The sequence below is a fragment of the Micromonospora sp. NPDC005174 genome (assembly GCF_040608495.1).
GTDB lineage: Bacteria > Actinomycetota > Actinomycetes > Mycobacteriales > Micromonosporaceae > Micromonospora.
The window spans coordinates 265926-323596 of sequence record NZ_JBEXIJ010000001.1 but is presented as its reverse complement, the minus strand read 5'-3'; the positions used below and the strand labels follow the sequence as shown (position 1 = coordinate 323596).

The 57671-nt window shown below is 71.4% G+C and carries 49 protein-coding genes, 3 tRNA genes and 1 pseudogene (1 of these 53 only partly in view); 22 read left to right on the top strand and 31 right to left on the bottom strand.

Features of this window, described 5'->3' with window-relative positions; all coding sequences use genetic code 11:
• From ABZU91_RS01515 to leuC, 3 genes are all read right to left on the bottom strand, one after another.
• On the bottom strand, window positions 1-242 hold the beginning of the coding sequence (locus ABZU91_RS01515) for an HU family DNA-binding protein (RefSeq protein ID WP_355232982.1). It extends 433 nt beyond the left edge of the window; the window shows 242 of its 675 coding nt (coding positions 1-242); its start codon is at window positions 240-242; its stop codon lies off the left edge, out of view.
• A 172-nt stretch (window positions 243-414) separates the two neighbouring features.
• On the bottom strand, window positions 415-1002 hold the full coding sequence (gene leuD / locus ABZU91_RS01510) for a 3-isopropylmalate dehydratase small subunit (protein ID WP_355232981.1): 588 nt from the start codon (window positions 1000-1002) through the stop codon (window positions 415-417).
• A 14-nt stretch (window positions 1003-1016) separates the two neighbouring features.
• A complete protein-coding gene (gene leuC / locus ABZU91_RS01505) occupies window positions 1017-2462 on the bottom strand; it encodes a 3-isopropylmalate dehydratase large subunit (RefSeq protein ID WP_355232980.1) in 1446 nt (481 codons plus the stop codon).
• Window positions 2463-2511: 49 nt separating this feature from the next.
• Between leuC and ABZU91_RS01500 the strand changes: the two genes are divergently transcribed.
• On the top strand, window positions 2512-3198 hold the full coding sequence (locus tag ABZU91_RS01500) for an IclR family transcriptional regulator (RefSeq protein ID WP_091671614.1): 687 nt from the start codon (window positions 2512-2514) through the stop codon (window positions 3196-3198).
• 220 nt (window positions 3199-3418) lie between these two features.
• Here the strand turns inward: ABZU91_RS01500 and ABZU91_RS01495 are convergent.
• The 4 genes from ABZU91_RS01495 to ABZU91_RS01480 all read right to left on the bottom strand — a co-directional run bounded on the left by ABZU91_RS01495 (window position 3419) and on the right by ABZU91_RS01480 (window position 5009).
• Window positions 3419-3491 (bottom strand) — tRNA-Glu (locus ABZU91_RS01495).
• Window positions 3492-3815: 324 nt separating this feature from the next.
• Window positions 3816-3888 (bottom strand) — tRNA-Glu (locus tag ABZU91_RS01490).
• A 137-nt stretch (window positions 3889-4025) separates the two neighbouring features.
• A tRNA-Gln gene (locus tag ABZU91_RS01485) sits at window positions 4026-4097 on the bottom strand.
• Between the two features lie 108 nt (window positions 4098-4205).
• Entirely contained in the window at window positions 4206-5009 is an 804-nt protein-coding gene (locus ABZU91_RS01480; protein WP_355232979.1) for a fumarylacetoacetate hydrolase family protein, read from the bottom strand.
• Window positions 5010-5184: 175 nt separating this feature from the next.
• On the opposite strand from ABZU91_RS01480, the gene ABZU91_RS01475 reads away from it, so the two are divergent.
• Both ABZU91_RS01475 and ABZU91_RS01470 read left to right on the top strand, forming a co-directional pair.
• A complete protein-coding gene (locus ABZU91_RS01475) occupies window positions 5185-6648 on the top strand; it encodes a hypothetical protein (protein WP_355232978.1) in 1464 nt (487 codons plus the stop codon).
• A 34-nt stretch (window positions 6649-6682) separates the two neighbouring features.
• Window positions 6683-7546, top strand: a complete 864-nt coding sequence (locus tag ABZU91_RS01470) for a 3-methyladenine DNA glycosylase (RefSeq protein WP_355232977.1) — start codon at window positions 6683-6685, stop codon at window positions 7544-7546.
• Between the two features lie 8 nt (window positions 7547-7554).
• Here ABZU91_RS01470 and ABZU91_RS01465 read toward each other — a convergent pair whose 3' ends face one another.
• The 9 genes from ABZU91_RS01465 to ABZU91_RS01425 all read right to left on the bottom strand — a co-directional run bounded on the left by ABZU91_RS01465 (window position 7555) and on the right by ABZU91_RS01425 (window position 14909).
• Window positions 7555-8148 (bottom strand): TetR family transcriptional regulator, encoded by a 594-nt coding sequence (locus ABZU91_RS01465; protein WP_355232976.1) that lies wholly within the window; start codon window positions 8146-8148, stop codon window positions 7555-7557.
• Between the two features lie 73 nt (window positions 8149-8221).
• Window positions 8222-9217, bottom strand: coding sequence for an aldo/keto reductase (locus ABZU91_RS01460; protein ID WP_355232975.1), 996 nt, complete (start codon window positions 9215-9217; stop codon window positions 8222-8224).
• A 112-nt stretch (window positions 9218-9329) separates the two neighbouring features.
• Window positions 9330-9755: an alternative ribosome rescue aminoacyl-tRNA hydrolase ArfB gene (arfB, locus tag ABZU91_RS01455; protein WP_355232974.1), complete on the bottom strand. Its 426-nt coding sequence runs from the start codon at window positions 9753-9755 to the stop codon at window positions 9330-9332.
• 34 nt (window positions 9756-9789) lie between these two features.
• Window positions 9790-10086 carry a hypothetical protein gene (locus ABZU91_RS01450; RefSeq protein WP_355232973.1) on the bottom strand — a complete coding sequence of 99 codons (297 nt, stop codon included), beginning with the start codon at window positions 10084-10086 and terminating at the stop codon, window positions 9790-9792.
• Window positions 10087-10185: 99 nt separating this feature from the next.
• Window positions 10186-11046 carry a trypsin-like peptidase domain-containing protein gene (locus tag ABZU91_RS01445; protein WP_355232972.1) on the bottom strand — a complete coding sequence of 287 codons (861 nt, stop codon included), beginning with the start codon at window positions 11044-11046 and terminating at the stop codon, window positions 10186-10188.
• 32 nt (window positions 11047-11078) lie between these two features.
• Entirely contained in the window at window positions 11079-12038 is a 960-nt protein-coding gene (locus ABZU91_RS01440; protein ID WP_355232971.1) for a VWA domain-containing protein, read from the bottom strand.
• Entirely contained in the window at window positions 12035-13066 is a 1032-nt protein-coding gene (locus ABZU91_RS01435; RefSeq protein WP_355232970.1) for a DUF58 domain-containing protein, read from the bottom strand. The genes ABZU91_RS01440 and ABZU91_RS01435 overlap by 4 nt, the downstream gene beginning before the upstream one ends.
• A complete protein-coding gene (locus tag ABZU91_RS01430) occupies window positions 13063-14112 on the bottom strand; it encodes a MoxR family ATPase (protein ID WP_355232969.1) in 1050 nt (349 codons plus the stop codon). Before ABZU91_RS01430 ends, ABZU91_RS01435 begins: the two co-directional genes overlap by 4 nt.
• 284 nt (window positions 14113-14396) lie before the next feature.
• A complete protein-coding gene (locus ABZU91_RS01425) occupies window positions 14397-14909 on the bottom strand; it encodes a hypothetical protein (RefSeq protein ID WP_355232968.1) in 513 nt (170 codons plus the stop codon).
• A 294-nt stretch (window positions 14910-15203) separates the two neighbouring features.
• On the opposite strand from ABZU91_RS01425, the gene ABZU91_RS01420 reads away from it, so the two are divergent.
• Window positions 15204-16199, top strand: coding sequence for an endonuclease/exonuclease/phosphatase family protein (locus ABZU91_RS01420; RefSeq protein WP_355232967.1), 996 nt, complete (start codon window positions 15204-15206; stop codon window positions 16197-16199).
• 91 nt (window positions 16200-16290) lie between these two features.
• Here ABZU91_RS01420 and cimA read toward each other — a convergent pair whose 3' ends face one another.
• Window positions 16291-17874 carry a citramalate synthase gene (gene cimA / locus ABZU91_RS01415; protein ID WP_355232966.1) on the bottom strand — a complete coding sequence of 528 codons (1584 nt, stop codon included), beginning with the start codon at window positions 17872-17874 and terminating at the stop codon, window positions 16291-16293.
• Between the two features lie 291 nt (window positions 17875-18165).
• On the opposite strand from cimA, the gene ABZU91_RS01410 reads away from it, so the two are divergent.
• The 3 genes from ABZU91_RS01410 to ABZU91_RS01400 all read left to right on the top strand — a co-directional run bounded on the left by ABZU91_RS01410 (window position 18166) and on the right by ABZU91_RS01400 (window position 20091).
• On the top strand, window positions 18166-18696 hold the full coding sequence (locus ABZU91_RS01410) for a carboxymuconolactone decarboxylase family protein (protein WP_355232965.1): 531 nt from the start codon (window positions 18166-18168) through the stop codon (window positions 18694-18696).
• 133 nt (window positions 18697-18829) lie between these two features.
• Window positions 18830-19288 carry a PRC-barrel domain containing protein gene (locus ABZU91_RS01405; protein ID WP_355232964.1) on the top strand — a complete coding sequence of 153 codons (459 nt, stop codon included), beginning with the start codon at window positions 18830-18832 and terminating at the stop codon, window positions 19286-19288.
• Window positions 19289-19344: 56 nt separating this feature from the next.
• Window positions 19345-20091 (top strand): tyrosine-protein phosphatase, encoded by a 747-nt coding sequence (locus ABZU91_RS01400; protein WP_355232963.1) that lies wholly within the window; start codon window positions 19345-19347, stop codon window positions 20089-20091.
• A 46-nt stretch (window positions 20092-20137) separates the two neighbouring features.
• Here ABZU91_RS01400 and ABZU91_RS01395 read toward each other — a convergent pair whose 3' ends face one another.
• Both ABZU91_RS01395 and ABZU91_RS01390 read right to left on the bottom strand, forming a co-directional pair.
• Window positions 20138-21235: a branched-chain amino acid aminotransferase gene (locus tag ABZU91_RS01395; RefSeq protein ID WP_355232962.1), complete on the bottom strand. Its 1098-nt coding sequence runs from the start codon at window positions 21233-21235 to the stop codon at window positions 20138-20140.
• A gap of 163 nt (window positions 21236-21398) precedes the next feature.
• On the bottom strand, window positions 21399-22430 hold the full coding sequence (locus tag ABZU91_RS01390; RefSeq protein ID WP_355232961.1) for a 3-isopropylmalate dehydrogenase: 1032 nt from the start codon (window positions 22428-22430) through the stop codon (window positions 21399-21401).
• A gap of 224 nt (window positions 22431-22654) precedes the next feature.
• Here ABZU91_RS01390 and ABZU91_RS01385 point away from each other — a divergent pair, with 224 nt between their 5' ends.
• The gene (locus ABZU91_RS01385) at window positions 22655-23497 is read left to right on the top strand and encodes an FAD:protein FMN transferase (RefSeq protein WP_355232960.1); all 843 of its coding nucleotides are present in this window, start codon (window positions 22655-22657) and stop codon (window positions 23495-23497) included.
• Window positions 23498-23504: 7 nt separating this feature from the next.
• Here the strand turns inward: ABZU91_RS01385 and ABZU91_RS01380 are convergent, their stop codons facing one another.
• Window positions 23505-24530, bottom strand: coding sequence for a hypothetical protein (locus ABZU91_RS01380; RefSeq protein WP_355232959.1), 1026 nt, complete (start codon window positions 24528-24530; stop codon window positions 23505-23507).
• Between the two features lie 370 nt (window positions 24531-24900).
• Here ABZU91_RS01380 and ABZU91_RS01375 point away from each other — a divergent pair, with 370 nt between their 5' ends.
• Window positions 24901-25257, top strand: coding sequence for a hypothetical protein (locus ABZU91_RS01375; protein WP_355232958.1), 357 nt, complete (start codon window positions 24901-24903; stop codon window positions 25255-25257).
• A 108-nt stretch (window positions 25258-25365) separates the two neighbouring features.
• Here ABZU91_RS01375 and serA read toward each other — a convergent pair whose 3' ends face one another.
• The 5 genes from serA to ABZU91_RS01350 form a co-directional block, all read right to left on the bottom strand.
• On the bottom strand, window positions 25366-26964 hold the full coding sequence (gene serA / locus ABZU91_RS01370) for a phosphoglycerate dehydrogenase (RefSeq protein WP_355232957.1): 1599 nt from the start codon (window positions 26962-26964) through the stop codon (window positions 25366-25368).
• A 524-nt stretch (window positions 26965-27488) separates the two neighbouring features.
• A complete protein-coding gene (gene ilvC / locus ABZU91_RS01365) occupies window positions 27489-28502 on the bottom strand; it encodes a ketol-acid reductoisomerase (RefSeq protein WP_355232956.1) in 1014 nt (337 codons plus the stop codon).
• Between the two features lie 56 nt (window positions 28503-28558).
• On the bottom strand, window positions 28559-29074 hold the full coding sequence (ilvN, locus tag ABZU91_RS01360) for an acetolactate synthase small subunit (protein WP_007456364.1): 516 nt from the start codon (window positions 29072-29074) through the stop codon (window positions 28559-28561).
• Between the two features lie 82 nt (window positions 29075-29156).
• Window positions 29157-31037, bottom strand: coding sequence for an acetolactate synthase large subunit (locus ABZU91_RS01355; RefSeq protein WP_355232955.1), 1881 nt, complete (start codon window positions 31035-31037; stop codon window positions 29157-29159).
• A gap of 188 nt (window positions 31038-31225) precedes the next feature.
• Window positions 31226-33598, bottom strand: coding sequence for an EAL domain-containing protein (locus ABZU91_RS01350; protein WP_355232954.1), 2373 nt, complete (start codon window positions 33596-33598; stop codon window positions 31226-31228).
• Window positions 33599-33709: 111 nt separating this feature from the next.
• Here ABZU91_RS01350 and ilvD point away from each other — a divergent pair, with 111 nt between their 5' ends.
• Window positions 33710-35557 (top strand): dihydroxy-acid dehydratase, encoded by a 1848-nt coding sequence (ilvD, locus tag ABZU91_RS01345; protein ID WP_355232953.1) that lies wholly within the window; start codon window positions 33710-33712, stop codon window positions 35555-35557.
• Window positions 35558-35672: 115 nt separating this feature from the next.
• Here ilvD and ABZU91_RS01340 read toward each other — a convergent pair whose 3' ends face one another.
• Complete coding sequence (locus ABZU91_RS01340; RefSeq protein WP_355232952.1) at window positions 35673-37700, bottom strand: hypothetical protein; 2028 nt, start codon at window positions 37698-37700, stop codon at window positions 35673-35675.
• Window positions 37697-37948: a hypothetical protein gene (locus tag ABZU91_RS01335; RefSeq protein ID WP_355232951.1), complete on the bottom strand. Its 252-nt coding sequence runs from the start codon at window positions 37946-37948 to the stop codon at window positions 37697-37699. The genes ABZU91_RS01340 and ABZU91_RS01335 overlap by 4 nt, the downstream gene beginning before the upstream one ends.
• 308 nt (window positions 37949-38256) lie before the next feature.
• Between ABZU91_RS01335 and ABZU91_RS01330 the strand changes: the two genes are divergently transcribed.
• The 7 genes from ABZU91_RS01330 to ABZU91_RS01300 all read left to right on the top strand — a co-directional run bounded on the left by ABZU91_RS01330 (window position 38257) and on the right by ABZU91_RS01300 (window position 42781).
• Window positions 38257-39141: a helix-turn-helix transcriptional regulator gene (locus ABZU91_RS01330; protein WP_355232950.1), complete on the top strand. Its 885-nt coding sequence runs from the start codon at window positions 38257-38259 to the stop codon at window positions 39139-39141.
• A complete protein-coding gene (locus ABZU91_RS01325) occupies window positions 39134-39328 on the top strand; it encodes a DUF397 domain-containing protein (protein ID WP_355232949.1) in 195 nt (64 codons plus the stop codon). Before ABZU91_RS01330 ends, ABZU91_RS01325 begins: the two co-directional genes overlap by 8 nt.
• An 86-nt stretch (window positions 39329-39414) precedes the next feature.
• Entirely contained in the window at window positions 39415-39675 is a 261-nt protein-coding gene (locus ABZU91_RS01320) for a hypothetical protein (protein ID WP_355232948.1), read from the top strand.
• Window positions 39672-40382 carry a hypothetical protein gene (locus ABZU91_RS01315; protein WP_355232947.1) on the top strand — a complete coding sequence of 237 codons (711 nt, stop codon included), beginning with the start codon at window positions 39672-39674 and terminating at the stop codon, window positions 40380-40382. The genes ABZU91_RS01320 and ABZU91_RS01315 overlap by 4 nt, the downstream gene beginning before the upstream one ends.
• The gene (locus ABZU91_RS01310; RefSeq protein ID WP_355232946.1) at window positions 40330-40761 is read left to right on the top strand and encodes a hypothetical protein; all 432 of its coding nucleotides are present in this window, start codon (window positions 40330-40332) and stop codon (window positions 40759-40761) included. The genes ABZU91_RS01315 and ABZU91_RS01310 overlap by 53 nt, the downstream gene beginning before the upstream one ends.
• 90 nt (window positions 40762-40851) lie before the next feature.
• The gene (locus ABZU91_RS01305) at window positions 40852-41115 is read left to right on the top strand and encodes a hypothetical protein (RefSeq protein WP_355232945.1); all 264 of its coding nucleotides are present in this window, start codon (window positions 40852-40854) and stop codon (window positions 41113-41115) included.
• 268 nt (window positions 41116-41383) lie between these two features.
• Window positions 41384-42781 carry a stress response protein gene (locus tag ABZU91_RS01300; protein WP_355232944.1) on the top strand — a complete coding sequence of 466 codons (1398 nt, stop codon included), beginning with the start codon at window positions 41384-41386 and terminating at the stop codon, window positions 42779-42781.
• Window positions 42782-42899: 118 nt separating this feature from the next.
• Here ABZU91_RS01300 and ABZU91_RS01295 read toward each other — a convergent pair whose 3' ends face one another.
• Window positions 42900-45344 carry a glycoside hydrolase family 2 protein gene (locus ABZU91_RS01295; RefSeq protein WP_355232943.1) on the bottom strand — a complete coding sequence of 815 codons (2445 nt, stop codon included), beginning with the start codon at window positions 45342-45344 and terminating at the stop codon, window positions 42900-42902.
• Window positions 45345-45467: 123 nt separating this feature from the next.
• Here ABZU91_RS01295 and ABZU91_RS01290 point away from each other — a divergent pair, with 123 nt between their 5' ends.
• Window positions 45468-46487 (top strand): LacI family DNA-binding transcriptional regulator, encoded by a 1020-nt coding sequence (locus tag ABZU91_RS01290; RefSeq protein ID WP_355232942.1) that lies wholly within the window; start codon window positions 45468-45470, stop codon window positions 46485-46487.
• Between the two features lie 9 nt (window positions 46488-46496).
• On the opposite strand, the gene ABZU91_RS01285 is transcribed toward ABZU91_RS01290, so the two are convergent.
• Entirely contained in the window at window positions 46497-48890 is a 2394-nt protein-coding gene (locus tag ABZU91_RS01285; protein ID WP_355232941.1) for an EAL domain-containing protein, read from the bottom strand.
• Window positions 48891-49122: 232 nt separating this feature from the next.
• Here ABZU91_RS01285 and ABZU91_RS01280 point away from each other — a divergent pair, with 232 nt between their 5' ends.
• Complete coding sequence (locus ABZU91_RS01280; protein WP_355232940.1) at window positions 49123-49515, top strand: PH domain-containing protein; 393 nt, start codon at window positions 49123-49125, stop codon at window positions 49513-49515.
• Between the two features lie 39 nt (window positions 49516-49554).
• Here the strand turns inward: ABZU91_RS01280 and ABZU91_RS01275 are convergent, their stop codons facing one another.
• Window positions 49555-50481 (bottom strand): 2-hydroxyacid dehydrogenase, encoded by a 927-nt coding sequence (locus tag ABZU91_RS01275; RefSeq protein WP_355232939.1) that lies wholly within the window; start codon window positions 50479-50481, stop codon window positions 49555-49557.
• Window positions 50482-50665: 184 nt separating this feature from the next.
• Here ABZU91_RS01275 and ABZU91_RS01270 point away from each other — a divergent pair, with 184 nt between their 5' ends.
• The 3 genes from ABZU91_RS01270 to ABZU91_RS01260 all read left to right on the top strand — a co-directional run bounded on the left by ABZU91_RS01270 (window position 50666) and on the right by ABZU91_RS01260 (window position 55336).
• Window positions 50666-52483, top strand: coding sequence for a SpoIIE family protein phosphatase (locus ABZU91_RS01270; protein WP_355232938.1), 1818 nt, complete (start codon window positions 50666-50668; stop codon window positions 52481-52483).
• A gap of 47 nt (window positions 52484-52530) precedes the next feature.
• On the top strand, window positions 52531-53703 hold the full coding sequence (locus ABZU91_RS01265) for a PQQ-dependent sugar dehydrogenase (RefSeq protein ID WP_355232937.1): 1173 nt from the start codon (window positions 52531-52533) through the stop codon (window positions 53701-53703).
• A gap of 61 nt (window positions 53704-53764) precedes the next feature.
• Complete coding sequence (locus tag ABZU91_RS01260; protein ID WP_355232936.1) at window positions 53765-55336, top strand: metallophosphoesterase; 1572 nt, start codon at window positions 53765-53767, stop codon at window positions 55334-55336.
• A gap of 41 nt (window positions 55337-55377) precedes the next feature.
• Here ABZU91_RS01260 and ABZU91_RS01255 read toward each other — a convergent pair.
• A pseudogene (locus ABZU91_RS01255) lies at window positions 55378-57671 on the bottom strand (hypothetical protein); the annotation flags it as partial.

The window sequence follows — 57671 nt, the reverse complement described above, 5'->3', positions numbered from 1 at the left end:
CCGGGACGGAAGGTCGGGACGGATGTCTTCTTGACCTTCACCGCCTCGCCGGTACGCGGGTTGCGCGCTGTTCGTGCGCCACGCACACGCTTTTCGAATGCTCCGAATCCGGTGATCGCCACCTTCTCGCCCTTGGTGACCGCCGCCTGGACCTCAGTGAGGACCGCGTCGAGCGCGGCCGTCGCCGTCTTCCGGTCCCCCAGGCGAACGGCGAGCGCCTCGATGAGCTCGGCCTTGTTCACGACTTCCTCCCGATTGTGCAACTGACTCGACGCGAGCCATTCTGCGCGCACCGTATGCCCTGTAGTGCCTGGACACAAACATTCGGCGGAAAAAAGCCCTTGTGTCGTAACGGATTCGCCCCCACCGGTTGGACCGGTGGGGGCGAAATCCGATGTGGGGGTGGGCGTACGGCTATGCCACCGAGGGCAGGAACGACTGTCGGGTCGCCTCGTAGGAGTCGATGTCAGCGGCGTGTCGAAGGGTGAGTCCAATGTCGTCCAGGCCCTCCAACAGGCGCCAGCGGCTGAAGTCGTCCAGCGGGAACGACCAGGTCGCATCCCCTGCCCGGAGCTGTCGGGCGGTCAGGTCGACGGTCACCGGCGTCGTCGGTTCGGCTTCGACGAGATCCCACAGCTCCTCGACGGCTTTCAATTCCAACTCGACCGGCAGCAGGCCCTCCTTGAGTGCGTTACCGCGGAAGATGTCACCGAAGCGCGGGGCCACGACAGCACGGAAGCCCCAGTCCCGCAGTGCCCAGACGGCGTGCTCCCGCGATGATCCGGTGCCGAACTCCGGTCCGGCGATGAGGATCGACGCCCCGGAATAGGATTCATCGTTGAGCACGAATGACGGATCTTCCCGCCAGGCGTTGAACAGTCCGTCGGCGAAACCGGTGCGGGTCACCCTCTTGAGGTACACGGCCGGGATGATCTGATCGGTGTCCACGTTGGACCGACGCAGTGGCACGGCCGTACCGGTGTGGGTGGTGAACTTGTCCATCTCGTCGGTCCCTTCTACAGGTCGGCGGGGGCGGCCAGCCGGCCGACCACGGCGGTGGCGGCGGCGACCGGCGGGGACACCAGATGGGTACGTCCGCCCCGGCCCTGCCGGCCCTCGAAGTTGCGGTTGGAGGTGGAGGCGGAGCGCTCGCCCGGCTTGAGCGTGTCGGGGTTCATGCCCAGGCACATCGAGCAGCCGGCGAACCGCCATTCGGCGCCCGCGTCGGCGAAGACCTTGTCCAGCCCCTCGGCTTCGGCGGCCTCCCGCACCGCGGCGGAGCCGGGTACCACGAGCATCCGCACCCCGTCGGCGACCCGGTGACCGCGCAGCACGTCGGCGGCGGCCCGCAGATCCTCCAGGCGGCCATTGGTGCAGGAACCCACGAAGACCACGTCGATGGGCAGCTCCCGCAGCGGCGTGCCGGGGCGCAGATCCATGTACTCCAGGGCCCGGCGGGCGGCGGCGCGCTCCGCGTCGGTGACGAACTCCTCCGGGTCGGGCACCGGCGCACTCAGCGGCGCGCCCTGCCCCGGGTTGGTGCCCCAGGTGACGAACGGCGTGATCCGGCTGGCGTCCAGCGTCACCTCGGCGTCGAAGCGGGCGCCCTCGTCGGTGGGCAGCGTCCGCCACCAGTTCAGCGCCGCGTCCCAGTCGGCGCCCTGCGGCGCGTTCGGCCGACCCTTGAGGTACGCGAAGGTCGTCTCGTCCGGCGCGATCATGCCGGCCTTGGCGCCCCACTCGATGGACATGTTGGCGATCGTCATCCGCCCCTCCATGGAGAGGTTGCGGATCGCCTCGCCGCGGTACTCCACGATGTGCCCGCGGCCGCCGCCGGTGCCCACCTGGGCGATCAGCGCGAGCACCAGGTCCTTCGCGGTGACACCCGGCGCGAGCTGGCCGGTGACGTTCACGGCCATCGTCTTCGGTCGGCTCTGCGGCAGCGTCTGGGTGGCCAGCACGTGCTCCACCTCGCTGGTGCCGATGCCGAAGGCGAGCGCGCCGAACGCGCCGTGGGTGGCGGTGTGCGAGTCGCCGCAGACGATCGTCATGCCCGGCTGGGTGACGCCCAGCTGCGGGCCGATGACGTGCACGATGCCCTGGTTGTCGTCTCCGAGCGGGTGCAGCCGTACCCCGAACTCGGCGCAGTTGCGGCGCAGCGTCTCGATCTGCGTACGCGACGTCGGGTCCGCGATGGTGAGCAGGTCACCGCGGCGGAGGCGGAACGCCGGATCGTCGTACCCGGTCGGGGTGTTGTGGTCCTCGGTCGCGAGGGTCAGGTCGGTACGACGCACCCGGCGCCCGGCGAGCCGGAGCCCGTCGAACGCCTGCGGGCTGGTCACCTCGTGCAGCAGGTGCAGGTCGATGAAGAGCAGATCCGGCTCACCAGCGGCGGACCGTACGACGTGCGCGTCCCAGACCTTCTCGGCCAGGGTCCTCGGCTCAGGAGTGACTCCCACCATCTGGACATCCTAAATTCTGGGAGGTAAGTTTCGGCTTGTGGGACACAGTATGAGCGGTGTCGGCGTTCTCGACAAGGCGGTGGTCATCCTGGCCGCCTGTGTCGACGGCGCCAGCCTTGCCGAACTCGTTGAACGCACCAAGCTGCCCCGGGCCACCGCGCACCGGCTGGCGCAGGCCCTGGAGATCCACCGGATGCTGGTCCGGGACACACAGGGCCGTTGGCGCCCCGGGCCTCGGCTCGGTGAACTGGCCAACGCCGCCCCGGACGTCCTGCTGACCGCCGCCGAGCCCCTGCTCGCCGCGCTACGCGACGCCACCGGTGAGAGCGCCCAGCTCTATCTGCGCCGCGCCGACGAGCGGATCTGCGTGGCCGCCGCCGAGCGGGCCAGCGGCCTGCGGGACACCGTCCCGGTGGGCTCGGTGCTGCCGATGACCGCCGGCTCGGCGGCCCAGATCCTGCTCGCGTGGGAGCCGCCGGAGGCGGTGATGCCGCTGCTGCCCCGCAGCAAGTTCACCGGCCGCACCCTGGCCGAGGTGCGCCGCCGGGGCTGGGCACAGAGCGTCGCCGAGCGGGAGGCGGGTGTGGCGAGCGTCTCCGCCCCGATCCGCGACCGCACCGGCCGCGTGATCGCCTCGATCAGCATCTCCGGCCCCATCGAACGCCTCGGCCGCCGCCCCGGCGAACGCCACGCCATGGCAGTCGTGAGAGCCGGCCAACGCCTCTCCGGCCTCTAACCCCACCCCCACCCCCACCACCCCCACCAGCTGCCCGCCCGCCCGCCCGCCTGCCCGCCCGCCTGCTCCCCGTTGATCATGAAGTTGTTGTCCCGACACGCCGACGCGGATGGCAATAGCTTCATGATCAACGGGGCGGGCCGGGCGAGGGCCGGACCCGGGGGCTGGGTGGGGATATGGAGAAAGGCTCACCTCGCGGGGCGAGGTGAGCCTTTGGTTGTAGCCCCGACCGGATTCGAACCGGCGCTACCGCCTTGAGAGGGCGGCGTCCTGGGCCGCTAGACGACGGGGCCAGAACTTTCCTGTTCACCACCCTTGCGGGCGGTGCGGCTTGTAGTCTAGCGGCACCGTGCGCGAAGGCGAGAACCGGGTACGGGCAACAGCCGTGGGTGGGGTGGCCAAGATCGACTCGGGTTCCGTGAACTCGGCCTATCAACCGCCTCAGGACACCACGGTCTCATGCAAGCCGAGTCGATCAAGCCAGGCCGCCACAAGCCAGGCCGCCACAAGCCAGGCCGCAACAAGCCAGACCGCGCCACGCCACGCCAGGCCGCGACCGGCAGGCGGCGGACACGAAACAGCCCGCCTCACCGCAGTGAGACGGGCTGTGCACGATGTAGCCCCGACCGGATTCGAACCGGCGCTACCGCCTTGAGAGGGCGGCGTCCTGGGCCGCTAGACGACGGGGCCAGAACAACTTTTTGCTCCCCCACCCTCGTCGGGCGGAGGAGCTGCACTCCACCGGAGACCGCTCTCCGCCCCCGTAGGGACGGAGCCGATCTCCGTCAGAATCCAGCGTCCCGGGATTCTCGCGAATCCCAGCTGCGCTGGGGTACCAGGACTCGAACCTAGACTAACTGAACCAGAATCAGTCGGGCTGCCAATTACCCCATACCCCATTGGCCCCTTGCGGCGCCGGGAGTGAACATTACCCTCCCGGTGCCAGCAGGCCAAATCCGATCCCCCCGAACCGCCCGTGAGCTGCGGAAACAGGGGCATCGAACCGATCAGGCGACGGGGACCACCGGGTTGCTGAGCTCGCCGATGCCCTCGATCCGCACGGCGACCGTATCCCCCTCGACGAGCGGGCTAACCCCCGCCGGGGTGCCGGTGAGCACCACGTCTCCGGGCAGCAGCGTCATCACGTGCGAGATGTACGACACCAGGCCGACAACGTCGAAGACCATGTCCTTCGTCCGGCCGAGCTGACGTACCTCCATCTCGTCGGGGTTGCGACCCACCTCACACCGGATCTCCAGGTCGGAGACGTCCAGGCCGGTGGTGATCCAGGGGCCGATCGGGCAGAACGAGTCGAAGCCCTTGGCCCGGGTCCACTGCCCGTCCGAGCGTTGCAGGTCCCGGGCGGTCACGTCGTTGGCGCAGGTGTAGCCGAAGATGGCGCGTTCGGCGGCGGCCCGGTCGGCCCGGCGGGCGCCCGGTGCGCCGATCACGACGGCCAACTCGGCCTCGTGCTCGACCTGCTTGGAGAAGATCGGCAGCCGGATGGCGTCGCGGGGGCCGATCACCGAGGTGGACGGCTTGAGGAAGAGCAACGGCTCCTTGGGCACCTCGTTGCCGAGTTCGGCGGCGTGGTCCGCGTAGTTGCGGCCCACACAGACCACCTTGCTGGGCAGGATCGGCGAGAGCAGCCGTACGTCGGAGAGGGCCCAGCGGGCCCCACTGAAGGAGAGCTGGCCGAACGGGTGACCCTCGATCTCGGCGATGGTCAGGCCCTGCGGCCCGGCCTCCGGTTCGCCCTCGACGGCACCGAACGACATTCCCTTGGCATGAGCGAAACGAGCGATACGCACCCGGTCAATCTAGCCCCGCCGAGGCGTCCACCGGCCACAACGGCGGGCCGGTGTGCGCAACCCGTCAGTGGCGGCGGCACTCTACCCCTCTTCCGGGTGGCCGGGGCGGGATTCCGCGCTTCGTACCCGCACGGAGGCCGGACGGCCCTAGCGTCGGCTCCGGAGGTTCGTTCGTATGCCTGCATCGACACGACACCACAGAGCCCTCGCAGTGTTCGTACACTGCCTCGGCATCCTCGCCGCCGTGCCGGCCCTGCCCGCGGCGGCCCCGGAGGCGGCGGCCGCGCCACGACCAGCGGCCGTCACGACGCCACCGGCTGCGCCACCGCCCAGAGCCGCGCCGCCACCCAGAGCCGCGCCACCGCCCACGACCGGGCCGACGGCGGTCGGACCGGCGATGGCGGTGGCGGTGGCCGCACGGGCGACCAGCGCGGAACCGACCCCGCCCTCGGCGCCACCGGCGGTGGCACCACCCTCACGGGCACCCGCCCCGGCGCCCCCGCCTCCGGTCACGGTGGCGGTCGCGCCGGAGAGCAGTCCGGCACCGCGCTACCGGATCCACGTCCGCAACGTGGGCAACTCGCCCGTCGACACCACGGTGCGTCAGGAGCTGCCGTCCGGCTCGTCGGCGACCGCGATCAGCGCGGGCGGCCAGTCCAGTCGCTCCGGCGGGTCCAGGGCCGAGGTGACGTGGCGGTTGCGGTTGCCCGCCCACAGCAGCACCACGCTGGGCACGGCCCTGACCGCGACCGCGCCGGGCCAGCCGCTGACCGCGCCGGCCTGCGCGTTCACCAGTGACGGCACCCGGCCGTACGACTGCGCCACCGCCACCTGGCGGGCGGCGGGCGCCGCTCCGGCGGCCGAGGTCACCGAGGCGCCGCCGTGGCGGCGGTACCCGGTGCTGCTGGCCGGCCTGGGGATTCTGCTGCTGATCAGCGCCGTCGTGGTCTGGGTGTGGCGTCGACGACGCGGACGAGGAGGACGACGGGTGACCGCCGCCGCCCTCGCCGACGGGGCAACGGACGGTGGCCACGGAACGATCTACCCGCGCCCGGCGACGCCGAGCCCGAGCCGACGTCGGCGTACGCCGCCGGTCTGGCTGCTGGTCGGCGCGGCGGCGGTGGTCCTGGCGGGTGTGGTCGGCACGGCCGGCTGGACGGCGACCCGACAGGTCTCGTCGATCGACACCCAGAAGCAGCCGACCAGCGGCGCGTGGCGGGGTACCGGGGTTGCCGGCCCGATGGGCATGCCGCTGCGGGAGTCCGCGTTCGAGTTCACCGTCTACCGGATGACGTGCGGCGCGGCGGGGAGCGCGGCCACCGCACCGGGGGCCAGCGCGCCGCCGCCGGGTGCGCGCAGCTGTCAGGCGACCGTGGGTGTGCGCAACCTCACCGGAGCCCAGCAGCCCTGGCACGGCCAGTTGCAACGGGCCTACCTGCCCGGCAACCGGTGGGTGAGCACGGACGAGCCGGCCACCCGGGCGGCCAACCTGGGCCGGGACGTCTTCGCCAACCCGGTGGCCGCGGGCAGTCGGGTGGTGCTCCCGCTGGTCTTCACCGTGGACGGGCAGGACCCGCCCCGGCAGCTGGAGCTGCGCAGCGGGGTGTTCTCCGCCGGCGTCCGGGTGCAGATGCCCTGACCGGCGAGCGGGCGGCGGTCGTACCCTGGGGTCCGTGACCGCCGCCCTCGCCCCCGCCGTGCTCGACGTGGCGACCTGGCAGGCCCGCCGCCGGGCCCACGAGGAGCGGGTGGACGCCTGGCTGACGCCGCACCTGGCCCGCCGACGTCGTGGTGAGCGGCATCCGGTGGAAGACTTCCTGTTCACCTACTACTCGCAGCGGCCGGCGCAGCTCCGCCGCTGGCACCCCGGCGCGGGGGTCGAGCTGCGCGACGCGGATCCGACCGAATTCGGTCGGGACTACCGCGCCACGTCCGTCGGGGTCACGCTCCACACCGAGGGAGTACGCGTCAGACGCGGCGAGTCGATCGCGTGGATCCGTTCGCTGCTGGGGGCCACGGCGGGCCGAGCGCCGCACTTCGGCTGCTTCGGGATGCACGAGTGGGCGATGGTGTACCGGCAGACCCGCGAGGAGCTGCGCCACAACGCCTGGCCGCTGCGGCTGGCCCCGGAGCGGACCGCCGAGGTCGTCGAGGAGCGCGGCGTGCGGTGCAGCCACTTCGACGCGTACCGTTTCTTCACCCCGTCCGCCCGGCCGCTGAACCTGCTCAACCCGACCCGCGAGACGCAGCACGCGAACGAGCAGCCGGGCTGCCTGCACGCCAACATGGACCTCTACAAGTGGGCGTACAAGCTGTCGCCGCTGGTGCCGTCCGAGCTGGTGGCGGACTGTTTCGAGCTGGCCCGCGACATCCGCACGCTGGACATGCGCGCCAGCCCGTACGACCTGGCGGCGCTCGGCTGTCCGCCGGTGCGGGTGGAGACGCCGGAGGGTCGGGCCGAGTACGTCACGGCGCAGCGCGGGTTCGCCGATCGCGCGGCCGTGCTCCGCGACCGTCTGCTCGCGGCGGTCCCCTAGCCGCCTTGTCAGCGCGGGCGGGACCGTAGGCCGTCGAGGAGCAGCGCGACCACCGCGGCCAGATCGTCGTCGAGGCCCGGCTCGTTCCATTCCGTCCGGTGCGACGGGTGGTGGAAGCGTGCGGTGGCCTGGAGCAGCGCGCGGCCGGCCACCGCCGGGTCGGGCACGCTGAACTCGCCGGCGGCCACGCCGTCCGCCACGATCAGGCTGAGCTGACCGGCGAGGACCTCCAGGTGGGTGGCGACCGCTCCCTCGGAGAGCGTGGCGAGCTGGTGGAAGTTGTCGAACAGTTCCGGGTCCTCCCGGGCCATCCGCCGCTTGGTGCCGCTCAGCTCGGCCAGCCATCGGCGCAGCCGCTCGGGTGCGGGATCGGTGCCGGTGGCGACGTCGATCAGCGGGGTCGACACCCGCGCCAGCCAGCGTTCGGCCACCGCCTCGCGCAGCGCGGCCTTGCTGGCGAAGTGGCGGTAGACGCTGCCGTGGCTGACGCTCAGCGCGCGGGCCACGTCGAGCACTGTGGCCTTCGCCGGGCCGTACCGACGCAGCACCTCCTCGGCGGTGTCGAGGATGCGGTCGGCCGTCAGGGCGGTGGCGTCGCTCATCGTCCCAGCCTCCCTGACGACGCCAGCGGTCGTGGCGCGACCCCCGGCCCGCGGTCGCGCCACGACCGGGCCGTCATGCCCGCTCGCTGTCCAGGAACGCCATCTGCGCCTCGTCGTACCGGGTGCCGGCGACCGCGCTGGACGGTACGGCAGCCTCGATCGCGGCCAGGTCGGCGTCGGTCAGCGTGACCGTCGCGGCGCCGAGCGCCTCGGTCAGCCGCTCCCGACGGCGGGCGCCGATCAACGGCACGATGTCCTCGCCCCGGGACAGCACCCAGGCGATGGCGATCTGCGCCACGGTGACCCCACGCGCCTCGGCGACGGCGCGCAGCGCGTCCACCAGGACGAGGTTGCGATCCAGGTTCGCGCCGGCGAACCGGGGCAGGTGGCTGCGGAAGTCTCCGGTGGTCTGCCGCTGCGGCGTCCAGTGGCCGCTGATCAGGCCCCGGGACAGCACCCCGTACGCGGTGATGCCGACACCCAGCTCGCGGGCCGTCGGCAGGATCGCGGCCTCGATGTCGCGGGAGATCAGCGAGTACTCGATCTGGAGGTCACTGACGGGGTGCACGGCGTGCGCACGCCGCAGCGTCTCGGCGTTCACCTCGGACAGGCCGATGTGCCGGATGTGGCCCGCTTTCACCAGGTCTGCCAGCGCGCCCATCACGTCCTCGATCGCCACGTCCGGTGCCAGCCGGGCCGGGCGGTAGATGTCGACGTGGTCGGTGCCGAGCCGGCGCAGCGTGTACGCCAGGAAGTTCTTGATCGCGACGGGTCGGACGTCGTTGCCGTTCCAACCACCGTCGACGTCGCGCAGCGCGCCGAACTTGACGCTGATCACGGCATTGTCGCGGTTGCGGCCGCGCAGGGCGTCGCGCAGCAGCATCTCGTTGTGACCCATGCCGTAGAAGTCGCCGGTGTCGAGCAGGGTGACGCCGGCGTCCAACGCCGCGTGGATGGTGGCGATGCTCTCGGCCTCGTCGGCGGGGCCGTAGAGGTCCGACATGCCCATCAGGCCGAGCCCGAGGGCGGAGACGGTGGGGCCGTTGCTGCCGAGGGTGCGGGTGACCATGACGTTCTTCCTCTCCTGGGTGACACGTCGACCATACACACTTCGACTGACAGATTCCAGATTCTGTCACCCGAGGGCAGGAGAGGTCGCCCACACGGTGCGGTCATCATCGCTAGTCGCCGTCGACGCGGCGGTCGCGCTTGCGCTGCGACTGGCGCTTCTTCTCGGCCAACCGGCGCTCCTTCGCACCCCGGGACGGCCTGGTCGCGCGACGCGGCGGCGGGGGCGGGGCGGCAGCCTCGCGCAGCAGCGCGAGCATCCGCTCGCGTGCCGCCTCCCGGTTGGCGAGCTGCGCCCGGTGCTCGCTGGCCGCGATCGTCAGCACACCGTCGACCAGGCGGTTGGCGAGACGCGCCAACGCCCGCGCCCGCAGCGACTCGGGTACGGCCGGGGAGTTGGCCAGGTCGTAGCTCAGCTCGACCCGGGAGTCCGCCGTGTTCACTCCCTGCCCACCGGGGCCGGACGAGCGGGAGAAACGCTCCCGCAGTTCCCCGGCGGGGACGACCCACCGGTCGGTCACCCGCAGTCCGTCGTCCACGCCCCGAGGCTAGCCCGCCGCCGGTCGTGCCGGGTCACCGGCGCGAAGGCTCACTCTGCGTCGTGGACGAGGTGGGGGCCGGGCCGGCGGTCTCGTCGTCCGAACCGACCGCGGCGTACGCCACCGCGCCGAAGAGCAGCAACCCGACCACCGCGGCCTTCACGGCGACCCCGCGGATCAGCAACCACGCGCCGCGGCGAGCGCCGGGCACCGAGTTCTTCGCGGTCCGGTAGTCGGTCCACCCGCGCCGTGCCCGGGCGTACGCCGACCCCACCGCCCATCCGATGACCAGGCCCACCAGCAGGAGGACCGTGAGAAGAGGACGCTCCACCCGAGTCAGTATCCATACCGAGCGTCATATTTCCATGGTCCGATGGCATCGGGCCGGATATCCGACACTGGCGGCGGCCCGCTGGGCCGTTCGGGCAGGTCAGCCGCCCTTGCCGATGATCGTGTCGGCGGTCCGCTGCACCTGCTCGATCGGGATGGCGAAGCCGATTCCGATCGAGCCGTTTCCGTCGATGGTGGCGATGGCCGTGTTCACTCCGACCACCTCGCCCCGGGCGTTGACCAGCGGCCCGCCCGAGTTGCCGGGGTTGATGGACGCATCGGTCTGCACCGCGCGGTGCCGGTTGTTGCCCAGCCGCACCTGGCGGTCCAGAGCGCTGACGATGCCCGCGGTGACCGTCCCGGACAGACCCAGCGGTGAACCCACCGCCAGCACCGGCTCACCGACCCGGGTGGCACCCGGCTTGGCCAGCGGCAGCGGGGCGAGCCCGGCCGACGGTGGCACCTTCAGCACCGCCAGGTCGCTGCGTGCCTCCCGACCGACCACCTCGGCTTCGTACCGCCGGCCGTCGGGCAGTTCCACAGTCACCGGTCCCCCACCGCCCTTGGCCAGGATGTGGTCGTTGGTGACGAGGTGCTGCTGGTCGTCGATGGCGAAGCCCGAGCCCGTCGCGGACGCGCCGTTCGCGCCGCCGGCGAGCACCGACACCACGCCGGGCACGGTCCGCTCGGCGGCGGTGACCAACTCCGCCGGCACCGGCGCGGCGGATGCCGCCGCCGGCCCGGCGCCGCCGTCCCGGCTGGCCACCACCCCGCCGGCCAGTGCGCCCGAGACAGCCGAGACCGCCACGACCGCCAGGGCGGCGAGCAGCCGGCCGGAGCGCCGCCCGCCGGGGTCCCGCCCCGAGCCGGGAGCGTCCCACCACCCTCGCCCGTCCGGATCGAGGTCCGGTGAGATGAACCAGGGACCGCGCGGTTCGCCCAGTCCGGTCTGCACTGCCATGCGTACTCCTCACGGTCGACGTCTGCTGCGGGTCAGGGCAGTCGGGAGAACCAGCGCATCGAGCCGGCGGCGGCGCCCATCGCGAACACCAGCCCGAGGCCGATGAACCGCGCCGAGACGTCCTGGCGTTCGGTGCGGTAGCCGACCGAGCTGCCGATGTCGTCGTAGACGGCGCGCAGCTCGTCGATGGTGCTGGCCTCGTGGAACATCCCGCCGGTCTCGTCGGCGACGGCCCTGAGCGTCTGCCCGTCGACCGGCACCTGGATCGGCCGTCCGCCCCGGTCCACGAACCCCGACGGCGTACCGAAGGAGATCGCGTGCACCGGCACCTTCGCCGCGACCGCCTCCGCCGCCGCCTCCATCGGGTCCATCCCCGACGTGTTGGCCCCGTCGGAGAGCAGGATGATCCGGGCCGGCGGTGTCTCCTTCGCGGCCTCGCTGTCCAGGCTCTTGACCGCGCCGAGTGAGGTGTTGATGGCCTCGCCGATGGCGGTGCCCTGCACACCGGTCACCCCCTCGGCGAGGCGGCCGATGCCCTCGTCCAGGGCGTCCCGGTCGGTGCCGGGCGGCACCAGGACGGCGGCGCTGCCGGCGAACGCGACGAGCCCCACGTTGAACTCGTCGGGCAGGCCGTCGACGAACCGTCGGGCCGCCTGCTTCGCCGCCGCGAGCCGGTCCGGCTCGACATCGGTGGCGAGCATCGACGTGGACACGTCGACGGCCACCATCACGGTGGCACGCTCGCGGGGGACCCGGACCTCGGCGGAGGGCCGGGCGAAGCCGACCACCAGCAACGCCAGCATGGCCAGGAACAGCCCGGCGGGTACGTGCCGTCGCCAGGCCGGACGTTCGGGCGCCACCCGGTCGAGCAGCCGCAGGTTGGTGAAGCGGACGGCGTACCGCGCACGTCCCCGCTGCATCACCAGGTACGCGACGACCAACGCGAGCACGGCGACCAGCAGCCACAGCCGCAGTGGAGACTCCCAGCTCACGCGGCACCTCCCCGGGCGGCCCCGGCCGGCGCGGCGGCCATCCGCCGTTGGGCGTGCACGTGACGGACGATGTCCGCGCTGGCATCGCGGTCGGTACGCAGCGCCAGGTGTGCCGCCGCGCTCCGGCGCAACGACTGCCGGACCTGGTCACGCTGGGCGGCGGCAGCCGCGGCGTAGCGCTCCCGCAGTCGGCGGTCCGATGTGCACACCTCGCGGCGACGGCCGGTCTCCGGGTCGACGAGCGTGATCAGACCGACGTCAGGGAGTTCCAGCTCGCGTGGGTCGGTCACCTCGATCGCCAGCACCTGGTGACGTACGGACAGCCGGCGCAGCGTCCGCTCCCAGGGCGGCGGCTCATTCGGGTCGTCCGGCAGACCGTCGAGGAAATCGGAGACCACCACGACGAGGCCGCGCTGGTGGGCCACCCGGTGCAGGGCGTCGAGCCCGTCCGCCAGCTCCGGCGCCGGTGGGGGCGCCGTCGACCGCCGCCCCGGCCGACCGGTGGGCGCGGTCGCACGCGGGGCCGTCAACAACGTCCGCAGCAGACCAAGCAGATGGGTACGCCCGCTGCGGGCCGGAAAGCGTCGTACCCCGTCGGCACCCAGCACCTGGGCGCCCAACCGATTGCCGACGCCGGCGGTCAGGAAACCGACCGCCGCCACCGCGGTCACCGCCAACTCCCGCTTGTCCAGCTCCGCGGTGCCGAACTCCATGCTGGCGCTGGAATCCACGAGCAGCCAGGTCGTCAGTTCCCGGTCGGCGTCGACCTGGCGGACGTGCGGCACAGCGGTCCGGGCCGTCACCGCCCAGTCCATCCGGCGGACCTCGTCCTCCCCCGGCCGGTACTCCTTGCTGCCGGCGGGTTCGCTGCCCGGCCCGGGCAGCAGGCCGCGATACTGGCCGTGCAGCAGACCGTCGAGTCGCCGGGTGACGGTCAGTTCGAGTCGGCGCAGCCGCTGATCGGGAGTCAGCTCGGCCAGGCCCGGGTCGGGCGACGGGCCCGCCGTCGTACGGCTGGCGCGTCTCATGCCGCCGCCAGATCGGGCGTTTGCTGCGGGTGCCCGGCGGCCAGTCGGGGCGGAGGCACCGCCTCCACGAGCCGCCGGACGATGCTCTCCGCCGAGACTCCGTCGGCCACGGCGTCGAAGGACAGCACCAACCGGTGGGACAGCACGTCCACCGCCAACTCCCGGACGTCCTCGGGCAGCACGTACTCCCGTCCACGTAGCAGCGCCTGCGCCCGGGCGGCGGCGACCAGGCCCAGCGTGGCCCGCGGGCTGGCACCGTACGCGAGCAGCGGCGCGATGTCCGCCAGGCCGAACCGGCCCGGGTCGCGGGTGGCGAGGATCAGCCGGACCACGTACTCGGCCAGGGCGTGGTGGACGAAGATCCGCTCGGCGGAGGCCTGCAAGTCCTGCAGCCGTTGCGGATCGAGCACCTGCCGCGCGCGGGGCCGGTCGCTGCTCATGCGGTAGAGGATCGCCAGCTCGTCGGCGTCGCTGGGGTAGTCGACGACCACCTTCATGAGGAATCGGTCGCGCTGCGCCTCGGGGAGTTGGTAGACCCCCTCGGACTCGATCGGGTTCTGGGTGGCCAGCACCAGGAACGGCGCGGGTACCGGCCAGCTGCGCCCGCCGATGGAGACCTGCCGTTCCGCCATCGCCTCCAGCAACGCCGACTGGACCTTGGCCGGTGCCCGGTTGATCTCGTCGGCCAGCACCAGGTTGGCCATGATCGGGCCCAGCTCGATGTCGAAGGTCTCCTTCGACGCGCGGTAGATCCGGGTGCCCACGATGTCGGAGGGGACCAGGTCCGGCGTGAACTGGATCCGGGAGAAGGTGCCGCCGACAACGGTGGCGAGGGTCTGCGCCGCCAGGGTCTTGGCCACCCCGGGCACGCCCTCCAGGAGGCAGTGCCCGTTGGCGATCAGTGCGGTGAGCAGGCGCTCGACGAGCCGATCCTGCCCGACGATCACGCGTTTGACCTCGAAGAGGGTCTGTTCCAGCTCGACGCCGGTCGGCTCGGGATCGACCGAGGTGGGCATGCTGGCCAGGGTGTCCGAGATGTCCGTCACGGTGCTTGCTTCCCGGGCCGGGGCCCCGACAAACGTCGGATTGTGCGGCCCGGACCGGCCCGGAGCACCCGCAACGGGCACGGGCCGCGCGAAAGAGTGACGAGCGACGCGAGCCGGGTCGCGGAGGGCGAAATTGCCCCGGGCCGGCCCCGACGGCACGACGCGGGTCGGTCACCGAGGCGGGATGCGGGTCGTCTCGAATCACCTGGGGAGCCGGACGGGTCGAGAACAACGCACGATCCGGCCCCCGCACAGGATGCGCGGGGGCCGGTCGGTCGGTTCGGTCAGGGTGTGTGGGTGAGCAGCGTGAAGCCCAGGTCGGTCGGCGTACCGGCCGAGTTGCGGGTCTGGACGAACACCGCGTTCGGGGTGCTGAGCCGCGGGGCGACCGAGACCTCGCCGGCCGGCGGGATGCAGCAGGCGTCGGACCGCGAGATCGTCGCCAGGAAGGCGCCGGCCGAGACGGTGTAGCCGAACTGCACCTCGTACTGGCCGGGGCCGTACTTGAGCACGGTGCCCGTGCCCCGGGCCTTGGTGCCGTTGGAGTTGACGACGGTGAAGACGGTGGTGGCCGCCAGGGTGGTGGCGTTGCCCGACTTCAGCGCGGCCTTCGCCGTGCGGGCCGACTCGGCCGTGACGGGCGGCTGGCTGTCCGTGCTGCGCGCCGCCGCCGGTTGGACGGACGCCTGCGGCGCCTTCGCCGACGGCTGGGCGACGGCGATACCCCCACCAGCGAGGGTGAGCGCCGCGACAGCGAACGTGATCGCCGCCGCCTTACGTCGGAAGGATGTACTCATGACAGGTCCCCCTTGTGTGACCGTGCGAATTCGGCCGACCCGCGGGGCGGGACGGATAACTGCCAACAATGGCGCTTACGGTTGATTCCTCGGTAATTTACACCTGCCCTGAGCTGCTGTTACTACTCAGAGTTGCGTCGTTTCAACCAGATGGAACGTAGCACCGCAAAAAGCCGTGAGTCAATAGTTGATCTCGCATTATCGGCCTGTCATCCAACCGTCAGATAATTGTGAAAGGTGAACGCAACACCATTCGCATAATTGCTCGGGAACGGGACCGTTAGGCTGACCGACATGATCGTCACCGACGGCCCGTCCACGCCGACCCGCCGCCGGACGCCGATCGGCACACTGCTCTGCTGGGTGGCCGTCGGGCCCACAGCCGTCTGGGCCGCCGTACGCCTCACCGGGCTGGACCGGGGGCCACTGGTGCAGGCGCTCGCGTTCACCCCGTACGTCGCCGGCTGGAGCGTGCTGGCCCTCGGGCTCAGCGTCGCGCTGCGGCGTCGGTGGCCGGCGGCGGTCGCGGCCCTGGTCGCGGTGGCGCTGCTCGGCGTGGTCGCTCCCCGGGCGCTGGCCGCGCCGCAGCCGACGGTGACGGGGCCGACGATCCGGCTGCTCACCGCGAACCTGCTGGCCGGCTCCGCCGACGCGGCGACGCTCGTGGATCTGGTCCGCCGGCACCGGGTCGACGTGCTCACCGTGCAGGAGTTCACCCCGGACGCGCAGGCCGCGCTGGACCGGCTCGGGCTCGACCGACTGCTACCCCACCGGCAGCTCAACGCGCACGACGGCGCGCCCGGCTCCGGGCTCTACTCGCGCTGGCCGATCAGCGACGTCGGTGTCCGGAACAACCGTGGCGGCTGGCGATTCAGCCAGTCGTACGGCACCCTCGCCGTCCCCGGCGGTCCACCGGTCCGCGTCGAGTCGGCCCACCCCGCGGCGCCATCCGCACTGGACCAGGTCGACGCGTGGCGTACCGACCTGGCCGCCCAACCGCCGGCCACCCCGAACGGTGGCCTGCGGATCCTCGCCGGCGATTTCAACTCCACCCTGGACCACGGGCCGCTGCGGGCGCTGCTGCGCACCGGTTACGTCGACGCCGCGGACGCGACCGGGAAGGGACTGACCGGCACGTGGGGCCCGTACGACGGCGACCTCATACCCCCGGTCACGATCGACCACGTGCTTGTCGACCGCCGCATAGCCGTCAACGAGGTCAGGGTGCTGTCTCTCCCCAAAACCGACCACCGCCCCGTCCTGACCACCCTGAGGCTCCCCACCCCCTGACCCCGTCGATCTTGCACTTTGTGTCGCCGCATCAGGGACAAAGGCCGCGTGACGTCGACACAAAGTGCAAGATCGCGGGGGTGGGTGGGGATCAGACCGTGGCGGGGGCCAGGCCGTAGGTCAGGGCGTCCACCAGAGCGTGCCAGCTCGCCTCGACCACGTTGGGGTGCACGCCCACCGTGGTCCAGTCCCGGCCGGCGCCGTTGGCGGTCTCCAGCAACACCCGCGTCACCGCGCCGGTGCCGTGGCTGCCCTCCAGGATGCGCACCTTGTAGTCGGCCAGCTCGAACTCGCGCAGCTGCGGATAGTGCCGGGCCAGCCCCACCCGCAGCGCCTCGTCCAGCGCGTTGACCGGGCCGTTGCCCTCGGCCGTGGCGATGATCCGCTCACCGCGTACCCGGATCTTCACGGTCGCCTCGGAGACCACGGAACCATCCTCGCGGTGCTCGACCAGCACCCGGTACGACTCCAGGGTGAACGGCCGCGCCGGACCGCCCTCGGGGAGTTCGGAGCGGACGAGCAGCTCGAACGAGGCGTCGGCGGCCTCGAAGGACCAGCCACCGGCCTCCAACTCCTTGACCCGCTTGGTGACCCGGGTCAGCGCCTCCGGACGGTCGGTCAGGTCCAGGCCGAGCTCGCGGCTCTTGAGCTCGACGCTGGCCCGGCCGGCCATCTCGGTCACCAGGATCCGCATGTCGTTGCCCACCACCGACGGGTCCACGTGGTTGTAGAGCAACGGGTCGACCTTGATCGCGCTCGCGTGCAGCCCTGCCTTGTGAGCGAAGGCGGCGGCCCCGGCATACGCCTGGTGGGTGTCGGGGGCGATGTTGGCGATCTCGGCGATGGCGTGCGAGACCCGCACCATCTGCTCGAGGCAGCCCTCCGGTAGGACCGGCATGCCGAGCTTGAGTTGAAGGTTGGCGACGACGGCGAAGATGTCGGCGTTGCCGGGGCGTTCGCCGTACCCGTTGGCGGTGCCCTGCACGTGCCGGACACCGGCCTCGACGGCGGCGATCGTGTTGGCCACGGCGCACGCGGTGTCGTTCTGCGCGTGCATGCCGAAGAACGCGGGGTCGACGCCGAGGCGCTCGGTCAGGTCGTGGATCGCGGCGGTCACCTGGGACGGCAGCATGCCGCCGTTGGTGTCGCAGAGGACCATCCGCTCGGCGCCCGCGGCGAGCGCGGTCTGCACCACGGCGGCGCCGTACGCCGGATCGTGGCGGTAGCCGTCGAAGAAGTGCTCGCCGTCGACGAAGACCCGGCGGCCCTCGGAGACCAGGTGGCTGACGGTGTCGTGGATCATCGCCAGGTTCTCCGCGCCGGTGGTGCGCAACGCGCGTTCGACGTGGCGGATGTCGGCCTTGGCGACCAGCGCGACGGCCGGGGTCTGCGCGTCCAGCAGGCCGCGCACCTGGGGGTCGTCGGTGACCGCGACACCGACCTTGCGGGTGGCGCCGAACGCCACGAGCACGGCGTGACGCAGCGTCAGTTCGGTGCGGGCGCGACGGAAGAACTCGGTGTCCTTGGGCACCGCGCCCGGCCAGCCCCCCTCGATGAAGCCGACGCCGAACTCGTCGAGCAGCCGGGCAACCGCCAGCTTGTCGACCACCGAGTAGGTGAGCCCCTCGCGCTGGGCGCCGTCGCGCAATGTCGTGTCGAAGACCTGGAACGTCATCAGGATCCTTTCTCGGAGCAACAAAAAGACCTCCCGCGGGATGCGGGAGGTCTGCGCGCTCGGCAGAGGGGAGAGCCGGCGCGCTAGGTCGCAATAATCAGGGCGGTGCTGGTCACAATCGTTACTCTGCCACTCGCCCCGGTTCTTGGGAGAAACTATCCACATCGCGGGACGGTACGAGCGGTGTCGCGACGCCTGACCGCCGGAGGACCACCCCGCCCGCAAGGAGGACCCGTGCTCACCGTGTCGCTCGACGCCGACGCCCCGCCCGCCGAGGTCGAGGGCTGACCCGTGGGACTGGACACCATCCGGGCGGCCCTGCCCGCGTACGCCGAGGACATCGCCCGCAACCTCGACGCCACCATCAGCGACTCGACGCTGACCCGGGCGCAGACGTGGGGCACGGCCCTGGCCTGTGCGGTGGCCGCCCGTAATCCGCTGGTACTGCGCGAGATCGCCGCCGAGGCGCTCGACCACCTCGGCCCGGACGGCGTCGAGGCGGCCAAGGGCGCGGCGGCCGTCATGGCGATGACCAACATCTACTACCGGGCGACCCACCTCGTCGGCGACGCCGCGTACGCCTCGATGCCGGCCCGGCTCCGCATGCAGATCATCGCCCGTCCGGGCGTGGACAAGAGCGACTTCAAGCTGTGGTGCCTCGGCGTCTCGGCGATCAGCGGCTGCGAGGTCTGCCTCCAGACCCAGGAGAAGGCGCTGCGTCGCCGTGGCGTCACCCGCGAACAGGTACACGAGGCGCTGCGGATATCCGCCGTCGTGCACGCGGCGGCGGTCACGCTGGACGCCGAGGCAGCTCTGGCCTGACGCCCGGCCGCCCGGGCACGCCACCCCGGCGCGCCGGCCGGTTGCCGTTTCCGGCACCCCGCCGCCGGGTAGCTCCTGCGGTGACCCAGGCACGCCAGGCCGAGACGATCGGCGACAGTCAGGAGTGAACGGCATGGACAGGATCGACCCGCACTCCGCCCACGCCGGGCCGGACCCGCTGCGCGGCGGCGACCAGGGCGCCATTGCCGGCGGCGCACCCGCCGGCGCATTCGACCCCTGGCGCTACCGCGACGTCGCCGCCGTGGCCGACGCCGACCTGGTCGGTTACAAGGTCGAGGCCACCGACGGCGGAGTCGGCAAGATCGACAGCGCCAGCCACGAGGTCGGCGGCAGCTACCTGGTGGTGGACACCGGGCCGTGGATCTTCGGCAAGAAGGTGATGCTGCCGGCCGGCACGGTCAACCAGGTCGACCACGACCAGCGCACCGTCTCCGTCGACCGGACCCGTGACCAGATCAAGGCCGCCCCGGAGTACGACGAGACCAGCCACAGCGACCCGGCGTACCGCGACAAGCTGGGCGGCTACTACGACGAGACGTACGGCGCGCTCCCCCCGGGCACCGCCCGTTGACCGATAGGGCTGCACGGCCGGTGGGGTACGAGCCCACCGGCCGTTACCGTGTGCGGGTGGACGCCATCGATGACGCACGACACCGCACACTGCCGGCGACCTTCAACTTCCGCGACGTCGGCGGCTACCTCGGCCACGACGGCCGCACCGTACGCCATGGTCGCCTCTACCGCTCCGACTCCCTGCACCGGCTCGACGAGCAGGACCGCGACGCGTTCGCCGCGATCGGCATCCGCACCGTCATCGACCTGCGCCGCCCCACCGAGGTGGAGCGCGACGGTCGAGTGCCGGCCTACCAGGGGCTGACCTACCGGCACATCCACCCGGAGCACGAGGACTGGTCGCTGACCCCGCACGAGAAGGGCACCGACCTGGCGCGCTACCTCGCCGACCGCTACGCCGCCCTGGCCCAGACCGGCACCGTGGGCCTGGGCGAGGCGGTCGGGCTGATCGCCGACGCGGTGAACGCCCCGGTGGTGGTGCACTGCGTGGCCGGCAAGGACCGCACCGGCATCGTCTGCGCCCTGACCCTCGCCGTCCTGGGTGTGAACGACGCCGACATCACCGCCGACTACGCGCTGAGCACCGAGGCGTCGGCCCGGTTCAGCGCCTGGCTGGCCGCCACCATGCCGGACGCCGCGGAGGTGCCGGCGCCGTTCCTGGCGTCACCCGCCGAGGCCATGCAGATGTTCCTGGACGAGCTGCGCGAGGGGCACGGCTCGATCGAGGCGTACCTGCGTCATGCCGGAGTGACCGACGAGCAGCTGGCGGCCCTGCGCGACCACCTGCTGGACGAGGGTTAGGCAACGGCTGACCGGCCCGTCGTACGGGCCGGTCAGCCGACGGACGTCAGAGGACCTGACGCACCCAGCCGTGCGGGTCGGCGGCCTTGCCGCGCTGGATGTCCACCAACTGCTGGCGCAGCGACATGGTGACCCGGCCGGGCTCGCCGCCACCGATCAGGAACTCACCGTCGGGGAAGCGCACCCCGCCGATCGGGGTGATCACCGCGGCGGTGCCGCAGGCGAAGACCTCGCGGAGCCGCCCGCTGGCCGAGTCGGCCTGCCAGTCGGCGAACGAGACCGGTCGCTCCTCGACCCGGTGCCCGGCCTTGTCGGCCAGCGTCATGATCGCGTTCCGGGTGATGCCGGGCAGGATCGTGCCGGTCAGCGGCGGGGTGACCACCGTGTCGTCGTCGTAGACGAAGAAGACGTTCATGCCGCCCAGCTCGTCGACGAAGCGGCGCTCCACGGCGTCGAGGAAGACGACCTGGTCACAGCCCGCCTCGATGGCCTCCGCCTGGGCCGCCAGCGACGTGGCGTAGTTGCCGCCACACTTGGCCGCGCCGGTGCCGCCGGGAGCGGCCCGCGTGTAGTCCGGCGAGACCCAGACCGTGACCGGCTTGACCCCGCCGGTGAAGTACGACCCGGCCGGTGAGGCGATCACCATGTACAGGTATTCGTTGGCCGGGCGGACGCCGAGGAACACCTCGCTGGCGAACATGAACGGCCGCAGGTAGAGGCTGCCGTCCTCGTCGGTGGGAATCCACTCCCGGTCGATCTCGATGAGCTTGTGCAGCGAGTCGACGAACACCTCGGGCGGCAACTCCGGCATCGCCATCCGCCGCGCCGAGTCGACGAACCGCGCGGCGTTCGCGTCCGGCCGGAACATCGTCACGCCACCGTCGGCCGTCCGGTACGCCTTCAACCCCTCGAAGATCTCCTGCGCGTAGTGCAGCACCGCGCTGGCGGGGTCCATCGGGATCGGCCCCCGCGCCTCCACCCGCGCGTCGTACCAGCCCTTGCCCTCCGCGTAGCGAATCGTGACCATGTGGTCGGTGAAGACGCGGCCGAACCCGGGGTTGGCCAGCAGGGCGGCCCGGTCGGCGGCGGATACCGGCGTGGGATTCGGACGGATCTCGAAGTCGATCTTGTCACCACCGCTCATCGCGCTGACCTCCCTGCGGGACAACGGCATGCGGGACCGCACACCGAATTGGCTGTGCCAGAAACTTACCCCGAACGGTCGTTCAGAAGGTAGCGCCGCTCGGGACCGGGTGGACTGCCCGGACAGGCGGATTCCGCCCCGGCCGGGAGCCGGCCCGGGGCGGTCAGGCTACGACGTGGGCGGCGAGCCGGTCGCCGACCTCGGCCGTACGCAGCGTCGCACCCGGGGTACGGGCGGCAAGCTCGGCGGCGACCGCCGCGTCGACCCGGGCCGCCGCCTCGGCGTGCCCGAGCTGCTCCAGCAGCAGCGCCACGGAGAGCACCGCGGCCACCGGGTCCGCGACTCCCTGCCCGGCGATGTCCGGCGCGGAGCCGTGCACCGGCTCGAACATCGAGGGGTACGCGCCCTCGGGGTTGATGCAGCCACTGGCCGCCAGCCCGATACCGCCGGTGACGGCGGCGGCGATATCGGTGAGGATGTCGCCGAAGAGGTTGTCGGTGACCACCACGTCGTAGCGCTGCGGCTGGGTCACCAGGAACATCGCGGCCGCGTCGACGTGCTGGTACTCCGTCGCGACGTCCGGGTGCTCGGCGGCGACCGCCGCGAATGCGCGCGACCACAGCGACCCGGCGTGGGTCAGCACGTTGGTCTTGTGCACCAGGGTGACCTTGCGCCGCTCCCGGCGACCGGCCCGCGCGAACGCGTCGCGGATCACCCGCTCCACGCCGTGCCGCGTGTTCAGGCTCTCCTCGGTGGCGACCTCGGCAGGCGTGTCGCGGTGCAACGTCCCGCCGGCGCCGGCGTACAGCCCCTCGGTGCCCTCGCGGACCACCACCAGGTCGACCTCGCCGGGCTTCACGCTGCTCAGCGGACCGGCGACGCCGGGCCACAACCGCGACGGACGCAGGTTGACGTACTGGTCGAAGGCGAACCGGAGCTTGAGCAGCAGACCGCGCTCCAGGACACCGGGCGGCACCGTGGGGTCACCCACCGCGCCCAGCAGGATCGCGTCGTGCCCGGCCAGCTCGGTCAGCACCGAGTCGGGCAGGACCTCTCCGGTACGGTGCCAGCGGGCGGCGCCGAGGTCGTACTCGGTGGCCTGCACACCGGGGAGCACCGCGTCGAGAACCTTGCGAGCCTGCGCGACCACCTCGGGCCCGATGCCGTCCCCGGCCACCACCGCGATCCGCGTCACGCCCACTCTCCCCACGCTCGGACTGCCCTGTCCGGCAACGGTACGTCGCCGTCCCGCCCCCCGGTACGATGCTTCCAAGATGCGGGACGGGCGGATGCACAGCACCCTCTCAGCTGGGACTCATGTAGCGATCATGTCCGCTGCCTACGGTGGGGGTCAGCGGGCAGGGGGCCCGCGAACGGTGGTCGCGACGACGCGACGTGGACCGCGAGGGGGCAGGCGCCATGCGCATCGACGAGCAGCCGCGGACCCGCTGGCCGGAGCTGTCGACGTTCCGGCACCGCAGGCCGGACCTCCGCCTCGGCAGCCGCCGAAACCGGATCGACCCGGCCGGCGCCACCCAGGGACGCATCGCCGTGCAGCACACCGTACGCACCGCCACCGCCGAGTACACGCTGCTGCTCAACGCCCCCGAGCAGCTCGGCCGTCGGGGCGTCGGCGAGGCGCTGCGGGACAGCGTCGCCGAACTGCGCGCCGTCGACCTGACCTACGGCCCGAACCGCCCGGAGAGCCTCGTCTCCAAGCTGCGTCGGGGCGAGATCAGCCCCGAGTCGTACCCCCCGCTGGCCGACCTGGTGGACCGCTGTGTGGCGATGCGCGCCGCCACCGACGGCTGGTTCGACGCCTGGGCGGTGCCCGGCGGCTTCGACCCGGGAGGCCTCCTGGGCGGCTGGGCCGTGGAGCGTGCCGCCGCCCGGCTGCGCGCCGCGGGCATCCACGACTACGCCGTGCTCGCCGGCGCCGACCTGGTGGTCCGCGGCCATGCGCCGCACGGAGGGCCGTGGCGGGTCGCGATACACCACCCGACGGCACCGGACCGCGCGCCACTAATGCTGGAGATGACCGCAGGAGCCGTCGGCACCTCCGGAGTGTCCGGACGGCAGGGACACGTGGTCGACCCGCACACCGGCGAGGCGGCCGACCACCTCGTCGCCGCGACCGTCGTCGGCCCGGACCTCACTGTCGCCGACGCGTTCGCCACCGCTCTCTATGCCGCCGGCCCCACCGGCCTGGCCTGGTTCCGGGGTAGCTCCGAGTATCGCGCGATCTTCGCCCACCGCCGCTGAGCGCGCCCTAGCGTCCCGTGCTGGGGTCCGGCACGGTGACCCGCGCCGGAGTCCGGGCCCCGAAGACGGTGGCGATCAGGTCGCTCACCGTGTGCACCCCCACGTCGATCCCCTTGCCGGGTGGCAGTTGGTACATCACGGCGACCACGTAACGCTGGTCGTCACCGGCGAAGCCCACCGTGTTGGTCACCCAGTGCTCGCCGCCCGGATCCGGCTCGATCGACCAGCCGTCCTTCGTGCCGGGGTGCATGTCGCTGCCGGCCGCCCAGACACCCCAACGCTGGATCGAGCCGACCGAGCGCATCGCACCGACGAGATAGGCGCGGTCGGTCGGATCGAGTTTGTCCAGCACGTACGACATCAACCGCTGTAGATCATCTGCCGTGCACTTGAGGTGGCCCCAGAAGCGCGAGAACCCGGAGACGGTGCTCAGCCCGGTCATCCCATAGCGCTGCTGGAAGCGTTTGAGCTGTTGGTCGCGGCCGTAGCGATTCCACAGCGCGGTGGCGGCGTCGTCGGAGGAGAAGTTCAACATGTCGGCGATCTGTCGACGCGCGGTGGCGTCGAGCGTGATCTCGCCCGCGCGGGCCCGCTCCAACAGCCCGACAGTCATCGCGAGCTTGATGGTGGAGGCCGTCCAGATCGGGTGGTCGGTGGTTCCCGCCCGCCAGAGCTCGCCGGTACGCCGGTCCCGTACCAGGATTCCGAGAACCCCCGGTCGGCTCTTCAGAAGGGTTGCCGCCGCCGCGAAGCGTCGGCGTTGCGCCTCGTCGGCACCCGACGTGCCGGTTTGCCGGCCACCGGCCGGCCCCAACCCACTCGTCGACCGCGGGCCGGCGGTCCCCGTGGACGCCGACGAGCCCGGCGGGCCACTCGGCTCAGTCGAACAGCCAGCCAGCACGAGTACCGCCACCAGGGCCGCGAGGAGCCTCGTCGGCCACACCGTTCGTCGAGGCGTCGCGGGTCGCCGCAGTCCAGCAGCCCGCCGAGCGACCTGACGGGTCTCGTCGTCCGAGAACCGAGCGCTAGTCACGGCGGCCGATCATAGCGGGACGGCCGGACGCGTCGTCGCACCTGAGGCCCGCCGACTGCCTCGCGACCCGGAGTGCGATCGGCCCCCACGGCCTCGGCAACGGCTGTGGGGGCCGGTCAGCGACGAGTGCGCGTGGCTCGCACAATCGAGGGGTGCGGACCGGTCGGGCCGGACGTCGGCCACGCCACCCGAAGACGGGCCGGCGCCACGGCCTGGCGGCCAGTAACCGCAGTCGTACGCTAGCGAATCGACGCAACTCGACGCAAGAGTCTCCACAGCGGACCCCTCCGGACGGAAAGCGACGGCTCGCCGATTGGCCTGCGGCGAGGCAGTTTCGACATGGTGAACGACGGATGGCACGCTGTCCGCCGTGAGTTTCGATCTGAGTGTGTGGGCCCTGGAGGACGGGGCGACGCCCGAGGACGTGCGGGCAGCGGTCGACGGTTGCCGGCAGGGGCGGCACGTGGACCGATACCCGGACCCGCGCGTCGTCGGCTTCTACCGGGCGATCACCGCGTCCTATCCGGACCGTCACCCCGGCCCGGACAGCCCCTGGGCTGTCGCGCCGCTGCACGCCGCCCACGATCACGTCGAGCTGAACCTGCACCCGACCTGCGCGGACCAGGTACTGCTGGACATCGAGCGGCTGGCCGGGGAGCACGGGTTGATGCTCTTCGACCCCCAGGACGGCTCGGTCTACCCGCCCCCGGCCCGACTGACGCACTGACCACTCCCCGGGCGGAACACCTCCCGGCGTACGACGAAGGGGCCCGGCGCTGTCGCCGGGCCCCCCGTGGTGCTGCCGTGCGTGCCTGTCGCGCCGCCGGCCGACGGACTACTCGTCGCGCAGGTCCGCCGCGCTGGCAGCGGTCGCGCCGATCGAGTCGGCCGCCGAGGTCAGCAGGTCGGCGCCGAGCGCCTGGTCGACGGTGAGGGTCATCAGCGTCTCGCCGCCCGCCTCGCGCCGGGCCACCTGCATCGCGGCGATGTTGATACCCGACTCGCCCAGCAGGGTGCCGACGGTACCGACGACACCCGGCCGGTCGGCGTAGCGCAGGAACAGCAGGATGCCCTCGGCGGCGATCTCCACGTCGAAACCGTCCACTTCGGTCAGCCGCGGAACGTCACGGGTGCCGGTGTGGTTGACCGTCCCGGAGACGCTGACCGCCCGACCGTCCGGCAGAGCGCCGCGCACCGTGACCAGGGTGGGCTGCTCGGCGGTCTCGGCCTGGCTGTCCAGGGTGACCTCCACGCCACGCTCGGCGGCCAGGTGCGGTGCGTTGACGTAGGTGACCTGATCCTCGACGACCGAGCTGAAGAGGCCCTTCGTCGCGGCCAGCTTGAGCACCGACACGTCGTGGCTGACGACCTCGCCGCGAACCTCGACGGTGACGCTGGCCGCGACCCCGCCGGCGACGGCGGTGAAGGCGCGACCCAGCTTCTCGACGAGCGGCAGCAGCGGGCGGACGTCCTCGGCGACCACGCCGCCGGCCTGGACGTTCACCGCGTCCGGAACGAACTCGCCCTGCAGCGCCAGCTTCACGCTCTTGGCCACCGCCAGACCGGCCTTGTCCTGCGCCTCGTGCGTCGAGGCGCCCAGGTGCGGGGTGGCCACCACGTTGTCGAAGGCGAACAGCGGCGAGGAGGTGCAGGGCTCCTTGGAGTACACGTCGACGCCGGCGCCGGCGACCCGCCCCTCGGCGATGGCGTCGGCGAGCGCCTGCTCGTCGACCAGGCCGCCGCGTGCGGCGTTCACGATGCGGACGCCGGGCTTGACGAGCGCCAACTCCTTCTCGCCGATCAGGCCGACCGTCTCCGGGGTCTTCGGCAGGTGGATCGAGATGAAGTCGCTCTCGCGCAGCAACTCCTCGAGCCCGACCAGTCGTACGCCGAGCTGCGCGGCACGGGCCGGCTGGATGTACGGGTCGTACGCGATCAGCCGGGTGCCGAACGCCGCGATGCGCTGCGCGAAGAGCACCCCGATGCGACCCAGCCCGACCACACCGACGGTCTTGCCCTGCACCTCGACACCCGTGTACTTGGACCGCTTCCACTCGCCCGCCTTGAGCGCCGCGCTGGCGCTGGCGGTGTTGCGGGCCACGGCGAGCAGCAGTGCGACTGCCTGCTCAGCGGCGGAGACGATGTTCGAGGTGGGTGCGTTGACGACCATCACGCCCCGCGCGGTGGCTGCCGGCACCTCGACGTTGTCGAGTCCGACGCCCGCACGGGCGACCACCTTGAGTCGCGGCGCGGCGGCGACCGCCTCGGCATCGATCTGTGTCGCGCTGCGGACGATGACGGCGTCGGCCTCGGAGAGCGCCGAGAGCAGGGCCGGACGGTCGGTGCCATCGACGTGACGGACGTCGAAGTCGTGAGCGAGCACCTCGATGGCGGCGGGGGCGAGTTCTTCGGCGATCAGTACGACAGGATTCATCGGTCCTCGTAGACGTCGTGTTTGCGATCGGCGCGGGTGGCGGGGCGCCGCACTGCACCCCGTGCTGATCCGTGCCGTGGCCGTCAGGTGCCGGCTCAGCGCACCTACCCGCGATCGTAGGGGCCGCGCTGGCCGGCGTGTTCCGGTCTTCGGGGTGAGTGCCCTCACACGCCCGGTCAAGTGACCGACATCAGCCGTTCACCACCCCGAAACGCACCCCACCCCACCCCACCCCAACCCCACCCTCGCCCCTACCCCCGACCCCGCCCTCGTCCCCGCCCTCACCCCGCCCTCACCCCCGCCCTCACCCCGCCCTCACCCCGCCCTCGTCGATCTTGCACTTGCTGTGGCGACGTAAAGGGCACTGCCCCACAAATCGCCATCCGAAAGTGCAAGATCGACGAGGGCGGGGGGCGGGGGCGCGGGGGCGGGGCGCGGGGGCGCGGGGGGGGCGGCGGGTTGGCCCCGGGGGCGCTGGGGAGAGCGCGACCCGGGGCCGGGGAACCGTGGGTGTTGCGGTGCGGTCAGGCGGTTTCGGTGATCGGGCGGTCGACCCAGCTCATCATGCCGCGCAGCTTCTTACCGGTCTCCTCGATCGGGTGCGCCGCGCCCTCGGCCTGCCACTTGGCGAAGTTGGGGCGGCCCGCCTCGTCCTCGGCGACCCACTCGCGGGCGAACTCGCCGGACTGGATCTCACCGAGGATCTTGCGCATCTCCTCCTTGACCCGGGCATCCACGATGCGCGGACCACGGGACAGGTCGCCGTACTCGGCGGTGTCGGAGATGCTGTACCGCATCTTGGCGATGCCGCCCTCGTACATGAGGTCGACGATCAGCTTCAGCTCGTGCAGGCACTCGAAGTAGGCCACCTCCGGGGCGTAGCCCGCCTCGGTGAGCACCTCGAAGCCGGCCTGCACCAGGGCGGTCGCGCCGCCGGCGAGCACTGCCTGCTCACCGAAGAGGTCGGTCTCGGTCTCCTCGGTGAAGGTGGTCTTGATCGCGCCGGCCCGGGTGCCGCCGATCCCCTTGGCGTACGCCAGGGCGAGCGCGAACGCGTTGCCGCTGGCGTCCTGCTCGACGGCGACCAGGACGGGCACGCCCTTGCCGTCGACGTACTGGCGACGAACCAGGTGGCCGGGGCCCTTCGGCGCCACCATCGCCACGTCCACCTCCGCGGGGGGCTTGATGAGCCCGAAGCGGATGTTGAAACCGTGGCCGAAGAAGATCGCCTTGCCCGGGGCCAGGTTCGGGGCGATCGACTCGGTGTAGATCTTGCGCTGGGCGGTGTCCGGTGCAAGCACCATGATCACGTCTGCCTCGGCCGAGGCCTCTGCCGGCGTGAGTACCCGCAGGCCCTGCTCCTCGGCCTTGGGACGGCTCTTCGAGCCCTCCGGCAGACCGACCACCACGTCGACGCCGGAGTCGCGCAGCGACAGCGCGTGGGCGTGGCCCTGGCTGCCGTAACCGATCACCGCGACCTTCTTGGCCTGGATCAGGCCGAGGTCGGCATCGTCGTCGTAGTAAACCTCAACGCTCATGAGAACTTCCCTTTCGTACGACGGCCTGAGTGCCCGTCGTGGTCTGTGCGGATGGGTCAGGCGGCCCGCAGCGCGGGACCGGCGGTGATCGAACGCGAGCCGCGCCCGATGGCAACCAGTCCGGACTGGACCATTTCCTTGATGCCGAAGGGCTCGAGATCGCGCAGCAGCGCGTCGAGCTTGTCCGGCGTGCCGGTGGCCTCGATGGTGAGCGTGTCCGGTGCGACGTCCACCACCCGGGCGCGGAACAGGTTGACGGTCTCCAGCACCTGGGACCGTGCGGCACGGTCGGCGCGGACCTTCACCAGCAGCAGCTCCCGGGCAACCGAGACCTGCGGGTCAAGCTCAACGATCTTGAGCACGTTGACCAGCTTGTTGAGCTGCTTCGTGACCTGCTCCAGCGGGGACGACTCCGCGTTGACCACGATGGTGATCCGGGAGACGTCCGGGTTCTCGGTCTCGCCGACGGCGAGGCTGTCGATGTTGAACCCGCGCCGGGAGAACAGGCCGGACACCCGGGCGAGCACGCCGGGCTTGTTCTCCACGAGCACGGACAGAGTGTGCATGGTCATGCCACGACCTCGCTTCGCCCGGTCGCGCCCTGACGACCCGCATCACTGAGCTTGATGATTCGTTCGCTTCGCTCACTCATGGTCAGATGTCATCCTCGTCGAAGACCGGGCGGACGCCGCGGGCGAACATGATCTCGTCGTTGCTGGTGCCGGCGGCGACCATCGGCCAGACCATGGCGTCCTTGCCGACCACGAAGTCGATCACGACAGGCACGTCGTTGATCTCCATGGCGGCGGCGATCGTCTTGTCCACGTCGTCGGCGGTCTCGCAGCGCAGTCCCACGCAGCCCAGCGCCTCGGCGAGCTTGACGAAGTCGGGAATGCGGTGCTTGTGGGTGCCCAGCTCGGTGTTGGAGTAGCGCTCGTTGTAGAACAGCGTCTGCCACTGCCGGACCATGCCGAGATTACCGTTGTTGATCACGGCGATCTTGACCGGGATGCCCTCCAGCGCGCAGGTCGCCAACTCCTGGTTGGTCATCTGGAAGCAGCCGTCGCCGTCGACCGCCCACACCACAGTGTCCGGCTTGCCGACCTTCGCGCCCATGGCCGCCGGCACCGCGTAACCCATCGTGCCGAGACCGCCGGAGTTCAACCAGGTGTACGGCTTCTCGTAGGAGATGAACTGGGACGCCCACATCTGGTGCTGCCCCACCCCGGCCACGAAGATCGTGTCGGGGCCGACGATCTCTCCCAACCGCTTGATGACGTACTGCGGGGAGAGCGTGCCGTCGGACGGCTCGTCGTAGCCCAGCGGATAGCGGTTGCGCAGGTCGTCGAGCTGGGTCCACCAGTCGCTCAGGTCGGCGACGCGGCCGCCCGCGCGCTCGACGGTCACCGCGGCGATCAGCTCGTCGATGACGTGCTTGGCGTCACCGACGATCGGGACGTCCGCGTGCCGGTTCTTGCCGATCTCGGCGGGGTCGATGTCGGCGTGCACCACCGTCGCGTCCGGGGCGAACGAGTCGAGCTTGCCGGTGACCCGGTCGTCGAAACGCGCGCCCAGGGCGACGATCAGGTCGGCCTTCTGGAGGCCGTACACGGCCGCGACGGTGCCGTGCATGCCCGGCATCCCCAGGTGCTGCGGGTGCGAGTCGGGGAACGCCCCGAGCGCCATCAGCGTGGTGATGACCGGGATGCCGGTCAGGTCGGCGAGTCGACGCAGCCCGTCGGTGGCACCGGCCTTGAGCACGCCGCCGCCCACGTAGAGGACCGGCCGGCGGGCGCCGGCCAGCAGGCGGGCCGCCTCGCGGATCTGCTTGCCGTGCGGGTGCAGGGTCGGCCGGTAGCCGGGGAGGTCCAGCGTGGGGGGCCAGCTGAAGGTGGTCGACGCCTGGAGCACGTCCTTGGGGATGTCGACCAGCACCGGGCCGGGCCGACCGGTGCTGGCCAGGTGGAACGCCTCGGCCAGCACCTGCGGGATCTCCTCGGGGGTCTGCACGAGGAAGTTGTGCTTGGTGATCGGCAGCGTGATGCCCTGGATGTCCGCCTCCTGGAAGGCGTCGGTGCCGATCGACGGGCGCGCCACCTGGCCGGTGATCGCCACCATCGCCACCGAATCCATGTACGCGTCGGCGATCGGCGTCACCAGGTTGGTCGCACCCGGGCCGGAGGTCGCGATGCAGACGCCGACCTTGCCGGTGGCCTGCGCGTACCCGGTCGCCGCGTGCCCGGCGCCCTGCTCGTGACGAACCAGGATGTGCCGGACGGTGGAGTCGTAGAGCGGGTCGTACGCCGGCAGGATCGCGCCGCCCGGGATGCCGAAGACGACGTCGACGTCGAGCGCCTCCAGGGACCGCACCAGCGAGCCGGCGCCGGAGACCTGGGCCGGAGCGGATGTCCGTACGGCCGGAACTGCCGGCGTGGCCGCGGCGCGCGCGGCGGCGGGGTCGGCGGTGGCCGGGTCGGCGGACGCGCGGGCCCGTCGGGCGGTGTGGGCGAGGGTCTCGGGCGTGGGTCTCGTCATGGTGGTTCTGGCCTTCGGCTGGAGTGGCTGGGGCTTGTTCAGCGATGCGACGTGGGCGTGGGCCCGTCGCGACAGGTTCCGACGGCAATAAAAACGGCCCTCGTGCAGATGCACGGGGCCAGCGCACTCTCGACGGAGGAGAGTGCGCTCAGATAAGTACTCGCAGCGACCGGTACGACGACATGCGGCTAAGCCTGACGCATCTCACGCGATGAGTCAACTGATCCCACATGTTGGTTAACCGAGGGCGGCGCGTCGGTCGACGCCGCGCCGCCACCAGGCGGCATGACCTGCCCGGACCCGCCGGAACCCCGGCGCTGAGCGGGCAACGGGCCGGGACGCGCACCGGGCGACGTGGCCGCCTCCAGCATCGCCTCCAGGTGTTCTGCGGGCACCCCCCAGCCGAACAGCGCGCCCTGCCCGAACCGGCACCCCGCGGCGACCACCGCGGCCAACTCGGTCGGCGTGGTGACCCCCTCGGCGATGACCTCCATGCCCAGCTGGTGCCCCAGCCGCATGACGATGTCGACCATGGGCGCGAACGCCGGGCCGTCCTGGCCCACCGGATGCACCGGCTCGTGCTCGGCCACCAGACTGTGGTCGATCTTCAGGATGTCGATGGGCAGCCGGCGCAGCTGACCCAGGGACGAGTACCCGGCGCCGAAGTCGTCGAGCGCGATCCGTACGCCGGTCAGCCGCAGCGCGGTCAGCCGCCGGATCAGCTCGTCCAGATCGGTGGCGACCGCGTGCTCGGTGACCTCCAGCACCAGCCGCTGCGGCGGTACGTGGTGGGCACGCAGGGCCTCGGCGACCTGGACCACGTACTCCCGGGCGTGCAGTTCCCGCGGCGAGACGTTCACCGAGACCCAGACGTCGTGCCCGTCGGCGAGCCAACGGGAGAGCTGGTAGCAGGCCTGGTGCAACACCCAGGCGCCGAGTGAGGCGATCATGCCGCACTCCTCGGCGAGCGGGATGAACTCGTCCGGTCGGACGTTGCCCAGCTCGGGATGGTGCCAGCGGAGCAGCGCCTCGGCGCCGACCGGCCGGACCGACGGCAGCGATGCCACCGGCTGGAAGGCCAGCCGCAGCTCGTCGCGCTCGATCGCGCCCCGCAGCTCGTGCTCGACGGTGGTGCGGCGACGCAGCAACTGGTCGTACGCGGCGTCGTAGCGCTCGATCCGGTTCTTGCCGCGCTGCTTGGCGTAACGCAACGCCAGGTCGGCGTGGCGCAGGAGCAGCTCCACGTCCGGATCGGAGGACCATCCGGCCACCCCGATGCTCACGGACAGGAAGATCGGGCCCTCCGGCTGGTCGTACGGCCGGTTGAGCACCCCGAGCAGCCGCTCGGCCACCCGGTCCGCCTCGACGGGCTGGGCCGGCATGAGCACGGCGAACTCGTCGCCGCCGAGCCGGGCCGCCACGTCGCCCGGGCGCAGGTTGCCGCGCAGCCGGCGACCCACCTCGGCCAGCACGGCGTCACCCACGTCGTGGCCACGCATGTCGTTGACGTTCTTGAAGCCGTCCAGGTCCAGACCGAGCAGGACACATGGCGTGCCCGCCGCCGCGCCGGCGTGCAACGCCCGCAGCAGCCCGCGCCGGTTGGCCAACGAGGTCAACGGGTCGGTGTGTGCCAGCTCACGAAAATGCGCCTCCCGCTCAGCCAGCCGGCCGGCGTAGTCCCGGACGTCCTTGAGGGTGAGGTAGTGCCGGGCGACGAGGGCGAAGCCCTCCACGCTGCCGGCGAGGATGCCCGGCGCGGTGAAGCGGCCGTCCTGGAGCAGGTGGTACATCGCGGAGGCCGCCATCGCCAGCATCGGCGCGAGCGCGTACTCGCCGTCACGGCCGATGAGGTCCAGCGCGACCTCACCCGGCTGGTCGACCCGGCGCACCGCGAGCGCGACGGTCAGCAGACCGGCGGACAGCACCGCCGCGCCGGTGAGCGCCATCGTCGGCCCGGCCTGGCAGAGCCCCGCGCTGAGGCCCAACCCGCCGCAGCTCACCGCGGTGCTGCCGGCCGCGAGCACACCCAGCCGGTGACGCGGGGCGGCAGCGCGGAACACGACGATCACGGCGAGGCCGGCACCGAGCGCGGCGCTCACCGTCGTCACCAGGATCGCCGGGCAGGCCATCGGGGTGGCGGCGCCGAGCAGCCGGGTCGGCTCGGAGAAGAGCACCCAGCCGACGAACCACAGCGCCGCCGCCACGGTGACGCCGTCCAGCGCCAGCCGGGCGGTCCCCGCGGCGGTCGCGGCGACCCCCGGCAGTCGGAGCAGCCCAGCCGCGAAGGCCAGGCCGGCCACCGCCATACCGATCGCCGCCGCCGTCGCCCAGCCGGTGCGCTGCCCCTGCTCGTGAGCCCAGTGGTCGCTCGCCGACAGCACGGCCGCGAGCCCGGCCAGCAGGCTGACCACCGACACACCCGCGGCGGCCACGAGCAGCACGTGCGCCGGTCGGCGCGGCCCGGTGCGCCGCCGGGCGACCACGGTCAGCAGCGCGGTGGCCGCGACCGCGACCAGCCCGCTCAGCGCCGCGACGGCGACCATGCCCGGGGGAAGATGCACGACATCAAGAGTGCCGGATGAGCGCACGTCGTGGGAGGCCGGATGTGCAACTGTTGGGACACGGCCCATCTCCCCAGGGGTTCGGGCGGTGGCGGTGTCATGCTGGTATGCATGCCTGAGCTGCGATCGAGGACGTCCACACACGGTCGGACGATGGCCGGCGCCCGGGCCCTCTGGCGGGCCACCGGGATGACCGACGACGACTTCGGCAAGCCGATCGTCGCCATCGCCAACAGTTTCACCCAGTTCGTGCCGGGTCACGTACACCTCAAGGACATGGGCGGCCTGGTCGCCGACGCGGTGGCCGAGGCCGGCGGCGTCGGGCGGGAGTTCAACACGATCGCGGTCGACGACGGCATCGCGATGGGCCACGGCGGCATGCTCTACTCCCTGCCCAGCCGCGAGCTGATCGCCGACGCGGTGGAGTACATGGTCAACGCGCACTGCGCGGACGCCCTGGTCTGCATCTCGAACTGCGACAAGATCACCCCGGGGATGCTGCTGGCCGCGCTGCGCCTCAACATCCCGACCGTCTTCGTCTCCGGCGGTCCGATGGAGGCCGGCAAGACGGCGGCGATCGAGGGCATCGTCCACAGCAAGATCGACCTGATCGACGCGATGATCGCCTCGTCCAACGAGGCCGTCACCGACGACCAGCTCGGCGAGATCGAGCGCTCCGCCTGCCCGACCTGCGGCTCCTGCTCCGGCATGTTCACCGCCAACTCGATGAACTGCCTCACCGAGGCCATCGGGCTCGCGCTGCCCGGCAACGGTTCGACGCTGGCCACCCACGCCGCGCGCCGGTCGCTCTTCGTCGAGGCCGGCCGGACCGTCGTGGAGATCTCCAAGCGGTGGTACGACGGTGACGACGACTCCGTCCTGCCGCGCACGGTCGCCTCCAAGGACGCCTTCGAGAACGCGGTCGCCCTCGACGTGGCCATGGGCGGCTCCACCAACACGGTGCTGCACCTGCTCGCCGCCGCCCGCGAGGCGGAGCTTGACTTTGGCGTCGCCGACATCGACGCCATCTCCCGGCGGGTGCCCTGCCTGGCGAAGGTGGCCCCGAACTCCCCGAAGTACCACATGGAGGACGTGCACCGCGCCGGTGGCATCCCCGCGATCCTCGGCGAGCTGGACCGCGCCGGGCAGCTCAACCGGGACGTCCACGCCGTGCACTCCCCGTCGCTGGCCCAGTGGCTGACCGACTGGGACGTGCGCGGTGGCTCGCCGACGCCGGAGGCGGTCGAGCTGTTCCACGCCGCACCGGGCGGGGTGCGTACCGTCGAGCCCTTCTCCACCACCAACCGCTGGTCGACGCTCGACACCGATGCCGCCGAGGGCTGCATCCGGGACGGCGAGCACGCGTACTCCGCCGACGGTGGCCTCGCCATCCTGCACGGCAACCTGGCCCCGGACGGCTGCGTCGTGAAGACCGCCGGGGTGCCGGACGACTGCCTGACGTTCCGCGGCCCGGCGAAGGTCTACGAGTCGCAGGACGACGCCGTCACCGCGATCCTCGCCAAGGAGGTCGTCGCCGGGGACGTCGTGGTGATCCGCTACGAGGGTCCCAAGGGCGGCCCCGGCATGCAGGAGATGCTCTACCCCACCTCGTTCCTCAAGGGTCGCGGGCTGGGCCGGTCCTGCGCGCTGCTCACCGACGGCCGCTTCTCCGGCGGCACGTCCGGTCTCTCCATCGGCCACGCCTCCCCCGAGGCCGCCTCCGGCGGACTGATCGCCCTGGTCCGCGAGGGCGACGAGATCGTCATCGACATCCCGGGCCGGTCGATCAACCTGAACGTGCCGGAGGACGAGCTGGAGGCACGACGGGTCGCCGAGGAGAAGCGCGACAAGCCGTACACCCCGACCGACCGGCAGCGTCCGGTGTCGGCGGCGCTGCGCGCGTACGCCTCGATGGCCACCTCGGCCAGCGACGGCGCCTACCGCCGCGTCCCCGAGTAAGCCCGCGCGGCCTCCGGCCGCTTGATCAACGCGACTTCGCCGATGTCGCGGTATCCAGCCCACTCGGACACCGCGATATCGGCGATCTCGTGTCGATCAACGCGTCGGACCGGCCTCAGGCCAACCGAAGATCACGCAGGTCGGGGCCCTCGGCGAGGAGGCGTACGCCGTCGTCGTCGTGTCGGTGCACCGCGCAGCCGGCGCGGGTGAAGCGCACGGTGACTGCCTGCCCGGCGTGCCGAGCGGCGAGCCGCACCAGATTCGCCACCGGGTCGGCAACGATGGCGCGCGGCCCCGACCACGGCATCGGGATCGGGACCGCCGGATTGGCAGGGGCTGCGCTGGCGACCGCGTCGGTCAGACCTTCCCGGCACCAAGCGAGGGCGGCCGCCAGACTGGGCCGATAGGGCAGGTCGTCGGGGAGGACGGGTGCGTCGCGCGGCTTCACCTCGACCGACCAGCGCAGGCCGTCGGCCAGCAACGGGTCGCCTGTGTTGTGCCGCCTGTCGCATAGGGCCACCACGAGCGCCAGGTCGAGGCCTAGGGTGAGCCGCAGCAGCTCGGGCAACGGCGGCGCGTCCGGGGGTGCCGCCACCACGATCAGGCGACCCGCTGCGGTGCCCCTTCCGGCGCTGCGCACGTGCTCCCCCACCGGGTCGGCGCCGGCCCAGGGCAGCGTGACGTACCCGTCGCGCAAGTTCCGGTCGAGGTCGTGCCCGCCATCTGCGTCGCGGAGGTCCTCGGGTCGCGCACCGAGGACGGTGGCCCAGGAGCCGAGCCGGTACCGGTCGGGGAGCTGAATCACGGGCCGACCGTTGGGCTGGGTTGCGACCAAAGGGGCCACCTCCGGCGTGCCGGCCTGCCAGGTCAGGTGCACCACCCGGTGCCGCAGGTCGGTGACGGTGACCAGCACGGCCTGGTGCAGGCGGTGGGTGTCGCCGCAGGTGAAGCAGCGCAGCGCCGACGGGCGTAAGCCGGCACCACAGCAGTGCGGGCAGTCGGTGTCGGCCGGGCGACCGCCGAGCAGGCAGTCGCAGGCGCGCAGCCGACTTCCGGGCCGGCAGTCCGGGCAGGGACGCCACGTGGCGGGTTCGCCCAGCCAGGACGGATCGGGTGCCTCGTAGCCGCGGCTCAACGACACGTGAACCCGACGGACCACCTGACCGGTGGACTGCTCCACGAGGATCTCCACCGGGTCGCCGGGGCGGAGGGTGGTGTGCCACCAGCGGCCGTCCCGCCAGAGGGCCTGCGCGCCGGGTAGCTCCTCGCCGCCGGCCGGGTCGACGCAGTCGGCGAGGACGCGCCGTTCGAGCTGGTCGACGTCCACGGCCGGGGCGACGGGCGGGCGCGGCCAATCGGGATGCAACAGCCGGGCGGGGACGGCCAGGCCGCGCTCGGCGAGGCCGGTGAGCGCGTCGCCAACGTCGGTGTGGGTCAGCGCTTCCAGCAGGTGCCGCCAACGGCCGGGCGACCCGGACGGCACCGGGGAGCCGGGCACCTCGTACCGGACGGTCCAACCGAACCCCGTGCCCTGCTGGCGGGCCTCGATGACCAGGTCGAGCAGCAACAGGTCGGCCAACGCGCACAGCCGAGCCAGTCGTGCTGCCGGATCGACGGTGGGCGCGGCGGTGGAACGGCCCAGCACCAGCCGCCACGAGGCGTAATCAGCCCGCAGGATGGCGTGGGCCTCCAGCTCGTGCCGAGCGGCCGCGGGCAGGTCGGGTCGCCACTGCTCCGACAGCCACAGCGACGGCGCGTCGGTGTCGGTCACGACCGCGCCGACGCTGGCGGCGAGTTCGCGTACTCGGGAAGCAAGGTCGACCCCCCAGCGACCCGCCGGGTCGCGGTGGGGGTCGAGGCCACCGGGCACGACCTGGTGGGACGCGACCGCGCCGGTGTCCAGGTTGGCGACCGTAACCACGAGCTGCGCCCGTCGCCGGCCGCGCCGGTCGCAGCGATAACAGGGGTGCGCGACGCTGCCCGCGCCCCGGCACTGCTCGCAAGCCCGGTACGCCTCGCGAGGCGGGCCGGGGAGGTCGCCGTCGGCGAGGAACCGGTCGCCGTAGGTGGTGCAGCGGCACGGGTCCAGGGTGAAAGTCATCCCGTCGCAGTCGGGGCAGGTGACGACGGGCGCGGCGGTCACCGATACCGCCGGGCCGCGCAGTCACCGTCGTGCTCGACGCGGCGCACGCACCGTCGGCCGCCGTCGAGCGGCAGGTCGCAGAACACCCGATGGCGTACGCCCTGAGCGTCCTCGGCGGAAACGGTGGTCTCGCCCGCGTCCACCTCGGACAGGAAGGTCAGGGAGCGGGCCAGGGCGCCGGCGAAGTGCTGAGCGGCGGGCAGATCGGCGGCGGTGAACGGCAGGTGCGCCACCCACCGGGCGCTCACGGACGGGCCGCCAGATCCGTGCGGGTCCGCCGGCTGCACTGGCGTCTGCTGACGGGCCGGGGCGGCTCGGCCCGGAGATGACAGAGAAACGCGCGCACGATAGCAGCACCACCCTTCCTCGCAGTTGCTCGACGTTCAGCGGCGTGGGAATTGCGCGTCCATCGCCGTTGTCGGACCAATCTTGTAGGGTCGGAATCACCATCGCAATGAATGTCCGCTCACACTGTTCCGATAATTGTGTGCAACATTCCCCTGTTGCAGAACGGCTCTCGGGATGTTGCAAAACTCAACACAGGAAGGAGAGCCGGGTGGCCGATGACATGGGCTCGACGGTGCCCCGACGCCAGCTCGGCAGGGCGCTACGCGACCTGCGCACCGAGGCGGGAGCGACCCTCGACGCGGTCGCCGAAGCGCTGGAATGCAGCCGGCAGAAGGTCTGGCGGATCGAGAGCGGGCTCGGCTCGGTGCGCGGCGTCGACGTCCGAGCGATGTGCGAGCTGTACGGGGCGACCAGCGAACTGACCCGGGCGCTTATCTCACTGGCTGGTGAGACGAGGGCGAAGGGGTGGTGGCACGCGTACGGCGACGCCGTCCCGGAATGGTTCGAGCTGTACGTGGGTCTCGAATCCGCCGCGTCGAGACTCCGCTTCTTCAAGAACAGTCTCGTGCCCGGCATCCTCCAGAGCCGGGACTACGCCCGGGGCATCTACCGCATCGACCAACCCGACATGAGCGACGACGACCGGGACCGTGCCGTCGAACTGCGCCTGCAACGCCAGTCCCTACTGACCCGTCGCCTGCCCCGGGCTCCGCAGGTGCAGGTGGTGCTCTGCGAGTCGGTGCTCCTGCGGCCGGTGGGCGACACCGAAACCATGGCCGGGCAACTCCATCACCTCATGGCGATGACCCGGCTGCCGAACGTGTCGATTCGGATCTTGCAGCTCGCCGCCGGCCCTCACTACGGTGCGGTGGGCGGCGAATTCGTTCTTCTGGACTTTCCGCTCGGCAACCGAAGCACTCCTGAGCCGCCGGTGGTTTATAGCGAATCGTGGACGGGCTCGCTGTACCTCGACCGACCCGCCGAATTTGCCGCCTACGAGAAGGTCTGGGCGGGGCTGCTCGACCGCAGCCTTGATGAGGGACAATCGTTCCAACTGATCAATAAGATCATCGGGGAGGTTCACCGTGGTTGACCTGACCGGCGCAAACTGGCGCAAGAGCACCCGCAGCGGCGGCAACGGCGGCGAGTGCGTCGAAGTCGCCGACAACCTGCCCGGCATCGTCGCCGTCCGCGACAGCAAGGACCCGCACGGCCCGGCCCTTGCCTTCACCCCCGCCGCCTGGATGGGCTTCGTACAAGCGAGCGGGACCCTCCGCTGAGCCTTGGGTAAGTGTCTCGGCCATCACCGCGACACCCACCCACCGCTGGGGCTGCGACCGGGAGCGGGGTCCGCTAACGTGCGGCAGTGACTATCGGCGATGTCAAGGTGACCATCCGGAAGGGTGATCAAGCGCTCGACGAGGCCCGGATGAGCATCGAGAAGGCCAGCGCCAAACTGACCGACGCGTCCGCACTGGCACTGTCGACCCTGCACGACAGCGAACGCGCCGAGGCGGAACTGTCCCGCGCTGCACTTCGTCACGCAGCGGACGAGGTCAAACTCGTACTTCGTCGCATCACAGCCGCGAAGGACCATGCTGCGGCCTACCTCGCCGCCATCGGATGAGCGGCAGCCTCGGCGAGGTCGTCGCCCAACTCGGAAGTGCCATCGACACCCTCCGCAACGCAGCGGTTGTCGCGCAACGCGCACAGGCTGACGCGGAAGAAGCCCTCACGCACTACCGCCAGGCGGCTCGGGGCAGCAACCATCCACAGATCGCCGGCGCAGTGACAGAGAGCAGAACCGCTGCTGAGAAGGCCGGCAAACTCGCCCGCCTGATCAGCGAGGCTGCCGACCACGTCGGCGCCTACTCCAATGCGGTCGCTCCCGGCTCCGCACCGACCAAGCAGCCGACAGATGCGGCCACCCCATCCGGCGAGGACCTACTCACCGAAGCCATCGAACGCGATTCCGCACGACGGAACGTCGGCTCCTTCCTGAGTACGATGACCAGGAAAGCCGAGGACCTCCAGGACAACACCCAGAAGTCCGTGGCGGCGGCCAGGGAGGCTTTCGAGATTATTCGAGGCCCTAGAGGTCCGTCAGGGTCTCAGCAAGCCAGCACCACAGCGCCGGCCGTCGGACCTACCGTGGGTCAGCGCCTGCTCAACGACGCACCGGACACGGCGGGGCACCTCGTCGTAGTGGGGCTGGTGGCAAGCGTCGCTCTCCACCGCTCCGTTCAGTCGATCCGCAAGGGAATAGCGAGGTTACGAGATCGTGAGCGTACGGACCGAGTTCAGCGACCTGATCCGCGCGATGGCACGCCATGACTGGGGCATGGTGGACCAACTCCTGGACGGGCTGGAGACTTCCGGCTGGCACGGCGGGAGCCAAGTGATCGGCGCGGCGTTCGCCATCGCGGTCAACGACCGCTTCGCCGCCGGCCACTCCCCCACGAAGGTCGCCCGGTTTGTGGCCGAGACTCGCAACCAGTTTCCCGGCGCGGAGTCGCTGCCCACGCTGGAGATGGAAGGTCTCGTCCGCGCGGCCCTCGGTGAGGTCGGGCTCATCGACAATCTCAGCCCCGAGACGGCCCTCCAAATGCAGATCGTCTTCCTCGGCAAGCTGCTTAAGGAGCGCGACCCCAACGAGGCGCAGTTGGAGGAGTTCATCGCCGACGTGGAGCAGACGGCCGCCGAGTACCTGTAGCCACAGGGCTGCGTGCCGACTTCTCGTCGGTTAGTGTCCGCCCGAACACGCAAACGTGAACCTTTGACGCGAGCGGCAGACGGAGGCGGCATGGCCAGCATCGAGGAAGTCAAGGCGGCGCTTATGCAGGCCGCCGAGCAGGGCAACATTACAGTCAACCAGATTCGGGCCGCCGCAGAGAACACCGAACAAATGTTGACGCGGCTGCGCGCAATCGCCGCCGGCACCGGCCACCCGACGATCGCCGAAGCCATCGCCCGAGGCGAGCAGAGCAAGCAACGCTTGGCCGAAGCGATGACTCTCATGCAGGGTAGTTCGGAGGCCGCACGCCGCTACATCGGCGTCCTCGGCTGAAGCGCCCACTTCCGCCAGCGGGTTCGCTAAGGATCTCTGGAGTAGTCACGGGAGCCGCCAGAACGCAGTCAGGTTGCTGACAGGACCACCGACAGAGGCCGAACCGATGACGGTGATAGCTCCGACCGGTAGGAGGAATCGACTGGGCAGACGGGTTGACGTCCGATTGGGCAACACTTTCCGGGCGTACGCGCCGGTGGTCACGCCGCTTCCCGGACCGGCTCAGGAGTAACTTCTCGTATCACCGCCTTCACGAGGAGTCACTTGCATGTCTGAGGAGACCTGGCTTGCCGCTCGCCTGATCCCCACATCGGGCATCAACGGTGCCGAAGAACAGGAACGTCGTGCGACCTCGGCACTGCTCGCGGTGATGAGCGCAGTCCGGGAGTTCGGGCGTGTCCTGACCCAGTCACTCGGCGCACCTGCGGGGACGGTGCAGACCTTCATCGAAGTTCCGTTCAAGATCGGGAATCAGCAACTCTTCCCAGATGGCCTCATTCGCATCAAGCGCGGACAGCGGCAGTGGACGGCCCTGGTGGAGGTGAAGACCGGCAGCAACGCGCTGAGGACCGAGCAGTTAGAGGCATATCTGGACATCGCCCGGGAGCAGGGCTTTGACGCCCTCATCACAATCTCCAACGAGATCGCTCCCGTTCCGGGTCAGCACCCGACCGCGATCGATCGCCGGAAGCTGCGCAAGGTCGCCCTATACCACCTGCCCTGGACGGAGATCCTGACCCAAGCGGTCATACAGAAGGAATACCGCGGTGTCGCCGATCCCGACCAGGCGTGGATCTTGGGCGAACTGATCAGGTATCTCGAGCATCCGCGATCAGGCGCACTGGAGTTCAGCGACATGGGGCCAGCCTGGGTGCAGGTACGGGACGGTGTGTCAGCCGGAACGCTGCGAGCCGGCGACAGCGCAGCAGCGGACGTAGCGGGGCGTTTCGACGCCCTGATCCGTTACGCCTGCCTACGGCTCGGGAGGCGATTGGGCACTGACGTCACCCCCGCGCTGAGCCGCCGCGATCTCACCGAGCCGGCTGCACGAACGCAGGCGCTAGTCAACCAGCTCTCTACGGCTGGAACGCTGACCGGAAGCATAAGGATTCCAGGTGCCGTCGGCACACTCCAGGTCACGGCGGATCTGCGAGCTGGGCAGATCGTCTGCCAGGTCGACGTGGAAGCCCCTCGTACCGGCAGACCGACCACCCGGGTGAACTGGTTGATTCGCCAACTGAAGGACGCGCCGGAGACGGTACGCATCGAGGCGTTCGTCATACATGCGCGAGGCGGTGGCGCGACAGATCTCCTGCGACAAGTCCGTAGTAACCCGGCGACGCTGATTACCGATCCCGCCCGCGAGCTTCGAGCGTTCCGGATCGCCCAGAGCACGCTGGCTGGAACGAAACGCGGGAGCGGACGAGGCGCATTCATCGACTCCGTGCTGACCGCGATCGACGACTTCTACGAGCAAATCATCCAGAACTTGAAGCCGTGGATGCCCGCACCGCCGCGTCTGCGCACGCCCGAAGACGTCACGCCCGTGCAACCGGTAGCCGCCAGCCTCGTTTCCACCGCCATCTCCTCTCAGGACAACCCGGAGTTCGACAACTCAACGGCAAGGGACAGCAACTCCGCGAATGGTGGCCAGCGAGAGGAGTGACCTCGGCGAGGTGCTTCAGGCAGCCCGACACGGGCCTGCGGCGACCTGATCGACACGAGGTCGGCGATGTGGCGGCATCCGGTTGCGTGAATACCGCCACATCGGCGAAGCGTGTCGATCACGCCATGTCGTTGACACTGCGCAGCACCGGGCGGGTGATCAGAGCCGCCTCGTTCAGCGGCCCGGCCGCACGCACCGTGAACGTCGTCGACTCACCCGGCAGCAATGTGACCAGCGAGGCGTCCACTGTGGCCGACGCGTCCAGCCGGTCCGGGAAGAGGGTCAGGTCGCGCAGCACCGTGCGCGCCGTCACCCGGACCCGCTGGCCGCCGTCCACCGGCTCGACAGTCGCGTCCCACGCCGCCGCCGGCCAGTCGACGTCCCGATCCTCGGCGAAGAACCACAGCGCACGCTCCGCCGTGCCGCCGGCCTCGGCGACCAGCAGCTCACGGCGGCTCTCGTCCGGCCGCGCCAGCTCCGCCGGCAGCGCCAGCACCACCGAGGAGTACGCCGGGACGTCGAGGTCCACCGAGGTCTTCGCCCTCGGCTCCCCGGTAAGGCCGACCCGGGTGACCGTGGCCGGCGCGGTCCACGGCTCGGCGGTCTCGTTGACCGCCACCAGCACCAGCCCACCGTCGCGGGGTTGCACGGTCAGCAGCCGGTCGGCGTACGCGTGGCGTAGCGCGTACCACAGGGGTTTGCGGCGGCCGTCGCCGTCGATGGCCGACCAGGAGGTCACCGGCCAACAGTCGTTGAGCTGCCAGACGATCGTGCCGGCGCAGACGTCGCGGTGGGAGCGGAAGTGCTCCACCCCGAGCTGGATGGCCCGTGCCTGGTTGAGTTGCGTGAGGTAGTGCCAGTCGTCGAAGTCGGCCGGGGCGGGCAGGTGGGCGTCCAGGCCCCGCTGGAGCTTGGCGTCACCGCCGACGGCCTTCTGGTGGTGGGCCATGCCGGGCGAGTCGGGCGCGAGCGGTTCGTCGCTGAGCGCCCGCCGCAGCGTCGCGTACGTGGGCGGACCCTGGTAGCCGAACTCGGCCACGAAGCGCGGCACGTACTCCCGGTATTTCGTGTAGTCGTCGGTGTTCCACACGTCCCAGATGTGGGTGGTGCCGTGCGCCGGGTCGTTGGGGTGGATCGTCTCGGTGCCCGACCAGGGGCTGCCCGGCCAGTACGGGCGGGTCGGGTCCAGCTCGCCGACGATGCGGGGCAGGACGTCGAGGTAGTAGCCGCGCCCCCAGGTGCGGCCGGCGAGGGCTTCCTGCCAGTCCCAGTCGTGCCAGCCCCAGATGTTCTCGTTGTTGCCGGTCCAGAGCACCAGCGACGGGTGCGGCGTCAGGCGGGTCACCTGCTCGGTGGCCTCGGCGGCGACCTCGGAGGCGAACGGCTCCTCCTCGGGGTACGCGGCGCAGGCGAAGAGGAAGTCCTGTTGGACGAGCAGGCCGCGTTCGTCGGCGAGGTCGTAGAAGTCCTCCGACTCGTACCGCCCGCCGCCCCAGACGCGCAGCAGGTTGACGTTGGCGTCGGCGGCCTGGTCGAACCGCTCGGCGAGCCGCTCGCGGGTGATCCGGGTGGGGAACGCGTCGTCGGGGATCCAGTTGACGCCCCGGACGAAGACCGGCACGTCGTTGACCGAGAGCGCGAACGGCGTGCCGTGCTCGTCGGGGGTGGTGTCCAGCCGGACGGAACGGAAGCCGATCCGTCGGGACCAGGCGTCCAGCGCGTCGCCGTCCGGCGCGTGCAGGGTCACCTCCAGCAGGTGGCGGGCCTGCTCGCCGTACCCCCGGGGCCACCAGAGCGCGGGCTCGCGGACGGCGAGGGTCAACACGGCCGTGCGCTGCCCGGCCGGAACGACCACCTCGGCGTGGGTGTCGGCGACGGCGGCGCGGACGGTCAGCGGGACGTCCGCGGCGCGCTCGACCTCGACGTGCAGCTCGACCCGGCCGTCCCGGCCGGCGAGAGTGACGAGCGGGCGGACGGTGGCCAGGCGGGCGGTGGACCACGCGTGCAGGCCGATGTCCTGCCAGATGCCGGCGGTGACCAGCGTGGGCCCCCAGTCCCAGCCGAAGTTGCAGGCCATCTTGCGGACGAACTGGAAGGGCTCGGGGTACGCGTTGGGTCGGTCGCCGAGCCGGTCACGCTGCGCCTCGGCGTAGCGGTACGCGGAGTCGAACGCGACTGTCAGCTCGTTGTCGCCGTCGCGCAGCAGTGAACGGACGTCGAACCGGTGCCCGCGGTGCATGTTCTCGGTGCGGCCGACCTCGACGCCGTTGACGCTGACGGTGGCGACGGTGTCCAGGCCGGCGCAGACCAGGTCGATGCGGTCGTGATTGCCGGCGGGCGGTCGGAAGGTCGTCCGGTACGTCCAGTCGGCGCGCCCGATCCAGGTCAGGGACAGTTCGTTGTCGTCGAGGTACGGGTCGGGGATCAGCCCGGCCCCGAGCAGGTCGGTGTGGACACATCCGGGCACGGTCGCCGGGACGGTGCGGTCGACGATGTCCGCCGGCACGTGCGCGCCGGTTGTCGCCCGCAGGGTCCAGCCGTCGTGGAGGGCCTGTCGGCTCACGATTCACCGCACCTTCGTGATCGAGACGTTAGCTGAACCGGATAAGCTCAGCCACCGTACGATCCGACCCCCGGGGTGTCAACGATCGGTTGACGAGCCCCTCAGCGGCAGAGGAGCACGCCGGTGAAGCGGCCGACCATCGCGGACGTCGCCCGACGCGCGGGGGTGTCCAAGGGTGCCGTGTCGTACGCGTTGAACGGGCAGCCCGGCGTCTCCGAGGTCACCCGGCAACGCATCCTCGCCATCGCCACCGAGATCGGGTTCAGTCCGAGCAGTGCGGCTCGGGCACTGTCCGCCGCCACCGCCGAGGCGGTCGGCCTGGCCCTGTGCCGGCCCGCGCGGACACTGGGCATCGAGCCGTTCTTCATGGCGCTGATCAGTGGTGTGGAGGCCGAACTGTCGGCCCGCTCGTACGCGCTGACGTTGCAGGTGGTGGCCGATCACGACGCCGAGATCGCCGTCTACCGGCGCTGGTGGGGCGAGCGTCGGGTGGACGGGGTCCTCGTCTGCGACCTGCGCACCGACGATGCGCGCATCCCCGCCCTGGAACAGCTTCGCCTTCCGGCCGTGGTCATCGGCGGGCCGGGCGGCACCGGGGACCTGGCCAGCCTCTGGTCGGACGACGCGGCCGCGCTGACCGAGGCGGTGGAGTACCTCGTCGCGCTCGGGCACCGCCGGATCGCCCGGGTCGGCGGCCTGCCCGACCTGCGGCACACCGAGATCCGTACCGACGCGTTCGAGGCGGTGTGCCGGCGTCTCGACCTGGCCGAGGCGGTCACCGTCTTCTCCGACTACACCGGGGAGGAGGGCGGGCGCGCCACCCGACGGCTGCTCAGCACCACTCCCCGGCCGACCGCTGTCATCTACGACAACGACGTGATGGCCATCGCCGGGCTTTCGGTCGCGCAGGAGATGGGCCTGACCGTGCCGGCTGACCTGTCCATCGTGGCCTGGGACGACTCGCCTCTCTGCCGGCTGGTGCACCCGCCGCTGACGGCGCTCGGGCGGGACATCTCGGCGTACGGCGCGCACGCGGCCCGCCACCTGCTGGGCGTGATCGCAGGCGAGCCGGCGACGCGTGCGCGGGACGAGACCCCGCAGTTGACCCCGCGCGGCAGCACCGCACCCCCACGGCAGAGGTGAACCGGTTCATCAGTGGTATGCGGAGGGGAACTCCTCGAAGTACGCCTCGACGCGCTCGGCGGTCGCCGGCCGGGACAGCGCGAAGCCCTGCCCGTAACGGCAGCCGGCCCGCTGCGCCCCCTCGACCTGGGTCGCTGACTCCAACTCCTCGGCGACGATCTCCACACCCAACCGTTCGCCGACGTTGACCACCACGTCGATCAGCGGCGGCTGCCCGGCCGGCTGCGCCCCCACCAGCTCCGGACCCACCTTGAGCAGGTCGATCGGCAGCCGGCGCAACTGGGCCAACGAGGCGTGTTCGGCCCGGAAGTCGTCCAACGCGGTGCGTACGCCCAGCGACCGCAGACCCGCCAGCCGGGCCACCACCGTCGACAGGTCGGCGGCGACCCTCGGCTCGGCCACCTCCACCACCAGTCGCTCCGGTGGCACCCCGTACGCGGCAAGGACCGCCGCGGCGCGCTGCACGAAGTCGGGCGTGGTCAACTCCCGGGTGGTCACGTTGACGGCCATCCACAGCTCGCGGGAGCCCGCCACCCAGGCGGCCAACTGCCGGCAGGCCCGGTCCAGCACCCACCACTCCAACTCGCCGACCAGATCCAGGTCCTCGGCGACCGGCAGCAGCTCGGCCGGGAGCACCGTGCCGAGCACCGGGCTGCGCCAGCGCAGCAGCGCCTCGGCACCCACCGGCTGCCGGTCGGTCAGGTCGAGCACCGGCTGGTAGACCAGGTCCAACTCGCCCCGGGCGACCGCGCCCGGCAGCTCACGTTCCAGGTCGAGCCGGCGGACCAACTGCTCCTCCAGGAACGCGTCGTACCACTCGACCCGGTCCCGGCCCAGCTGCACCGCCCGCCGCCGCGCCAGCTCGGCCTGCCGGAGCACGTCGGCCGGACCAGCGCCACTCACCTCGGCCAGCCCGATGCTCGCCTGCACGCGCAGCACCGAACCGGCCAGCTGGTACGGCACGGTGAGCGTGGTCAGCAGTCGGGTGCCCAACGCGTACGCCAGCACGGGCCCGGCGCCGGTGACCACCGCGAAGCCGGCACCCATGCAGCCGGTCACCAGGTCGCCCGGCGCGACGACCGCCCGGACCCGCAGAACCGCCTCGGCGAGAGCGTCCTCGCGGGCCACCAGGCCCAGCCCTTCGGTGCCGTGCAACTCCACCAGCAACAGCGCACCAGCTGGCGCGGGCACGTCACCGATCGCGGCGAGGGCGGCGAGCAGGGCCGCCCGATCTCCCGGCCCGTCGCCGGTCGCGCCGGATTGACGGTGTGCCGGCGACCAGGCGACACCCGTGTCGGGCCACGTCGCGCCGGCGCCGCTCGCATCGGCGCGCCAGACGCCGTCGGCGCCGGACGTGGTGGTCGCGGGAGCCCAGGACTCCGGTGTCGCGGCCGGCCGGTGCGGTTGCGGCTCCCGGCGGCGGATCGGGTGGTCGGCGGCTCTGCGGTGTGCGGCGTGCCGCTCGGGAGCGCCCGCGCCACCACGCAGCAGCTCCCGCAGGACCAGAGGTGGCACCGCCGCGAGGGCGAGCAGCAGACTCGTCCGGTCCGGAGTACGACCGGAACCTAGGTGCAGGCCCGCCGCGAACAGCAGCACCGACGCCGGGAGAACCGCCCGCGGCCAGGTCGTGGCGGGGGTACCGGTCGGTGGCGTGACGCTGGACGTCGCCACCGCTGACGTCGCGCCGAGGGCGGTCAGCAGCATCCCGAGGACCAGGGGCGGCACCGCGAGAAGCGGCGCACGACCCGTCGACGCGGACGGCAGGATCGCCAACAACACCAGCCCCACCAGGGTGAGCAGGACGCCTCCCCGGCAGATCGCGCCACCCGAGCGCCGCCGGCGGCCGGTGAACGCGCTGAGCGCGGCGTTGCCCAGGCCCGCCAGCACTAGCGCCGCGACCAGCCGGACCGGCGCGGGGAGGGTGGCGGTGGGCAGGAGCAACCAACCGGCGAGGGTCAGACCGACAGTCGGGCCGGCCGCGTCGACCAACCCCCGTAGTCGGGCCGGCGCGGGCGTCCGTGCCGAGAGCCCACGCAGCCCGGCCACGGACAGGACCGCGACGATGAGCGAGCCGAGCAGCGCGACCGCGCGATGCCGGGTGTCGACCAGCGGCCACACGGCCGCGACCCAGCCGGCCGCCACCACGGCGGCGTCGAGCAGGATCGCCGACACCCGCCACGAGGAGTCGGCCGGCGGCGGGTCGGCGGGTCGGTGCACGGCCAGCCGGGAGAGTCGGACGCCGGCGAGGGTGGCGCCCGCGCCACCGGCCAACGCGATCACCACCGGGGTCGGGACCACAGCGGCGGCACCGGCGAGGACGAGCAGCGCCACGGCCGTCGACACGGCGGCCTCCGGGACCGCCCGGCGGGGGACGAGAAAACGGAACGGGTACGCGAGGAGCACGGCGGTCGCCTTCGTGAGGGGGCACGGGGCGGTGCGGGCGGTGCTGCGGTGCTGAGCGGTGGGACGGCGGAGGTTGCGAGTCCACTGCCCAAAACTGGAAAACGACCGGCGACCGAATTTGTTACGCGTCGGTCATCGGCACGAAGCAGTGACCTGTGTCACTGTACGACGTACGGGCCCCGTGGCACCGCCCGCCGCGACCCCTGCCGGCCAGGGGTGGGATCATCGCAGGGTGAGTACGCCCGACACGGTCCGCTTCCGTTTCAACCAAGCCATCCTGGCCGCCGCGGTCATCGCCTTCATCGGTGCCCTGCCACTGGCGAACGCCCGGGCGTACCTGCTGCCGGTGCTGCTCATCCCGCTCGGCGTCGGGGTGTGGGCCTGGCGGGCCGGCACCGACGCCGACTCCCGGGAGCTGCGTCTGCGGGCGCTGTTCGGGCAACGCCGGATCGGCTGGGACCGGGTCGCCGAGTTGGCCACCGACGCGCGCGGGCGGGCCGTCGCCCGGCTCGACGACGGCCAGCAGCTCGTCCTGCCGGCGGTACGCGGCACCGACCTGCCCCGACTGGTCTCGGCCACCGGCCAGACCCTGCCGGACGAGGCCGCCGAGGCACCCGGCGCGTAAGCCGGGACCGCTCGCCGACCCCGGCGCCGCCCCGACGGCTCAGTAGCCGTCGACCACCGTGTTGACGAGTGGTTCACCGGCGGCGAACCGTCGCACCTGCTCGCCGACCAACCGGTACGCGCGCGGCAACAGCCCTCGCACCGATCCCCCCACGTGTGGGGTGAGCAGCACGTTCGGCATCGTCCACAGGGGAGATTCGGCAGGTAGCGGCTCCGGATCGGTGACGTCCAGCGCGGCCGAGATCCGGCCGGTGGCCAGTTCGGCGACGAGCGCCTCGGTACGCGCCACCGGGCCCCGGGCCGCGTTGACCAACAGCGCACCGTCGGGCATCGCGGCCAGGAAGTCCTTGTCGATCAGGCCGCGGGTCTGGTCGGTGAGCGGCACCAGCACCACCACCACGTCGGCGTCGGGCAGCAGCCGGGGCAGCTCCGCGACGGCGTGCACCGACTGCTCCGGTCGGGCGGTGCGGGCGACCAGGGTGAAGCTCACCCCGAAGGGCGCCAGCCGGTCCCGCACCGCCGCGCCGATGGACCCGGCCCCGACGATCAGCACCCGTTTGCCGGTCAGCTCGTCGGTCGGCGCGTTGCCGTCGTACGCCCACTGCCGCTGTGCCTGCGCCCGGGCAAAGGCGGGAAACGCCCGTAGCTGCGCCAGGATCGCGGTGACCACCCACTCGGCCGTGGACGGGTCGTGCACACCCCGGGCGTCGCAGAGCGTGACTCCTTCGGGGACACGGCCGACCCAGGCGTCCGCCCCGGCGGAGAGCAGCTGCACCACCGCCAGGTCGGGTAGCTCGCGCAGGAGCGCGGTCGCGTCCGAACCGCTCAGGAACGGCGGCACCCAGAAACGAACGTCGGCCACGGCGGACGGCAGGCGATCGGCGTGCTCGGCGACCTCCACCGTCACGCCCGGGGGCAGCTCGCCGACGAGGTCCAGGCCGGCCGGGTGCGGAATCCATACCTTCACGTCCGCCGACGATAGCCGCCGGCGAGACGGCCGGCGCGGGCACGGCGGGAACCGGCGCCACGGAGGACCGAACTCGGCGCTGGGTGGGCGCGACGCGACGCACAAGTGTTCGGTTCCGGCCATGAGGAGGTATAACCGAGTGTTGGAGGGCCGGTTGTCCTCCACCCCGGCAGACAGGTGCTCGATGACGGACGGCTCCCCCGCCAGCACGCGACCTTCGAACACCCCACCCGGAGTGCTCGGCGACGCGGCGCGGCTGCGTGCCCTCGCCGACACGGGCCTGGACGCCGCACCCGACGAGGCGTTCGACCGGTTCGCCCGCCTGGTCAGCGACCTGCTGGAGGTGCCGGTCGCACTGGTCTCGCTGGTCTCCGCCGACCGGCAGTTCTTTCCGGGCGCGGTGGGGCTGCCCGAGCCGTGGTCACAGAGGCGGCAGACCCCGTTGAGCCACTCGTTCTGCCAGCACGTGGTGGACATCGAGGTGCCGATGGTGCTGCCGGACGCCCGCCTCTACCCCCGCGTACGGAACAATCTCGCCATCGACGACCTCGGCGTCGTCGCGTACGCCGGGATGCCGTTGACCGACCTCTCCGGCCGGGTGCTCGGCTCGTTGTGCGCCATCGACAACAAGCCTCGGGCGTGGACCGCCGGGCAGGTGCGGACGCTGTCCGACCTGGCCGCCGCCTGCTCGTCGGAGCTGCGCCTGCGGATCGCGCTCGACGGGGCGCAGGAGGCGCGTCGTCGGGTGGTGCAGGCGCACGAGCGCCTGGAACTGCTGGCCGGAGTGAGCGAAACGCTCGCCGGCACGTTGGACGTGGGCACGTCGCTGCGCCGGCTCGCCGCCGCCATGGTGCCGCTGCTCGCCGACTGGTGCCTGCTCACCCTCGTCGGGCCGACGGGCCAACCCCGCGAGGTCGTCGCGGTGCACCGCGACCAGGCCCGGATGCCGGACATCGCCCGCTTCGCCGACCTGCTGCGCACCGGCCTGAGCCAGGAGTCGATCATCCGCACGGTGCTGCGCACGGGCCAGCCCCGGCTCGGTGAGGTGGCGTCGCCGGCCGACGTAGCCCGGGGCACCATGAATCCGGAGCTACCGGGGATCGCCGATCGGCTGGGCATCGCCTCGTACCTCAGCGTGCCGGTGCGGGCCGTCGGAGGCACCGTGCTGGGCGCGATCACCCTGGTCAACGGTCCCGGTCGGCAGCAGTTCGACGCCCGCGACCTGCTCACCGCCGTGGACATCGGCCGCCGGGCGGGGCAGGCCATCGGCAACAGCTCGATGTACGGGGAGCAGCGGCACGTCGCCGAGGTCCTGCAACACAGCATGCTGCCGCGGTTGCCGATCCTGACGGAGCTGGAACTGGCGGCCCGCTACCAGCCGGCGGCCGACCGGGTCGAGGTCGGCGGCGACTGGTACGACGCCTTCGTGCAGCCCGACGGCGACGTGATCGTGGCGATCGGGGACGTGGCCGGGCACGACATCGAGGCCGCGGCGACCATGGGTCAGCTCCGCAACCTGGTGCGCGGCAACGCGTTCGGCCGACCCGACCAGGTCGGGGCGCTGATGAGCCACCTGGACGACGCGATCCGCGGTTTGCGGCTGCCCATCGCGGCCACCGCCACGCTGGTACGGGTCAGCCCGGCGCGCTCCGGTGTCCGCGAGGTGACGTGGTGCAACGCCGGGCACCCGCCAGCGCTGGTGGTCCGCGCCGACGGCTCGGTGGACGTGCTCGAAGCGACGCCGGAACCGCTGCTCGGCCTGGCCCGACCCACCCCGCGGACCAGCCACTCGACGAGCCTCGCTGCCGGAGACACCCTGCTGCTCTACACCGACGGGCTGATCGAACGCCGGGACCGGTCCATCGACGACGGCCTCGCCGAGCTGGTGGGCAGGTTGACCCGCACCGAAACGGTGCCCCTGGACGAGCTCTGCGACCTGCTGCTCGCCTCGATCCACCACCGTGAGGACGACACGGCGCTGCTGGCGGTCCGGGCCCGCTGACAGCGGAGCACCCCGGCCGGGCCATCCGTCGGGCTACGCTGGGCCCGGTGAGAGCCCGTCCCCCGTACCCTCGCATCCACCGCCTCCGGGCGGTCCTCGCGGCGTCCTGCGCGGTGCTGCTGCTCGCCTCGGGTTGCAGTTTCGGCGAGCCGGAACCCGACCCGGCGGGCGAGCCGCCCAACCTGCCGACGCCGTCGGCGTCGGCGAACCCCGGCGGTGCAGGCCAGCAGGCGGTGACGACCGTCCTGGCCAAGGGGCTGCGGGTGCCGTGGGCCATCGCGTTCCTGCCCGACGGCGGCGCGCTGGTCACCGAACGGGACAGCGGCCGGATTCTCCAGGTGGGCCCCGAGTCCGGCCCGGACGGGCTGCGCGTCCGGGCGGTGCAGACGATCAGCGACGTGGCGGCGGCGGGCGAGGGCGGCCTGCTCGGCATCGCCGTCTCCCCCGGCTACGCCCAGGACCGGACGGTCTTCGTCTACTACACGGCCGAGCAGGACAACCGGGTTGCCCGCCTGCAACTCGGCGGGCAGCCCACCCCGATCCTCACCGGCATCCCGAAGGCGAACGTGCACAACGGCGGCGGGTTGGGCTTCGGGCCGGACGGTCAGCTCTACGTCAGCACGGGTGACGCGGGCGAGCGGCCCAACGCGCAGGACACGAAGAGTCTGGGCGGCAAGATCCTGCGGATCACCACCGATGGCAAACCCGCACCGGGCAACCCGTTCCCCGGCTCGCCCGTGTGGTCGTTCGGCCACCGCAACGTGCAGGGCTTCGCCTGGGACGCGGCCAAGCGCATGTACGCCGTCGAGTTCGGCCAGAACACCTGGGACGAGATCAACCAGATCACCAAGGGCGGCAACTACGGCTGGCCGGAGGTCGAGGGGCGGACCGGCGACAAGCGCTACACCGACCCGATCACACAGTGGGCGACGTCCGACGCGTCCTGCTCCGGCCTGGCCGCGACGGACCGGCTGCTGGTCACCGGCTGCCTGCGCGGCAAGCGGCTCTGGGTGATGGAGCTGACCGACACCGGGACGCTGCTCGGGCAGCCCAGCGAGCTGCTGACAAACCGGTACGGGCGGTTGCGCGCCGTGGCCGCCGCACCCGACGGCTCACTGTGGGTGAGCACCTCCAACCACGACGGGCGGGGTGACCCGGCGGCCGACGACGATCGCCTTCTGCGGGTGGTCTTCGCCGGTGGCGACGGCGGTCGCAGCTGAGCTGCGTCACCTTCCGCCCAGGTTTGCCAAGATCCCTCCACGGGCAGGTCAGAATCTCAGCATGGACGGGCAACGCGACGAGCGGCACGACGACGCCGAGGACCGGGACGACCCGGTGACCGGCGGCGAGCCGTCGCGCCCAGCGGCCCGTCGGATCGGCCGCCCGGGCGGGCCGGTACGGCGCACCGGCGTGGTCCTCGCCGTGCTGGCGGTGGCCCTGGCCGGGGCGGTGCTCGGGGTGCTGGCCGGCGGTCGGGTGAACACCGACATCGGGCCGTTCCGGGCCAACCTCACCCTCTCCCCGGCCAGCGACGGCGGGACGACAATCGACGTGCCGCCGCTCGGCGCGCTGCTGATCGACAGCCACAGCGGGCCGACGCACCTCACCGTACGACTCGGCGCGCTGGACCAGGGGCGCACCGAGGCGCTGCTCGACGATCCGGCGAGCATCAGTCGGGCCAGCCAGAGCGCCGTGGAGGACGTCCGCTCCGGGGTGATGCGGCTCGGACTGCGGACCCTCGCCTCGGCGGTGCTGGTCACCCTGATCCTGGCCGCGTTGATCTTCCGGAACGTGCGGCGTACGGCGTGGGCGGGCGGTTTGGCGCTGCTGGTCACCGCCGGAAGCCTCGGCACTGCCGCCGCGACCCTGCGCCCGCAGGCGATCGAGGAACCGCGCTACGAGGGTCTGCTCGTCAACGCGCCGGCGATCGTCGGTGATGCCCGCCGCATCGCCAACGACTACACCAAGTACGCCGAACAGCTGCAACGCATCGTCGGCAACGTCAGCCAGCTCTACACGACGGTGTCGGCGTTGCCGGTGTTGGAACCGGCGCCGGGCACCACGCGCGTCCTGCACGTCTCCGACATGCACCTCAACCCGACGGGCTGGCAACTGATCCGCACGGTGGTGGAGCAGTTCGGCATCGACGTGGTCATCGACACCGGCGACATCACCGACTGGGGCAGTGAGCCCGAGGCGTCGTTCGTCGGCTCGATCAGCCTGCTCAAGAAGCCGTACGTGTTCATCCGGGGCAACCACGACTCGGGTAAGACCGGCGCCGCGGTGGCGCGCCAGCCGAACGCGATCGTGCTCAACAACTCGACGACCACGGTGGCGGGGCTGACCATCGCCGGCATCGGCGACCCGCGCTTCACTCCGGACAAGAACACCTCACCGGCCGGCAGCGGGCTGACCCAGGAGGTCGCCGACCAGGTAATCGGGGCCGGCAACCAGCTCGCCGCGACGGTCCGCAGCTCGCCACGGCCGGTCAACATCGCCCTCGTGCACGACCCGGCGTCGGCCGGGCCACTCGCCGGCACGTGCCCGCTGGTGCTGGCCGGGCACACGCACGCCCGGCAGGTCTCCAAGCTGCCGCAGGCACCCGGCCAGCAGCCCACCGCCCTGTTCGTGGAGGGCTCCACCGGCGGGGCCGGGCTGCGCGGCCTGGAGGGTGAGAAGCCGACTCCGCTGTCGATGACAGTGCTCTACTTCGACCAGCAGAAGATGCTCCAGGCGTACGACGACATCACCGTCGGCGGCACCGGCCAGGCCCAGGTCAACCTGGAACGCCACATCGTGCAGGACCCGAACGCCGGCGCCCCCGCCTCGGTCACCCCCACCCCGACCCGCTGAGCGCGGGCCGGGGCGGCGTCTGCCCTGAGGTGGCCGCGTTTTTAGCAGTCCATGACCACGTTCGCGAGTTCCTGCAGTTCCGTGCGTTTTTCGGAACGTTCGGTGTCTACGGCGAGTTTTGCTATGGCGTTCACCCAGGCGGATTTTTGTTCGTTGCGTAGCTGGCGGGAGTGTTCGTGGACGTAGGCCTTCGCGGTGTCTATTCCCTTGACGAAGAGAAGGTCGACCGCGTGTAGGGCAATGTCGGCGCCGTCGGCGGGATGGCCGGATTGTTTGATGAGGTCGACGCGCAGGTCGGTGGCGGGATCGATGGAGCGGGCGTGGTCGGTGATGAGGTGGAAATTGCGGGTGGCGGGGACGAGCTCTCTCTGGTAGTCCAAGACAATGGGAGCGGCATCGGGTGTGCCCAGCTCACCCAAGAGGGGTTTGAAGCGGGTGAACCAGGAGTCGCCCTGAACGAGGTCCACGATTTTGTCGAGGTCTGTGCGAGCCGCTGAGCTGGTCAGCTCTTGGCGGTATTCGTTGAGGATGGTGAGGGTGGCGCCGCGGTCGGGCGCGAGGAGGAGTTCGCGCAGGGCCGGAGTGACGACCTCGGTCTGGGCCTTTGCCTGACGCGCCGCGTTGGTGAGGCCTGCTGCGGTGAGGGTGGCGCCCAGTGCGAGGTCGGTGCCGAGCCTCGCCGTCCACGTCTGGCCAAGCGAGACCTGGCCGGGTGAGCGCTTCGGGATAACCGGGTGAACGATGCTGACGTTGGAAGCTTCGGACAGTTCGGTGAGTGGGCCCTCGATGTTCGCGGGGGTGACCACGACGCGGGGCCGTCGCCCCAGGGCCAGGTGTAGTGCCAGGCATCGCACAGCGGCCAGGGAATCGGCGGTCGCCGCGCGACCCGGGCGGACGCCCAGGAAGATCACCTCTCCAACGAAGCCGGCTGCCGCGGCGAGCACCTCCTTCTTCATCGCCGTCGAGGCTCGCTCGCCGAGCCAGTAGACCCGCCCCGACGGATCCACCTCGACGCCACGCCCGGGCGGCACCACCACCGGCCCGACCGTCCACTTCGCCCACGGCCGCTGCACGCCGGCAGCAGAAAGCGCTGCCTGGTTCATGCCAGCGGAAACGCGCGTGGTCCTCGCTGCCTCAGGCGCCGCGCTCTGGACGTTGTCGGCCGGCGCCGCGCTCTGAACGTTGTCGGCCGGCGCCGCGTCACTATCCGGTGTCTGGCTGCTGCCGGCGGCGCTGATTCCGGATGACACCTGGGTGCGGCGCGGTGGCTGGGCAGTGGACTGCACGGCGGCAGGCAGGGCCAGTAGTGGCTCGTGCGGCGGTGTGGACGGTGTGTCGCCGAACAGGGATGCCAGGTCGTCGTCGGGGGTGGGTTGCCGGGATTGCGGCCGGGGTGGGTTGATGAGGATCGGGTTCGGCGTGTGGTCCTTGCTGGCGGTGGGGTCCGGCTGGGTAGACAGTTGACCAGCGGCTATCGCCTGCGTGAAGTCGCGGGCGTAAGCCGAGGAGTTGGCCCACTCTGGCTGATTGTCCATCCAGCCAAATTCGCCATCCCCGGCGACATCGACATCCATCGTGTCCAAGGTGTCCGGTGGCACGTTCTCCTGGTCAGGAGCGTCGGCATCCCGGGCGATAACACCAGTGGCAACGGAACCGTCAAGACCCCCGGCCGCAGCAGAGGCAAGCCGCACATTCCAAGAACCGTCAGAACCGCCAACGAGACGCCAACCCTCGCCAGACTTCCATTCCATCGTCCACAAACCTGCTATCGAAGTGATGGAACGCAGCGACCTCCGCAAGTTTCCTATAGCATCTCTTGGCAGAGAACGACCGGCATATGTACTCCTGATCTCGGCAGTGGTTGCCAACGTGCCGCGCTTCTCGACAAGAAGTCGAAGGAGTGGAGCCTGTTCTCTTGTGAAAACAAATTCTGGAATTCCGTTGCGATACAGGGTTTCATTGTCAAGAACCCATGAATCGTGCGCAGCTGCGTAACTGCCCTCGGCCGCCGCAGGCGATGAGTCTGGCGCGTGCCGCTGGCGGGTTCTCTGGTGGGTGGAGGTCGAGGCGTACTGCTGGTTGGTAGACATGCCGGTATGGACGATTGGCGACGGATCCAGCAACGCGCCGACGAGTGGGACCTGGGCGTCGTCGAGGCTGAGGTTGGGGTGAGGGGCGTTGTGGTGGCCAGCGGTGACCGACGTGAATGGGTTCCAGGTGCTCGATGACTGCTCTGCGGCGTCGTGAAGGAGTGTGTCAGCGCCGAGTATCGAGATGCCCGGCACGCCGGCCGGACGCAGGGACCGATAGTGGTAGCCGTTGCGGTGGAGGTAGA

What these genes read in the sequence shown, in the direction of transcription:
- ABZU91_RS01465 (WP_355232976.1), bottom strand. Translation starts at nt 8,148, where the DNA reads ATGAGCGACGCCACCGCCCTGACGGCCGACCGCATCCTCGACACCGCC.
- ABZU91_RS01315 (WP_355232947.1), top strand. Translation starts at nt 39,672, where the DNA reads ATGAGCGGCAGCCTCGGCGAGGTCGTCGCCCAACTCGGAAGTGCCATC.
- ABZU91_RS01260 (WP_355232936.1), top strand. Translation starts at nt 53,765, where the DNA reads ATGGACGGGCAACGCGACGAGCGGCACGACGACGCCGAGGACCGGGAC.
- ABZU91_RS01305 (WP_355232945.1), top strand. Translation starts at nt 40,852, where the DNA reads ATGGCCAGCATCGAGGAAGTCAAGGCGGCGCTTATGCAGGCCGCCGAG.
- ABZU91_RS01395 (WP_355232962.1), bottom strand. Translation starts at nt 21,235, where the DNA reads ATGAGCGGTGGTGACAAGATCGACTTCGAGATCCGTCCGAATCCCACG.
- ABZU91_RS01445 (WP_355232972.1), bottom strand. Translation starts at nt 11,046, where the DNA reads ATGGCAGTGCAGACCGGACTGGGCGAACCGCGCGGTCCCTGGTTCATC.
- ABZU91_RS01425 (WP_355232968.1), bottom strand. Translation starts at nt 14,909, where the DNA reads ATGAGTACATCCTTCCGACGTAAGGCGGCGGCGATCACGTTCGCTGTC.
- ilvN (WP_007456364.1), bottom strand. Translation starts at nt 29,074, where the DNA reads ATGACCATGCACACTCTGTCCGTGCTCGTGGAGAACAAGCCCGGCGTG.
- ABZU91_RS01300 (WP_355232944.1), top strand. Translation starts at nt 41,384, where the DNA reads ATGTCTGAGGAGACCTGGCTTGCCGCTCGCCTGATCCCCACATCGGGC.
- leuD (WP_355232981.1), bottom strand. Translation starts at nt 1,002, where the DNA reads ATGGACAAGTTCACCACCCACACCGGTACGGCCGTGCCACTGCGTCGG.
- ABZU91_RS01420 (WP_355232967.1), top strand. Translation starts at nt 15,204, where the DNA reads ATGATCGTCACCGACGGCCCGTCCACGCCGACCCGCCGCCGGACGCCG.
- ABZU91_RS01385 (WP_355232960.1), top strand. Translation starts at nt 22,655, where the DNA reads ATGCGCATCGACGAGCAGCCGCGGACCCGCTGGCCGGAGCTGTCGACG.
- ilvC (WP_355232956.1), bottom strand. Translation starts at nt 28,502, where the DNA reads ATGAGCGTTGAGGTTTACTACGACGACGATGCCGACCTCGGCCTGATC.
- ABZU91_RS01500 (WP_091671614.1), top strand. Translation starts at nt 2,512, where the DNA reads ATGAGCGGTGTCGGCGTTCTCGACAAGGCGGTGGTCATCCTGGCCGCC.
- serA (WP_355232957.1), bottom strand. Translation starts at nt 26,964, where the DNA reads ATGAATCCTGTCGTACTGATCGCCGAAGAACTCGCCCCCGCCGCCATC.
- ABZU91_RS01270 (WP_355232938.1), top strand. Translation starts at nt 50,666, where the DNA reads ATGACGGACGGCTCCCCCGCCAGCACGCGACCTTCGAACACCCCACCC.
- cimA (WP_355232966.1), bottom strand. Translation starts at nt 17,874, where the DNA reads ATGACGTTCCAGGTCTTCGACACGACATTGCGCGACGGCGCCCAGCGC.
- ABZU91_RS01460 (WP_355232975.1), bottom strand. Translation starts at nt 9,217, where the DNA reads ATGGTCACCCGCACCCTCGGCAGCAACGGCCCCACCGTCTCCGCCCTC.
- ABZU91_RS01355 (WP_355232955.1), bottom strand. Translation starts at nt 31,037, where the DNA reads ATGACGAGACCCACGCCCGAGACCCTCGCCCACACCGCCCGACGGGCC.
- ABZU91_RS01405 (WP_355232964.1), top strand. Translation starts at nt 18,830, where the DNA reads ATGGACAGGATCGACCCGCACTCCGCCCACGCCGGGCCGGACCCGCTG.
- ABZU91_RS01475 (WP_355232978.1), top strand. Translation starts at nt 5,185, where the DNA reads ATGCCTGCATCGACACGACACCACAGAGCCCTCGCAGTGTTCGTACAC.
- leuC (WP_355232980.1), bottom strand. Translation starts at nt 2,462, where the DNA reads ATGGTGGGAGTCACTCCTGAGCCGAGGACCCTGGCCGAGAAGGTCTGG.
- ilvD (WP_355232953.1), top strand. Translation starts at nt 33,710, where the DNA reads ATGCCTGAGCTGCGATCGAGGACGTCCACACACGGTCGGACGATGGCC.
- ABZU91_RS01435 (WP_355232970.1), bottom strand. Translation starts at nt 13,066, where the DNA reads ATGAGACGCGCCAGCCGTACGACGGCGGGCCCGTCGCCCGACCCGGGC.